General features: G+C 52.6%; 65 protein-coding genes and 1 other RNA gene (1 of these 66 cut by a window edge). 16 read left to right on the top strand and 50 right to left on the bottom strand.

What is annotated here, in order from left to right:
• The 10 genes from VMF88_08050 to VMF88_08005 all read right to left on the bottom strand — a co-directional run.
• A protein-coding gene (locus tag VMF88_08050; GenBank protein HTY11010.1) for a M24 family metallopeptidase crosses the window boundary here: on the bottom strand, positions 1 to 388 show its beginning. Its footprint begins 821 nt before the window's first position; only the first 388 of its 1,209 coding nucleotides appear in the window; its start codon is at positions 386 to 388; the stop codon falls past the left edge of the window.
• A 135-nt stretch (positions 389 to 523) separates the two neighbouring features.
• Positions 524 to 2,158: a chaperonin GroEL gene (gene groL, locus VMF88_08045; GenBank protein HTY11009.1), complete on the bottom strand. Its 1,635-nt coding sequence runs from the start codon at positions 2,156 to 2,158 to the stop codon at positions 524 to 526.
• A 43-nt stretch (positions 2,159 to 2,201) separates the two neighbouring features.
• Entirely contained in the window at positions 2,202 to 2,492 is a 291-nt protein-coding gene (gene groES / locus VMF88_08040; protein HTY11008.1) for a co-chaperone GroES, read from the bottom strand.
• Positions 2,493 to 2,628: 136 nt separating this feature from the next.
• A complete protein-coding gene (gene rsmI, locus VMF88_08035) occupies positions 2,629 to 3,318 on the bottom strand; it encodes a 16S rRNA (cytidine(1402)-2'-O)-methyltransferase (protein HTY11007.1) in 690 nt (229 codons plus the stop codon).
• A gap of 4 nt (positions 3,319 to 3,322) precedes the next feature.
• A complete protein-coding gene (locus VMF88_08030) occupies positions 3,323 to 4,171 on the bottom strand; it encodes an NAD+ synthase (protein HTY11006.1) in 849 nt (282 codons plus the stop codon).
• A gap of 12 nt (positions 4,172 to 4,183) precedes the next feature.
• Complete coding sequence (gene lat / locus VMF88_08025) at positions 4,184 to 5,614, bottom strand: L-lysine 6-transaminase (GenBank protein ID HTY11005.1); 1,431 nt, start codon at positions 5,612 to 5,614, stop codon at positions 4,184 to 4,186.
• 130 nt (positions 5,615 to 5,744) lie between these two features.
• Complete coding sequence (locus VMF88_08020) at positions 5,745 to 7,238, bottom strand: aldehyde dehydrogenase family protein (GenBank protein ID HTY11004.1); 1,494 nt, start codon at positions 7,236 to 7,238, stop codon at positions 5,745 to 5,747.
• Positions 7,239 to 7,278: 40 nt separating this feature from the next.
• Positions 7,279 to 8,577 carry an adenylosuccinate lyase gene (purB, locus tag VMF88_08015; protein HTY11003.1) on the bottom strand — a complete coding sequence of 433 codons (1,299 nt, stop codon included), beginning with the start codon at positions 8,575 to 8,577 and terminating at the stop codon, positions 7,279 to 7,281.
• 12 nt (positions 8,578 to 8,589) lie between these two features.
• On the bottom strand, positions 8,590 to 9,777 hold the full coding sequence (locus VMF88_08010; protein HTY11002.1) for a trypsin-like peptidase domain-containing protein: 1,188 nt from the start codon (positions 9,775 to 9,777) through the stop codon (positions 8,590 to 8,592).
• Position 9,778: 1 nt separating this feature from the next.
• On the bottom strand, positions 9,779 to 10,402 hold the full coding sequence (locus tag VMF88_08005) for a glycerol-3-phosphate acyltransferase (GenBank protein HTY11001.1): 624 nt from the start codon (positions 10,400 to 10,402) through the stop codon (positions 9,779 to 9,781).
• Positions 10,403 to 10,588: 186 nt separating this feature from the next.
• On the opposite strand from VMF88_08005, the gene larB reads away from it, so the two are divergent.
• Genes larB through VMF88_07985 form a run of 4 tightly spaced genes read left to right on the top strand, consistent with a single transcriptional unit; the run spans position 10,589 to position 14,179 of the window.
• The gene (gene larB, locus VMF88_08000) at positions 10,589 to 11,338 is read left to right on the top strand and encodes a nickel pincer cofactor biosynthesis protein LarB (protein ID HTY11000.1); all 750 of its coding nucleotides are present in this window, start codon (positions 10,589 to 10,591) and stop codon (positions 11,336 to 11,338) included.
• Between the two features lie 38 nt (positions 11,339 to 11,376).
• Positions 11,377 to 12,765, top strand: coding sequence for a cystathionine beta-synthase (locus VMF88_07995; protein ID HTY10999.1), 1,389 nt, complete (start codon positions 11,377 to 11,379; stop codon positions 12,763 to 12,765).
• Positions 12,766 to 12,770: 5 nt separating this feature from the next.
• Complete coding sequence (locus VMF88_07990) at positions 12,771 to 13,043, top strand: hypothetical protein (GenBank protein HTY10998.1); 273 nt, start codon at positions 12,771 to 12,773, stop codon at positions 13,041 to 13,043.
• Positions 13,040 to 14,179: a PLP-dependent aspartate aminotransferase family protein gene (locus tag VMF88_07985; protein HTY10997.1), complete on the top strand. Its 1,140-nt coding sequence runs from the start codon at positions 13,040 to 13,042 to the stop codon at positions 14,177 to 14,179. Before VMF88_07990 ends, VMF88_07985 begins: the two co-directional genes overlap by 4 nt.
• A 7-nt stretch (positions 14,180 to 14,186) precedes the next feature.
• On the opposite strand, the gene VMF88_07980 is transcribed toward VMF88_07985, so the two are convergent.
• From VMF88_07980 to VMF88_07935, 10 genes are read right to left on the bottom strand one after another with little or no spacing between them, the layout of a single operon-like run.
• Entirely contained in the window at positions 14,187 to 14,723 is a 537-nt protein-coding gene (locus VMF88_07980) for an NUDIX hydrolase (protein ID HTY10996.1), read from the bottom strand.
• A 50-nt stretch (positions 14,724 to 14,773) separates the two neighbouring features.
• The gene (ndk, locus tag VMF88_07975; protein ID HTY10995.1) at positions 14,774 to 15,187 is read right to left on the bottom strand and encodes a nucleoside-diphosphate kinase; all 414 of its coding nucleotides are present in this window, start codon (positions 15,185 to 15,187) and stop codon (positions 14,774 to 14,776) included.
• A gap of 28 nt (positions 15,188 to 15,215) precedes the next feature.
• Positions 15,216 to 16,196 (bottom strand): succinate--CoA ligase subunit alpha, encoded by a 981-nt coding sequence (gene sucD, locus VMF88_07970; protein ID HTY10994.1) that lies wholly within the window; start codon positions 16,194 to 16,196, stop codon positions 15,216 to 15,218.
• Positions 16,197 to 16,219: 23 nt separating this feature from the next.
• Positions 16,220 to 17,644, bottom strand: a complete 1,425-nt coding sequence (gene gatA, locus VMF88_07965) for an Asp-tRNA(Asn)/Glu-tRNA(Gln) amidotransferase subunit GatA (GenBank protein HTY10993.1) — start codon at positions 17,642 to 17,644, stop codon at positions 16,220 to 16,222.
• A gap of 37 nt (positions 17,645 to 17,681) precedes the next feature.
• Positions 17,682 to 17,900, bottom strand: coding sequence for a twin-arginine translocase TatA/TatE family subunit (locus VMF88_07960; GenBank protein HTY10992.1), 219 nt, complete (start codon positions 17,898 to 17,900; stop codon positions 17,682 to 17,684).
• Positions 17,901 to 17,927: 27 nt separating this feature from the next.
• Entirely contained in the window at positions 17,928 to 18,113 is a 186-nt protein-coding gene (gene tatA / locus VMF88_07955; GenBank protein HTY10991.1) for a twin-arginine translocase TatA/TatE family subunit, read from the bottom strand.
• 19 nt (positions 18,114 to 18,132) lie between these two features.
• Positions 18,133 to 18,837, bottom strand: a complete 705-nt coding sequence (purQ, locus tag VMF88_07950) for a phosphoribosylformylglycinamidine synthase subunit PurQ (protein HTY10990.1) — start codon at positions 18,835 to 18,837, stop codon at positions 18,133 to 18,135.
• Positions 18,838 to 18,850: 13 nt separating this feature from the next.
• Positions 18,851 to 19,099, bottom strand: a complete 249-nt coding sequence (purS, locus tag VMF88_07945) for a phosphoribosylformylglycinamidine synthase subunit PurS (protein HTY10989.1) — start codon at positions 19,097 to 19,099, stop codon at positions 18,851 to 18,853.
• Positions 19,100 to 19,108: 9 nt separating this feature from the next.
• Positions 19,109 to 19,879 carry a CDP-diacylglycerol--serine O-phosphatidyltransferase gene (gene pssA / locus VMF88_07940; GenBank protein ID HTY10988.1) on the bottom strand — a complete coding sequence of 257 codons (771 nt, stop codon included), beginning with the start codon at positions 19,877 to 19,879 and terminating at the stop codon, positions 19,109 to 19,111.
• Between the two features lie 28 nt (positions 19,880 to 19,907).
• On the bottom strand, positions 19,908 to 20,558 hold the full coding sequence (locus tag VMF88_07935; GenBank protein ID HTY10987.1) for a phosphatidylserine decarboxylase family protein: 651 nt from the start codon (positions 20,556 to 20,558) through the stop codon (positions 19,908 to 19,910).
• A 424-nt stretch (positions 20,559 to 20,982) separates the two neighbouring features.
• On the opposite strand from VMF88_07935, the gene VMF88_07930 reads away from it, so the two are divergent.
• From VMF88_07930 to ruvA, 8 genes are all read left to right on the top strand, one after another.
• Positions 20,983 to 22,089, top strand: a complete 1,107-nt coding sequence (locus tag VMF88_07930) for a Nif3-like dinuclear metal center hexameric protein (protein ID HTY10986.1) — start codon at positions 20,983 to 20,985, stop codon at positions 22,087 to 22,089.
• A 27-nt stretch (positions 22,090 to 22,116) separates the two neighbouring features.
• Positions 22,117 to 22,848: a C4-type zinc ribbon domain-containing protein gene (locus VMF88_07925; GenBank protein HTY10985.1), complete on the top strand. Its 732-nt coding sequence runs from the start codon at positions 22,117 to 22,119 to the stop codon at positions 22,846 to 22,848.
• Entirely contained in the window at positions 22,845 to 23,273 is a 429-nt protein-coding gene (locus tag VMF88_07920; GenBank protein ID HTY10984.1) for a ribonuclease HI family protein, read from the top strand. The genes VMF88_07925 and VMF88_07920 overlap by 4 nt, the downstream gene beginning before the upstream one ends.
• Positions 23,274 to 23,366: 93 nt before the next feature.
• An RNA gene (gene rnpB, locus VMF88_07915) (RNase P RNA component class A) lies at positions 23,367 to 23,853 on the top strand.
• A 103-nt stretch (positions 23,854 to 23,956) separates the two neighbouring features.
• Positions 23,957 to 25,690, top strand: a complete 1,734-nt coding sequence (gene recJ / locus VMF88_07910) for a single-stranded-DNA-specific exonuclease RecJ (protein HTY10983.1) — start codon at positions 23,957 to 23,959, stop codon at positions 25,688 to 25,690.
• 36 nt (positions 25,691 to 25,726) lie between these two features.
• The gene (locus VMF88_07905) at positions 25,727 to 26,476 is read left to right on the top strand and encodes a YebC/PmpR family DNA-binding transcriptional regulator (GenBank protein HTY10982.1); all 750 of its coding nucleotides are present in this window, start codon (positions 25,727 to 25,729) and stop codon (positions 26,474 to 26,476) included.
• A gap of 15 nt (positions 26,477 to 26,491) precedes the next feature.
• Positions 26,492 to 27,055, top strand: coding sequence for a crossover junction endodeoxyribonuclease RuvC (gene ruvC, locus VMF88_07900; GenBank protein ID HTY10981.1), 564 nt, complete (start codon positions 26,492 to 26,494; stop codon positions 27,053 to 27,055).
• Between the two features lie 48 nt (positions 27,056 to 27,103).
• Positions 27,104 to 27,706, top strand: coding sequence for a Holliday junction branch migration protein RuvA (ruvA, locus tag VMF88_07895; protein HTY10980.1), 603 nt, complete (start codon positions 27,104 to 27,106; stop codon positions 27,704 to 27,706).
• Between the two features lie 49 nt (positions 27,707 to 27,755).
• On the opposite strand, the gene dinB is transcribed toward ruvA, so the two are convergent.
• Positions 27,756 to 28,910 carry a DNA polymerase IV gene (gene dinB / locus VMF88_07890; protein HTY10979.1) on the bottom strand — a complete coding sequence of 385 codons (1,155 nt, stop codon included), beginning with the start codon at positions 28,908 to 28,910 and terminating at the stop codon, positions 27,756 to 27,758.
• 123 nt (positions 28,911 to 29,033) lie between these two features.
• On the opposite strand from dinB, the gene VMF88_07885 reads away from it, so the two are divergent.
• Entirely contained in the window at positions 29,034 to 29,585 is a 552-nt protein-coding gene (locus tag VMF88_07885) for a GNAT family protein (GenBank protein ID HTY10978.1), read from the top strand.
• Positions 29,586 to 29,595: 10 nt separating this feature from the next.
• Here VMF88_07885 and VMF88_07880 read toward each other — a convergent pair whose 3' ends face one another.
• The 27 genes from VMF88_07880 to VMF88_07750 form a co-directional block, all read right to left on the bottom strand.
• Entirely contained in the window at positions 29,596 to 30,213 is a 618-nt protein-coding gene (locus VMF88_07880) for a YdeI/OmpD-associated family protein (GenBank protein ID HTY10977.1), read from the bottom strand.
• 49 nt (positions 30,214 to 30,262) lie between these two features.
• Positions 30,263 to 30,808, bottom strand: a complete 546-nt coding sequence (locus tag VMF88_07875; protein ID HTY10976.1) for a DUF1579 family protein — start codon at positions 30,806 to 30,808, stop codon at positions 30,263 to 30,265.
• Between the two features lie 82 nt (positions 30,809 to 30,890).
• Positions 30,891 to 31,340: a DUF1569 domain-containing protein gene (locus tag VMF88_07870; GenBank protein HTY10975.1), complete on the bottom strand. Its 450-nt coding sequence runs from the start codon at positions 31,338 to 31,340 to the stop codon at positions 30,891 to 30,893.
• A 25-nt stretch (positions 31,341 to 31,365) separates the two neighbouring features.
• Entirely contained in the window at positions 31,366 to 33,405 is a 2,040-nt protein-coding gene (locus VMF88_07865; protein ID HTY10974.1) for a M13 family metallopeptidase, read from the bottom strand.
• Between the two features lie 54 nt (positions 33,406 to 33,459).
• A complete protein-coding gene (locus VMF88_07860) occupies positions 33,460 to 34,167 on the bottom strand; it encodes an aspartate/glutamate racemase family protein (GenBank protein ID HTY10973.1) in 708 nt (235 codons plus the stop codon).
• A gap of 32 nt (positions 34,168 to 34,199) precedes the next feature.
• Positions 34,200 to 34,631, bottom strand: coding sequence for a hypothetical protein (locus VMF88_07855; protein HTY10972.1), 432 nt, complete (start codon positions 34,629 to 34,631; stop codon positions 34,200 to 34,202).
• 114 nt (positions 34,632 to 34,745) lie between these two features.
• Positions 34,746 to 35,915, bottom strand: coding sequence for an adenylate kinase (locus VMF88_07850; protein HTY10971.1), 1,170 nt, complete (start codon positions 35,913 to 35,915; stop codon positions 34,746 to 34,748).
• Positions 35,916 to 36,109: 194 nt separating this feature from the next.
• A complete protein-coding gene (locus VMF88_07845; protein HTY10970.1) occupies positions 36,110 to 36,757 on the bottom strand; it encodes a hypothetical protein in 648 nt (215 codons plus the stop codon).
• A complete protein-coding gene (locus VMF88_07840; protein ID HTY10969.1) occupies positions 36,717 to 36,983 on the bottom strand; it encodes a hypothetical protein in 267 nt (88 codons plus the stop codon). Before VMF88_07840 ends, VMF88_07845 begins: the two co-directional genes overlap by 41 nt.
• Positions 36,984 to 37,094: 111 nt before the next feature.
• Positions 37,095 to 37,907 (bottom strand): prolyl oligopeptidase family serine peptidase, encoded by an 813-nt coding sequence (locus VMF88_07835; protein HTY10968.1) that lies wholly within the window; start codon positions 37,905 to 37,907, stop codon positions 37,095 to 37,097.
• Positions 37,908 to 38,118: 211 nt separating this feature from the next.
• On the bottom strand, positions 38,119 to 38,649 hold the full coding sequence (locus VMF88_07830; protein ID HTY10967.1) for a redoxin domain-containing protein: 531 nt from the start codon (positions 38,647 to 38,649) through the stop codon (positions 38,119 to 38,121).
• A gap of 136 nt (positions 38,650 to 38,785) precedes the next feature.
• Positions 38,786 to 39,346 carry a cytochrome b/b6 domain-containing protein gene (locus VMF88_07825; protein HTY10966.1) on the bottom strand — a complete coding sequence of 187 codons (561 nt, stop codon included), beginning with the start codon at positions 39,344 to 39,346 and terminating at the stop codon, positions 38,786 to 38,788.
• Positions 39,347 to 39,349: 3 nt separating this feature from the next.
• Entirely contained in the window at positions 39,350 to 39,577 is a 228-nt protein-coding gene (locus tag VMF88_07820; protein HTY10965.1) for a hypothetical protein, read from the bottom strand.
• A complete protein-coding gene (locus VMF88_07815; protein HTY10964.1) occupies positions 39,578 to 40,285 on the bottom strand; it encodes a molybdopterin-dependent oxidoreductase in 708 nt (235 codons plus the stop codon).
• A gap of 122 nt (positions 40,286 to 40,407) precedes the next feature.
• Complete coding sequence (locus tag VMF88_07810) at positions 40,408 to 41,565, bottom strand: geranylgeranyl reductase family protein (protein ID HTY10963.1); 1,158 nt, start codon at positions 41,563 to 41,565, stop codon at positions 40,408 to 40,410.
• Positions 41,562 to 42,803, bottom strand: a complete 1,242-nt coding sequence (locus tag VMF88_07805) for a beta-ketoacyl-[acyl-carrier-protein] synthase family protein (protein HTY10962.1) — start codon at positions 42,801 to 42,803, stop codon at positions 41,562 to 41,564. The genes VMF88_07810 and VMF88_07805 overlap by 4 nt, the downstream gene beginning before the upstream one ends.
• Positions 42,793 to 43,242: an SRPBCC family protein gene (locus tag VMF88_07800; GenBank protein ID HTY10961.1), complete on the bottom strand. Its 450-nt coding sequence runs from the start codon at positions 43,240 to 43,242 to the stop codon at positions 42,793 to 42,795. The genes VMF88_07805 and VMF88_07800 overlap by 11 nt, the downstream gene beginning before the upstream one ends.
• Positions 43,242 to 43,946, bottom strand: coding sequence for a methyltransferase domain-containing protein (locus tag VMF88_07795; GenBank protein HTY10960.1), 705 nt, complete (start codon positions 43,944 to 43,946; stop codon positions 43,242 to 43,244). The genes VMF88_07800 and VMF88_07795 overlap by 1 nt, the downstream gene beginning before the upstream one ends.
• Positions 43,947 to 43,976: 30 nt before the next feature.
• On the bottom strand, positions 43,977 to 44,351 hold the full coding sequence (locus tag VMF88_07790) for a cupredoxin domain-containing protein (GenBank protein ID HTY10959.1): 375 nt from the start codon (positions 44,349 to 44,351) through the stop codon (positions 43,977 to 43,979).
• A gap of 168 nt (positions 44,352 to 44,519) precedes the next feature.
• The gene (locus tag VMF88_07785) at positions 44,520 to 45,224 is read right to left on the bottom strand and encodes a dienelactone hydrolase family protein (GenBank protein HTY10958.1); all 705 of its coding nucleotides are present in this window, start codon (positions 45,222 to 45,224) and stop codon (positions 44,520 to 44,522) included.
• A gap of 15 nt (positions 45,225 to 45,239) precedes the next feature.
• Positions 45,240 to 46,019, bottom strand: a complete 780-nt coding sequence (locus VMF88_07780) for an ABC transporter permease (GenBank protein HTY10957.1) — start codon at positions 46,017 to 46,019, stop codon at positions 45,240 to 45,242.
• Between the two features lie 28 nt (positions 46,020 to 46,047).
• Entirely contained in the window at positions 46,048 to 46,923 is an 876-nt protein-coding gene (locus VMF88_07775) for an ATP-binding cassette domain-containing protein (protein ID HTY10956.1), read from the bottom strand.
• Complete coding sequence (locus VMF88_07770) at positions 46,862 to 47,524, bottom strand: sterol desaturase family protein (protein ID HTY10955.1); 663 nt, start codon at positions 47,522 to 47,524, stop codon at positions 46,862 to 46,864. The genes VMF88_07775 and VMF88_07770 overlap by 62 nt, the downstream gene beginning before the upstream one ends.
• 234 nt (positions 47,525 to 47,758) lie before the next feature.
• Entirely contained in the window at positions 47,759 to 50,893 is a 3,135-nt protein-coding gene (locus tag VMF88_07765; protein ID HTY10954.1) for an efflux RND transporter permease subunit, read from the bottom strand.
• 18 nt (positions 50,894 to 50,911) lie between these two features.
• Complete coding sequence (locus VMF88_07760; GenBank protein ID HTY10953.1) at positions 50,912 to 51,976, bottom strand: efflux RND transporter periplasmic adaptor subunit; 1,065 nt, start codon at positions 51,974 to 51,976, stop codon at positions 50,912 to 50,914.
• Positions 51,977 to 52,006: 30 nt separating this feature from the next.
• Complete coding sequence (locus tag VMF88_07755) at positions 52,007 to 53,353, bottom strand: TolC family protein (protein HTY10952.1); 1,347 nt, start codon at positions 53,351 to 53,353, stop codon at positions 52,007 to 52,009.
• Positions 53,350 to 54,057 carry a helix-turn-helix domain-containing protein gene (locus VMF88_07750; protein HTY10951.1) on the bottom strand — a complete coding sequence of 236 codons (708 nt, stop codon included), beginning with the start codon at positions 54,055 to 54,057 and terminating at the stop codon, positions 53,350 to 53,352. Before VMF88_07750 ends, VMF88_07755 begins: the two co-directional genes overlap by 4 nt.
• 455 nt (positions 54,058 to 54,512) lie before the next feature.
• Here VMF88_07750 and VMF88_07745 point away from each other — a divergent pair, with 455 nt between their 5' ends.
• The 3 genes from VMF88_07745 to VMF88_07735 all read left to right on the top strand — a co-directional run bounded on the left by VMF88_07745 (position 54,513) and on the right by VMF88_07735 (position 55,921).
• Entirely contained in the window at positions 54,513 to 54,947 is a 435-nt protein-coding gene (locus VMF88_07745) for a YciI family protein (GenBank protein HTY10950.1), read from the top strand.
• A 164-nt stretch (positions 54,948 to 55,111) separates the two neighbouring features.
• Positions 55,112 to 55,522, top strand: a complete 411-nt coding sequence (locus tag VMF88_07740; protein ID HTY10949.1) for a hypothetical protein — start codon at positions 55,112 to 55,114, stop codon at positions 55,520 to 55,522.
• Between the two features lie 9 nt (positions 55,523 to 55,531).
• Positions 55,532 to 55,921, top strand: coding sequence for a DUF1801 domain-containing protein (locus tag VMF88_07735; GenBank protein ID HTY10948.1), 390 nt, complete (start codon positions 55,532 to 55,534; stop codon positions 55,919 to 55,921).
• Between the two features lie 122 nt (positions 55,922 to 56,043).
• On the opposite strand, the gene VMF88_07730 is transcribed toward VMF88_07735, so the two are convergent.
• Together VMF88_07730 and VMF88_07725 are read right to left on the bottom strand one after the other, a co-directional pair.
• Positions 56,044 to 56,277: a protein L gene (locus tag VMF88_07730; protein ID HTY10947.1), complete on the bottom strand. Its 234-nt coding sequence runs from the start codon at positions 56,275 to 56,277 to the stop codon at positions 56,044 to 56,046.
• A 290-nt stretch (positions 56,278 to 56,567) separates the two neighbouring features.
• Positions 56,568 to 56,692: sugar kinase (locus VMF88_07725; GenBank protein ID HTY10946.1), on the bottom strand; the 125-nt coding region annotated here is incomplete at its 5' end.

Raw genomic sequence — 56,692 nt, 5'->3', positions numbered from 1 at the left:
TTAATTCGACTGTACCGCCGTCAACTTTCGAGACGTACGGAATCGCATTATTCGGAGAATATTCCATCGCAACTGAGTTCACCCCTTTAAGGGTCGCCTTAAGCCCGTCCTGGAGCGATTGCCAGCTGACATAGACGGTTTTGCCGCCGGGGAGATGGTCCAGGTTGTATTGTTCAATGCCGTGAACAAGCTTGTGCGGCGTTCCTTGCGCCGGGATAAAATAGAAGTATCGCCTCATTTGCGTGAGATGTGCCGGCAGTTCCAACAATTTCGAAGCGAATACGTTGGACTGTCGGAAATTATAGAGCAGCCATCCTTCAAGCTTGTATGCGTGCAGCGCAGCCTGAATCGATGAGATTCTTTTCGTTAATTCGTCGGCCTTTGACATGGCGTCCTCCTTTACGCTGTCGGAGAGTATCGGTGGAGCATTTGTGCGTCAATATAAAGAATTCCGGCACAAATAAAAATCCCCGAACGCAAACGAGCGTTCGGGGATCCCTTCTTCCTTCTACGGCAACGGTGGCTAGTACATGTCGCCCATGCCGCCGCCCGGAGGCATTGCCGGCATCGGCTTCTTCTCTTCGGGTTTCTCGACGATGGTCGCCTCGGTCGTCAGCAGCAGCGCTGCAACGCTCGCTGCGTTTTCGATCGCGATGCGGGTCACCTTGGTCGGATCGATCACGCCCGATTCGACGAGGTTCTCGTACTTCTCGGTGAACGCATTGAAGCCGAAGTTGCCTTTTTCACTCTTCACCTTATCGACAACGACGGAGCCTTCGAGGCCTGCGTTGGCGACGATCTGGCGGATCGGTTCTTCAAGCGCCCGCTTGATGATCTCGACGCCGGTCTTCTGGTCCTCGTTCGTCGTCTTTACTTCATCAAGCTTGGTGATTGCGCGAAGGTAAGCGACGCCGCCGCCGGGGACGATGCCCTCTTCAACGGCCGCCCGTGTCGCATGGAGCGCATCTTCCACGCGCGCTTTTTTTTCTTTCATCTCCACTTCGGTCGAGGCGCCGATTTTCAACACGGCAACGCCGCCGGAGAGCTTTGCAAGACGCTCCTGAAGTTTTTCCTTGTCGTAATCGGAGGTCGTCTTATCGATCTGTCCTTTGATCTCGTTGATGCGCTTTTTGATCTCGTCCTTTTTGCCGGCGCCTTCGACGATCGTCGTATTATCTTTATCGACGACGACCTTCTTCGCTGTGCCGAGGTACGAAAGCGTGGCATTTTCGAGCTTGAACCCTTTCTCCTCGGAGATCACGGTACCGTTTGTCAGGACAGCGATATCTTCGAGCATTGCTTTTCTGCGGTCCCCAAACCCGGGGGCTTTCACGGCCACGACGCGCAGGGTGCCGCGGATCTTGTTCACAACGAGAGTTGCAAGGGCTTCGCCCTCAACTTCTTCTGCGATGATCACCATCGAACGGCCGGATTGTGCCGCCTTCTCGAGAATCGGGAGAAGGTCTTTCATCGAGCTGATCTTTTTGTCGTGGATCAGAATGAGCGGATCCTCGAGAACCGATTCCATTGTATCGGCATCGGTGACGAAGTACGGCGAAAGGTACCCGCGGTCGAACTGCATCCCCTCGACGACATCCATCAAGGTCTCGGTTCCTTTTGCCTCCTCAACCGTGATCACGCCGTCTTTGCCGACTTTCTCCATCGCGTCGGCGATGAGATTGCCGATCGTCGAATCGTTGTTCGCCGAAATCGAACCGACCTGCGCGATTTCCTTCTTCCCTTCGACCGGGCGGCTGATCTTCTTCAGCTCTTCGATCACTCTTGTAACGGCAAGGTCGATGCCCCGCTTGAGGTCCATCGGATTGGCGCCGGCGGTGACATTCTTCAACCCTTCGCGAACGATCGCTTGTGCGAGAACGGTGGCCGTCGTGGTTCCGTCGCCGGCGACATCGGAGGTCTTTGAGGCAACTTCACGCACCATCTGTGCGCCCATATTCTCATTTGGATCTTCGAGCTCGATCTCCTTGGCCACTGTCACGCCGTCTTTGGTCACGGTCGGTGCTCCGAATTTCTTGTCGATGACAACATTGCGTCCCTTCGGTCCGAGCGTCACCTTCACTGCATTAGCGAGCTGGTCGACGCCGCGCTTCAGAGCTGCGCGCGCGTCAAAATCGTACTGAATTATCTTTGCTCCCATAACCGTAATACTCCTTTTGAATTTTGGTTTTTCATTGCTTCAATTACTTGGGCATGATCGCGAACACGTCGCTCTCACGCATGATCAGAACTTCTTCCCCGTCGACGGTCACTTCTGTCCCGGAATATTTACCGTAAAGAACTTTGTCGCCGACCTTCACCTCCATCGGAACTTTCTTCCCTTCATCTGTGACCTTCCCCGGTCCGGCGGCAACAACCTCGCCCCACACCGGTTTTTCTTTGGCAGTGTCAGGAAGAATGATTCCTCCCTTTGTTTTTTCCTCAGCCTCGGCGGGCTTGACAACAATTCTGTCAGCCAAAGGATGTAATTTCATACAAGTCTCCTTAACGTTAAGTTAATACGATGTAACCTATTTAATTGAAATAACTTATGGTATAAAAAATAATTAGCACTCACGTTCAATGAGTGCTAATATAGCAATTCACGATGCTATTGTCAAGTGGTTTCGACTATAATTTTGCTCCCGAAACGATGAGGACGAACTCCCCTTTAACGGGGCGGGCGGACAACGTTGTGTGGAGTGATGAGAGGGTTCCGCGAAGGATTTCTTCAAACTTTTTAGTGATTTCCCGTCCGATGACGGCGGGACGGTCGCCAAACGCATCGCGAATGTCCTCTAGCGTTCGAAGGATGCGATGAGGAGATTCGTAGAAGACCATCGTCCGGGCTTCGTCTTTGAGCTGGGACAGTTTCGTGGACCTTCCCTTTTTGTGTGGAAGAAAACCTTCGAACACGAACGACTGAGTCGGCATTCCGCTCGCCACCAGCACAGGAATAAACGCCGTCGGCCCGGGAAGGGGAATGATAGGAATATCATCCACGATGCAAGCCTGAATGATCGAATAGGCCGGGTCGGAAATTCCCGGCGTCCCCGCATCTGAAACAAGCGCGACCGAGTGGCCGTCCCTCAGCCTGGCAACGATCTGCGGAACACGGATGGTTTCGTTATGCGTGAAAAAACTGAGAAGGGGTTTTTGGATCTGCAAATGGTCGAGAAGAACCTTCGTCGTGCGGGTATCTTCTGCCGCGATCACGTCAACCGAAGAGAGGATTTTTACCGCGCGATACGTAATATCGTCGAGATTGCCGATCGGCGTCGGAACAATGTATAGCGCCCCAGGGCGGATTTCTTCGGGCATCGCTCTATATACCCCAATCGCGGACGTACCGGAAATCGACGTTCACCGTCCGCTGCGAGATCTTTGCCACGATCGGCGGCCGGCGTTTGAATTGGTTTTGCTTGACACGTCTTTTGATCGTCTCGATGAACTTCTTTTCAAAGCCCATCGCGGTCAGTTCATCATCTCTCCGCCGTTCGTCGATCATGTAATAGAGGAGCCGGTCAACATCCCGGTACGAAAAACCCAGCTCCCCCTCGTCGGTCTGGTCCTGCCATAAATCGGCGGTGGGTTTTTTCTCGACGATCCTTTTAGGAACGCCAAGAGCTTCGGCGAGCTGCCATACCTGAGTCTTAAAAAGATCGCCGAGCGGATTGACGGCGCACGCCATGTCCCCGAACAACGTCCCGTAACCGAGCATCGTTTCCGTTTTGTTGGAGGTTCCGACAACAAGCGCATGATGCTGGATCGAACGGTCGTAGAGAACGATCATCCTCATCCGCGCCATGACATTTCCCCGGCGGACATTGTCGGTCATGCGCTGTGCCGTTATGAACGGATCGACCATCGGCGTAATCTCGACAACTTCAGAGTGAACGTGAAGGTTGCTCACAACCAGTTCGGCGTCTGCCTTGCTTTGTGGACTGCTCGAGGCATACGGCATCAGGACAGCGAAAACATTTTCTTTGCCGAGCGCTTCTGCTGAAAGATACGCGGAGACCGCCGAGTCGACCCCTCCCGATAGTCCGATCACTGCTTTCGTAAATCCGGCGTTGTGAATCTGATCGCGGAGAAAATCCACCAGCATCTTCTTCACAAATTTCGGATTGAGAAGCAACTCGTTGCCGTTCATCGTTCGAGTGGTCGTTTCCATAGCATACCGCCTTCAAAGTTCGCCCGCGTTAAGTTCCCGAAGGGCTTTCCGCATGATGTTGAACCCTTCTTCCAATTCGCCGCGCTGAATCGTCAACGGCGGCCTGAAACGGATGGACCGATCGCCGCAGCCGATAATGATCAATCCTTCCTCGTACGCCTTCTGACGCAGCTGATCCCGGTTTTGTGCCGTATCCAGGTCGATCGCGCACATCATTCCGCGCCCCCGGACATTCGAAACGAGCGAAGGAAATTCCTCTCCCATCGCAGCTAATTCCCGAAGCATATATTCTCCCTGGAGCCGTGCGTTTTCCACGAGCTGCTCCTCTTCGATGATCTCCATGATCCGCGTGAACCGAACCATGTCGACCAAATTGCCGCCGAAGGTCGAGTTGAGACGGCTTGGCTTATGGAACACGTTGTCGAGCACATCATCGATCCGCGTGCTGCTCATAAATCCGCAGACATGTGTCTTCTTGCCGAAGGACATCAGATCGGGCTTCACAAAGTATTCATGCGCCCACATCTTTCCGGTCAGCCCGATTCCCGTTTGCACTTCATCAAAGATAAGAAGGATCTCGTTTTCGTCGCAGATCTCACGAAGCTTCACCAGAAATTCTTTCCGGAAATGATTGTCCCCCCCTTCGGCCTGGATCGGTTCTATGATGAGCGCCGCGATGTCGTCAGGATTGTTGATGATCGCCTCTTTGATCTGCCGGACCGCAATTTCTTCGTCATCCATCACCTCTTTCAGATGGATGTCGTTGAGCGGAAACGTCATCGCAGGGTTCAAAATCCTCGGCCATTTGAATTTCGGAAAATAATTCGTCTTCGTCGGGTCCGTATTCGTGAGGGAAAGCGTGTAGCCGCTCCGCCCGTGGAATGCGCGCCGAAAATGAATGATCTGCCTTCCCCGTTCCTCGGTATATCCCTTAATAAAATTCTTGCGAACCTTCCAATCGAACGCGGTTTTCAAGGCATTTTCGACGGCAAGCGCACCGCCGTCGACATAGAAAACATACGGCAGATATTCCGGCTGCACAATTCGCGAGAACGTCTCAACGAATTCCGCCATCTCGACGCTGTACACGTCGGAGTTCGACGGCTTGTTCACGGCAACCTGGCCGAGTGTTTCGAGAAATCCCGGCTCGGTCATTTTCGGATGATTCATCCCGACCGCGGACGATCCAAAAAAGGAAAAGAAATCGAGATACCGTTTATTGAAACGAGAATCGTAAAGATAGCAACCCTGGCTTCTTTTTAGATCGACGACCAGGTCGAACCCGTCCACAAGCATGTGGCGGGAAAGGGTTAGATGAACGTCCGTCGAAGAGACCGCGACCGGCAAATTCGTGGTAGGCTTGCCCGTTTGCTTCTTTGGGCCGCCCCCATTCCTGTTCGTTCCAACTTCTTCCCCTGCGGTTCTGATGGCTGATTCCAACATGCTGCACCTCCAGGCATTTTCAGTTCGATGATAGAATGAAAGAGCGCAATAACCTTCATCCACCATGACTCAGAAAAATTCCTGATGTTCGTAGAGCGAAACGAAATAGAGGCACAGAAACGTTTTCATTTCAATAGTTGTCTATTTGCGCCCGCTGCAGGGCGCCGCTGTAATCGACGTAGACCGCTTTCCACTCGGTAAAGAAATCGTACACTGCCCAGCCTCCTTCGCGATGGCCGTTGCCCGTTTGTTTTACTCCTCCAAACGGAAGATGCGCTTCCGCCCCGATCGTCGGAACGTTGACATAGGTGATGCCGGCCTTGATGTCGCGCACGGCGATAAACGCCTTGTTGACATCACGGGTATAAATCGAGGATGAAAGGCCGTACACCGTGTCGTTGAGAATCATAATGCTCTCTTCCAAAGACCTCGAACGAATCACCGACAAGACCGGCCCAAAGATCTCCTCTTTCGCGATCCGCATTCCGGGAGTAACATCAGTGAAGATTGTCGGTTCGTAAAACCATCCGTTCTTCAGCTTGTCGCCGCTGGCCGCCTTGCCCCCGGCCGCAAGGCTGGCACCCTCCTTCTGTCCGATTTCGACATACGAATGCACGGTCTCACGCTGCTTTTCGTTCACGCACGGACCAACCTCAGTGGACGGAAGCAAACCGTCCCCGAGCTTCAATTTTTTCGTCCGGTCGAGGAGCATCGAGATGAATTGATCATAGATTTTTTCATGGAGGATGAGCCGGCTCGTGGCAGTGCAGCGTTGTCCGGTCGTGCCGAACGCTCCCCAGAGGACTCCGTCGAGCGCGAGGTTCAGGTCAGCATCGTCCATTACGATCTGCGCATTTTTCCCCCCGAGCTCAAGCGAGACCCTTTTGAGCGTCTCGCTCGAATCCTTTTGAATCTGTTTCCCTACCGAGGTCGAACCGGTGAAAGAAATAAGGTCAACGTCGGGATGCGAGGTGATCGCATTGCCCACTTCGCCTCCGCTCCCATGAACGATATTCACGACCCCTTCAGGAATTCCCGCCTCCATCATGATCTCCACCAGCGCGGCCGCGGTTCTCGGGGTATCGGTCGCAGGCTTGAAGACGACCGTGTTTCCCGAAAGAACTGCGGGGAAGATCTTCCACGTGGGGATCGCCATCGGAAAATTCCATGGAGTGATGATGCCGGCAATTCCGATCGGAACGCGGATCGCCATCGCAAATTTATTGGGGAGCTCGGACGGAACGGTGTGACCGAAGAGGCGCCGCCCTTCGGACGAAGCATAGTACGCAGTATCGATCCCCTCCTGCACATCTCCGCGCGTCTCAACGATCACTTTCCCCATCTCACGGGTCATTTCCCGGGCGAGGTCTTCCTTTCGGGCGACCATGATATCCCCGACCTTCCGGAGAATATCACCGCGCTTCGGTGCGGGAACAAGCCGCCACTTCTCAAATGCCGCGCGGGCCGCTTTCACGGCATCGTCGACATCCTCCTTCGACGATCTTGGGAAAACGCCGATCACCTCATCCCAATTGGCGGGATTCCGATTCTCGAAAGTTCTCCCCGACTTCGCGTCAACCCATCTTCCATTGATAAGGTTCTGAAATTTCTGCGGCATGATCATTCACCATACGATATCGCGTAATAGCTTGATCAGCGGATACTCAGCTGCCCAAGCCTACTCTCTCAAAAATATAATCGACGTGACGCAAACTCTTCGTCGGGTCGAATGCTTCCTGAAGTTCGCTCTTTGTCAGCAGCCTGTTGACCTCCGCATCGTCCTCCAACACTTCCCTGAAATTCTTCTTGGATTGCCAGACGTCCATCGCATTTTTCTGAACGATCCTGTACGCGTCTTCCCGTTTCATCCCTTTCGTCGTCAGGGCAAGGAGCACCGGCTGCGAAAAGACCAGTCCGTGAGTAAGGTCGATATTGTTCCTCATGTTCTCGGGGTAGACGATGAGCTTCTCAATGACATTCTTTGTAAGCGCAAGCATATAATCCAGGAGGATACAGCTGTCCGGAACGATGATGCGCTCGACCGACGAATGGGTGATGTCACGCTCATGCCAGAGGGCGACGTTCTCCATTGCCGCCTGTGCATTCCCCCGAAGCACGCGCGATAATCCGGCGATCCGCTCGCACGTGATCGGATTGCGCTTGTGCGGCATGGCCGACGAGCCCTTCTGTCCTTTTGAAAAATATTCCTCCGCCTCCAGCACTTCCGTTTTTTGAAGATGGCGGATCTCCGTCGCGAATTTTTCGAGCGAGCTGCCAACGACGGCAAGCGTCGTCATAAATTCCGCATGTCGATCGCGCTGAAGGATCTGCGTCGAGACCGGCGCCGGTTTCAGCCCGAGTTTCGCACAGACATATTCTTCGACCTTCGGGCTCAGATGTTCAAAGGTCCCGACGGCGCCGGAGATCTGGCCGTACGAGATCGTCTCGATCGCGCGAATGAGCCGCTGGATGTTCCGTCTCGTTTCGTCGTACCACAAAGCCAGCTTCAGCCCGAAAGTCGTCGGCTCGGCATGGATGCCGTGCGATCTCCCGATCATGACGGTCATTTTGAACTCTTTCGCTCGCCGCGCGAGGACCTCTTTCAATTCCTCCAATCCTTTCAAGAGGAGTTCTCCCGATTGCTTCATCTGAACCGCCAACGCAGTATCGAGCACGTCGGACGACGTCATTCCAAGATGGATGTAACGCGATTCGGGACCGACATATTCCCCGACATTCGTCAGGAATGCGATGACATCATGCTTCACCTCCAACTCAATAGCATCGATCCTGGCAATATCAAACTTTGCTTTCTCCCGGATAACCGCGACCGCTTCCTTCGGAATCACCCCTAATTCCGCCTGCGCTTCGCATGCGAGGATCTCTATCTGCAGCCAGACCGAGAATTTATTTTGGTCGTTCCATATTTTGCCCATCACTGGGCGCGTGTACCGAGCGATCATTTTCTTAGAAGGTTAGGTTCGTTTTTCCAACGTTAGATTGGCGTCGAATGTCTTCTTGTCCCGATAGATTTTCAGGCTGAGAACATCTCCCGCTTTTGCGTCGTTGATGATCGAGATGATCGTTTCCTCATTTTGTATCTTTTCCCCGTTGATTTCTAGAATGATGTCGCCGACCTTTAATTCAGCCTTTTCGGCGGGACTGTTCTTCTTGATGTCGCTGATGATCACCCCCTCAGCAGTTTTCAGTCCGAAATATTTTGCGATCCGCTGGTCGACAATGTTCACTTCCATCCCCGTCCAGAAATTGCGCTCGACCTTCCCCTTCTTCTGAAGCTCATCGACGATCGACTTCACCCGGTTGATCGGAATGGCAAAGCCATACCCGATGTACGCCTGGCTCACCCCCGCGGTGTAAATCAGCGTGTTGATGCCGATGACCTCGCCGGCGCTGTTCACCAGCGGCCCGCCGCTGTTCCCCGCGTTGATCACCGCGTCGGTTTGTATCAACCCGCGGTACGACCGGTTATCTTCGACGTTGAGGTTCATCCCCTTTGCGCTCACGACGCCGACGGTCACGATCGGTTTGTCGATGTTCTCAAAGAGCCCGAACGGATTGCCGAACGCCACCGCCCACTCGCCGATCATCACGTCGTCGGAATTGCCGAGCTTCACATATGGAAAGTTCTTCCCTTTGATCCTCAGGAGCGCCACGTCCGAGATCATGTCGGTGCCGACAAGCTCGGCGGGATATTTTTCTCCGTTCGTCATCGTTACGATGATTTCTTTCGCGTTGCCGGCGACATGGTCGTTGGTGAGAACATAGCCTTCGGGCGAGATGATGAACCCGGACCCGAGCCCCTTCACTTCCTGTTTGAGGCTTCTGTTCCCAAAAAACTGTCTGAAGAACGGATCATCGCCGAAAAAGTTCGAGAAAGGGTCCTGCACTTCTCTCACTTCGGTCACGGTGATGCCGACCACGGCCGGGCTGACGCTTTCGACCGTGGCGGTAATGGCATTCTTCCTCGATTTGGAAACGTCGTCGTCCGGGCTTTTCTGCTGTTCTTCAGAAACAAACAGGGAGCTTTGTTGCCCGGAACTTCCTGCGGTGGCAATGCCGTTCACTTTCGGCGCCAGCGAATATCCAAGAATTCCGCCGACACACAAAAAGATCATCAAGAGAAAAAATGCTTTGCGGGACATGTTATTTTTTATCTGAGCTTCGTGATGAAATGATTTCCCGTAACGGGCCGATATGCCGGATGAACAAAATTGCAGACATTGCACTGTACGCAGCCAATAATTGCGCGACGGAAAGCGCGCCTGTTGAAAACTTCGCCACGATCCCTTGAGGGATCGCGTATCCTAAGAGAGGCGAGGCGAGAATCGCGGCGATATTTCCAATATGAATATTCTTAGAGAACGAATATCCGGCAACCCAGCACGCGCACCAAACGGCGACAAAAATCCAGCTCACGACCAGCATTGCGCCGGCAGCGGGCGCAAGACCTCTACCCCCTTTGAACCTCAACCAGACGGGAAAGCAATGTCCGATGACAATGCCGACAAGGGAAGCCGAAATGCATCCGGGGACGGATCCCCAGATAAAAAGCGAGAGAAGAACAGCGCAGATGCCCTTCACGAGATCAACCGCAAGCACGATAAGGCCGACAAGGCGTTGGCCGGTCACCTCATACGCGTTCAGCGTTCCCACATTACCGCTGCCCGCAAGCCGGATATCGATGTCTGAACTTCGTTTTACAACAATGTAGGCAGTGGGAAGGGAACCGATGAGATAGCTCAGGACAAAAGCTTCAAGGGTCGACAAGAAATTGCTTCCGTTGTATGGTTGTTTGTTTCTGTGAGTTCAAAGTACCAAAAAAACGCCCGATAGTCAAGGCAACCTGAAGAGCGCATCCGCATAACCTAAAGTCATTACAGTAGTTGTGGCTGCTGTTCCTTGATTCTTCTTCCTCAAACAAGTATATTCTCTTGAAGAAAAAATGATGATCACATGAACGAGACCTACCTCAAAAAACTATTATCAGATTTCAAGCGGTCGCGGATCTCCGAAGAGGATGCTCTCTCTTCGCTGCAGAACTTTTCGTACGAGTCGATCGGTTTTGCGACCATCGACCACCACCGGCAATTCCGCCAGGGATTTCCCGAGGTGATCTTATGCGAAGGGAAGACCCCGCAGCAGATTTCGGGCATTGCAAAAAAAATCGTGGATCGGGGAAGCGCTCTTCTGGCAACGCGAGCAACCAAAAAAGACTTTGACGCTGTCAGGAAGGCGGTCAAGAAAGCCCGTTTTAATCCGGCAGCAAGAACAATAACCGCCAATGAGCCAACGCTGATTCCATCATCGAAGAAAATAATTTTGATCGTGACAGCCGGGACCTCCGATATTCCGGTGGCTGAAGAAGCGGTCGTCACTGCGAAGATGATGAGACAACATGTGGAGACGCTCTATGATGTCGGAGTTGCAGGAATACATCGCCTGCTCAATCAAACCGATAAGCTCCATCGGGCAAGCGTCATTATCGTTGTTGCGGGAATGGACGGCGCCCTCGCAAGCGTCGTCGGAGGCCTCGTGCGCGTTCCGGTCATTGCTGTTCCGACGTCGACAGGGTACGGCGCGTCGTTTGGCGGTATCGCGCCGCTGCTCACAATGTTAAATTCCTGTGCAGCCGGAATTACCGTCGTCAATATTGATAACGGCTTCGGCGCCGCATTTGCAGCGAGCCTGATCGTGAAATCGTAAAGTTCCTATTGATATTCTGTGACGAGGGAAAAACTGCCATGCTCAGCGATCTGAAAAAAATCCAATATAAAGAGACCATTCTTGAAACCATCGGGCATACTCCGCTCATCAAGCTCAATAAAATGGCGAAGGGGTACAAACCCGCAATTTTTGCCAAGGTTGAAAGCTTCAATCCGGGCGGATCCGTAAAGGACAGGATCGGCGTTGAAATTATAGAGGAAGCAGAACGGACAGGCCGGCTGAAACCAGGGGGAACGATCGTCGAATCGACTTCGGGCAATACCGGAATGGGTCTGGCGATCGCGGCGGCGATCAAAGGATATAAGACTGTTTTCACGATGCCCGACAAGATGAGCGGAGAAAAGATTCAGCTTCTTCGGGCATTTGGCGCCGAGGTGATTGTCACTCCAACGGCGGTTCCGCACGATTCCCCAGAGAGCTACACCGAAGTCGCAAAACGGATCGTCCGTGAAACTCCGAACTCCATCCTTGCCGACCAATACTATAATCCGAAAAACGAGGAATCGCATTACCACACGACGGGCCCCGAAATTTGGGAGCAAACCGGCGGACAAATCGATTACTTCGTCTGCGGCATCGGGACAGGGGGAACGATCAGCGGCACCGGACGATATCTCAAAGAAAAGAATCCGAAGGTGAAAGTTGTCGGCATCGACCCGAAGGGATCGATCCTGCGCGACTATTTTTATACCAAACAGTTCTCCCCGGTGTTTAAAACATACAAGGTCGAAGGGATCGGACAGGATTTCCTTCCGGGGGCGCTCCATTTCGAGTACATCGACGAGATCATCGAGGTAACGGACAAAGAGTCGTTCCTTGCAGCGCGGAGGCTGACGCGTGAAGAAGGAATTTTTGCCGGAGGCTCGTGCGGCACTGCCGTCGCGGGCGCGTTCAAGCTTGCGGAGCGACTGTCGGAGAACGACGTCGTGGTCGTGATCCTGCCGGACGGCGGCTCCAAATACCTCAGCAAGCTGTACAACGACGATTGGATGAGGGAAAACGGGTTTATCGCCCCCGAGCGCATCACGCTCAGATATGTGATGGAGGCAAAATCGTCAAAACTCCCGCAGCTGATCACCGTCGATGCTTCATCAACGATCCGCACAGCGCTCGACATCATGACGGGAAAAAACGTCTCACAGCTCCCTGTCTTCGAAAAAAAGAAATGCATCGGCAGCGTCTCCGAAGGAAATCTTCTCACATTGCTGCTGAAAGATTCATCAAAGTTCGACGCGCTGGTAGGGACGGCAATGGAACCGCCGTTTCCTGAAGTCCACATGAACGAAGAGCTCGGAAGAGCCGTGGAACATTTTGCCAAGAAGGAATCAGCAGTGCTCGTCAAGAATGATTCCGGCGTGATAGGAATCATTACGCGATTCGACGTTTTAGGATACCTTACCCGATAGCCACTATGCAATGGGAACAATCGGCCGTCGATAAACTCGACGAATTAGTCCGGGTCGTCCGCGACCCATTCCGCGAGATCATCAAGAATTCGGCGCAAACGCACGCAGAACGGTACGCTGCACAGCGTCAAAAGCCGCATGTGACCTTGAAGGATGCCGTGCTGGGGTTCTTGCGAGCGCGATCGCATAAGTTGAACACCGAGGGGGCGATGCTGCTTAAGGAATACGGCATCGACGAAAAAGAGTTTACGTTAATCGACAACAACGACAAAGTATGAAATTTTCGACGAAGGCAGTGCATGCGGGGCAGCACCCCGACCCCGCGACCGGAGCAGTGATGACTCCAGTCTTTCTTACTTCGACCTATGCTCAGGAAGGTCTGGGACAGAACAAAGGTTACGAATATTCACGCGTGTCCAACCCGACACGCACCGCGCTTGAAAAAAACATCGCAGCGCTCGAGAATGCCGAAGAAGGAATGGCATTCGCCTCGGGGATGGCTGCGATCGATGCGCTGTTCCGGCTGCTTGCTCCGGGGGATCACGTGATCGCGACGAACGCCGTCTACGGAGGGACGTACCGGATCGCGAAAATGGTCTTTGAACGCTTCGGTCTGGAGTTCGATTTTGTCAACACCACGGACATGAACGTCGTGATACGGTCGCGAAAACCGAGCACAAAAATGATTTTTGTTGAGACTCCCACCAACCCGACGATGGAAATTTCCGACCTCGGCGCGATCGCCAAATTCGCACGGGCGCATCAATTAATTTCCATCGTTGACAATACCTTTGCCACTCCGTACCTGCAGCGCCCGATCGATTTCGGCATCGACGTTGTCGTTCACAGCGTCACGAAATATTTGAACGGCCACAGCGACATGCTCGGGGGCATGGCGGTCACGAATAACGCGGGCATTGCGGAGAAACTCCGGTTCTCACAAAAGGCGGTTGGCGGGATCATGAGCCCCTTCGATGCCTGGCTTTGCCTGCGCGGCACAAAAACACTCGCAGTCCGCATGAAACAGCATTGTGAAAGCGCCACCATCATTGCAGAATGGCTGTCCGGGCGCAAAGAAGTTGTCAAGGTGAATTATCCGGGGCTGCGAAGCCATCCTCAGTACGCCCTGGCACGGCGCCAGATGAGCGGATTCGGCGGCATGATCTCGTTTGACGTCGGCTCGCTGAAAAATGCCAAGCGATTCCTGAAACGCCTGCGCGTCTGTACGTTGGCCGAAAGTCTCGGCGGGGTGGAAACGCTCATCTCTCATCCGGCAACAATGACGCACGCGTCGGTCCCTAAATCGGAACGGGAGAAAACCGGCGTCACCGACGGACTCGTTCGGATCTCGGTCGGCATAGAGGACGTCGAGGATCTGATCGATGATTTGAAGAATGCCTTGATGGGGATTTAAAGAAGGGTTATTGAACGAATCGTTTTCGCACCAGCGCCCACGCGGCGAGCGTCATCCCATCCCAGATCTTTCTGCTTGAGATCATTTCTTCCAGATGGTTCGGGGAGACTTCCACGATCTCAAACTCTTCCGTCGCTTCGGGTTTTGGCTTTCCGGACAAAAGAGAGCGTGCAATAAAAACGCGGCACATTTCGTCCGTTACCCCGTTGAAGGGATTGAACTCTCCGGCCGTTTCCCACGATCTTCCCGTGTATCCCGTCTCTTCTTCCAGTTCAAGTTTGGCCATCTCATCGTACGAGTGTCCGGGTTTCACGCCGCCGCAAGGGAATTCGATGCTCTCTCGGTCTTTCAGATAACGATACTGATTGACGAGAATGATCTTGCCGTCGTCCGTGACCGGGATGATGAGACTGGACCCTTCAGTGTGAACGTAGTGGTATTCCCCCTTCACCCCGTTGGGAATCTGAAACGAATCAAGAAAATACGTCCACCATGGATTCTTATGGACGATCGCAGAAGTGAGTTTTTTCCAGCGGGAGAGCATTCTCGTGGGATAGAAAATGGAAGATGGAAACTATGTTCGATGCTGCGGTGCTAGAGCAATTCACTCTCTGCGAAGAAAAATGCCACTTCGATCTTCCCGTTCTCGACAGAGTCGGAGCCGTGGACGATGTTCTCGCCTTTGCTATCAGCAAACAGCTTCCGGATGGTCCCGGGTTCCGCATCGTTCGGATCGGTGGCACCGATCAATCTTCGGTACTCCGCCACAGCGTCGGCTTTTTCCAGGGCAACGGGGACGCACGGACCCGATGTCATGAATTCGACAAGGCCGACATAAAAGGGGCGCCCTTTATGGACGGCATAAAATCCGCCGGCTTCCTCCTTTGTCAGACGAATTTGTTTCATCCCCAAAATTTTAAACCCTGCTTTTTGAATTCTTGAGAGCACTTCCCCCTGAAGATTCTTTCTTACACAGTCGGGTTTCAAGATGCAGAGCGTTCGTTCAATCACGGAAAATTCCTCAGATCGTATAGTATTATTTTCTCTTTTTGGATTTCTTCTTTGGCGCCGTTTTCTTTGCCGGTTTTGTGGCGATGACCGGGACAGAATGCGGGCGTTTTTTTGCCAGGGCTAGTTTCATTGTCTCGCCGATCATTGCGGGGCTGTCGCAGACATGAATGCCCGCATCGCTCATTGCTTCCATCTTCTCCGCGGCAGTTCCTTTCCCGCCGGAGATAATCGCGCCGGCGTGTCCCATCCGCCGGCCCGGGGGAGCGGTCCGGCCCGCGATGAAACCGACGACCGGTTTCTTGACATGCTTCGCGATGTATTCCGCCGCTTCTTCTTCAGCGCTCCCTCCGATCTCGCCGATCATGACGATCGCGTCCGTGTTATCGTCCTCATTGAACAGCCTGACCGCATCGATGAAGCGTGTCCCGATGATCGGGTCCCCCCCGATTCCGATGCATGTCGATTGGCCGATGCCGCGCTCGGTGAGCTGCCAAACGGCTTCGTACGTCAATGTTCCGCTGCGTGAAACCAGGCCGACCCGTCCGCGCTTGTGGATGAATCCCGGCATGATCCCGACCTTGCATTCTCCCGGCGTAATAATGCCCGGACAATTCGGGCCGATGAGCCGGGTTCCTTTGAGCTTGACATATTCGTAGACGCGGATCATGTCCTTCGTCGGAATTCCTTCCGTGATGCAGACGATCAATCCGATGCCGGCATCGGCCGACTCCATCACCGCGTCGGCCGCGAACGCCGCGGGGACAAAGATAACAGAGGTATCGACCCCTTCGCTCCTGACCGCTTCTGCAACCGTGTTGAAGACGGGGACTTCGGTCTTGAACTGATCCTTTTCATTCCCCTTGTACATCGTCCCGCCTTTGCCCGGGGTGACCCCCGCGGCAACGTTCGTGCCGTACGCAAGCATTTGCGATGAATGAAATGTTCCTTCGCCGCCGGTGATGCCCTGGACGACAAGCCTGGTCTTTTTGTTGACGAGTATGCTCATGGGAGTTTGTTCCTGATCAAAAATTAGTTCACGGTTCCTAAGAAATCCGCGACCCTCAGCAACGTCGCTTCGTCGAATTGTTTTCCAAGAAGCTGAAGCCCGACCGGAAGATCTTGTTTGTCGACGCCGGCCGGGATGCTGATGCCAGGAATTCCGGCAAGGTTTGCCGAGACGGTATAAATATCCGACAGATACATTTGCAGCGGGTCGTCTGCTTTTTCACCGAATGCAAACGCCGTCGTCGGCGATATCGGCGTGATCAGGCAATCGACCTTCTTAAAGGCGTTAAAGAAATCCTCCTGAATTAACCTTCTCACTTTTTGCGCCTTCCTGTAATACGCATCATAATAGCCGGCCGAAAGTACATACGTGCCGAGCATGATGCGTCTCTTAACTTCTGCGCCGAAGCCCTCGCTACGCGATTTTGTGTACATCTCCATCAGCGTCGAGGCATGCTTGCTCCGATAGCCGTAACGGGCGCCGTCGTACCTGGCAAGGTTCGATGATGCCTCCGCGGTCGCAAGAATGTAATAGGTGGCGATCGTGTATTCAGAATGAGGAAGAGAAACTTCGATAACTTCTGCGCCGCCCCCTTTCAACCGGGCGACATGCCCTTCGAGGCAGCCCCGGATCTCCGTGTTCAACGCGTCGTTGAAGTATTCCTTCGGGAGGCCGAACCTTAATCCTTTCACGTCGCGGTTCATCGAGGCAAGATAATCGGGAACCGGAACCTTCGCCGACGTCGAATCCCGTTCATCATGTCCGGCGATGACCCCTAAAATCCGGGCGATATCGCGCGCTGAATTTGCAAAGGGACCGATCTGGTCGAACGATGACGCGAAAGCGACAAGCCCATAACGGGAAACTCTCCCGTACGTCGGCTTCATCCCATACACGCCGCACAGGCCGGCCGGCTGACGGATCGAACCGCCGGTGTCGGATCCCAGCGCAGCCGTTGCCATTCCGGCAGCAACGGCGACGGCCGAGCCGCCGCTAGAACCGCCGGGAACGCGCGATTCATCTATCGGATTTTTCACGGGACCGAATGCCGAATTCTCCGTCGACGATCCCATGGCAAATTCGTCCATGTTGGTCTTGCCGATGATCACTGCATCCGCCGCCTGAAGTTTTTCGATGACGGCCGCATCATAGATCGCTTCATAGTTGCCGAGGATCTTAGAAGCGCAGGTGGTCCGTTTTCCCTTCATGCAGAGGACATCTTTGACCGCGATGACCAATCCGGCAAGGGGGCCTGCTTTTCCTGTTCCGATTTTTTTATCGACGGCGCGCGCCCGTTCCAGCGCTTCCTCCTCGAAAACCGTCAGATACGCGTTGAGATTTTTCCGGGCGGAAATAACGGAGAGGTATTCACGGGTACGTGCTTCGCATGAATCACCGCCCGATGCAAGCCGGACGTGATATGAATCGAAGGGCTCTTTGAGGTTCACTCGGACCGTTCCCTGGTGCAAATCATCGTGCGCTCTTCTACTTTTTCGGAGTTGAAGAGGAGGTGTCGGCGGGCTTCTCCGGGAGCGAATGCTCGGGCTTTGTCAGTTCCGACTGAACATCGCGCATCGCGCGCTTGAACTCCGCGATCCCTTTTCCGAGGCTCTTCGCAAATTCCGGAATTTTCTTCGGCCCAAAGAAGATGACGATCACCAGCATGATGAGCATCAGCTCCGGGAACCCTATATTTTCAAACATTGTCTCTCTCCTTCTCCTAAGACGTCGCTATTTTTTTTCAGCCTTGTTTTCCTCTACCGCCTGTTCGACCTTCTCCTGGACTTCCCTCATTGCTTTTCGAAATTCGTTCATCCCCTTCCCGAGTCCCTGGGCGATCTCCGGAATTTTCTTCGGTCCGAACAGGACGAGAATGACCAGTCCGATCAACAGCAATTCGGAGAATCCGAGATTCATGGCCCGCTCCTTTCGCGAATCAACTCAGCACCAAACTTTCGACCATCGACTGAAAGATCTTTTTGCCGTCCGCCGAACCAAGCTGCGATTCGACAGCCCGCTCCGGGTGCGGCATCATGCCAAGAACATTCCCTTCCTTGTTCATGATGCCCCCGATATTCAACAACGACCCGTTAGGGTTGGACGCATCATTGATCTCGCCCGACGCGCTGCAGTATCGGAATACGATCTGGTCGTTTGCCTGGAGCGCGTCGAGCACTTCACGGCTCGCAAAATAATTTCCTTCGCCGTGGGCGACGGGGATCTTCAATACGTCGCCGACACGGCACTCCGAACTAAAGCGCGTGTCGGCGTTCTCAACCCGCAGATGGATGAACTTGCAGACAAATTTCAGGGAGCTGTTCCGCAGCATGACGCCGGGCAGCAATCCCGCTTCCAGGAGAATCTGGAAACCGTTGCAAATGCCGATGACCGTGCCGCCGTTCTTCGCGAACCGGACGACCTCTTTCATCACGGGAGAAAAGCGCGCGATGGCCCCAGTGCGGAGATAATCGCCATACGAAAACCCGCCGGGGAGGACGACAACATCCGCATCGCCGAGGGACGAATCCTTGTGCCAGATGAAGTGCGCATCCTGTCCCATGACATCCTTCGCCGCACGATACGCATCGTGGTCGCAATTGGACCCAGGAAATACCACAACCCCAAACTTCGATTTCGCCATCGCTTCGTCCTCGTTATGATTTCTCTACTCGAAAGGAATAGTCTTCCATCACAGGATTGGCAAGAAGTTTTTTGCACACGTGCTCCGTGATCTGCTCCGCCTCTTCTTTCGTCGAGCTGTTGATGGTCAGCTCGATGTGTTTTCCGATTCTGACATCCTGCACGGTCGGATACCCTAAAGAATGGATCGCATGTTCAACCGCTTTCCCTTGCGGGTCGAGGATCGATTTTCTCAGCGTGATAGAAATATTGGAATGATACACTCGGTCTCCTTAGATATCGTAACTTGTCGCCTCTTCCGCGCGCTCCTCCTCTGCTGTAGCGTCGACGTAGCCCATCATCCTCCGAAGAGCGACGTAAGCATAACGGATGATGCCGAACAGCAAGAAGACGACGAAAATATAGAACAACGCTTTGCCTCGCGTGAAGAGCAGGATAAGTCCCGCCGCCGCAAACGAAATGACCCGGATCGGATGCTTCTTGAAATCTTTTTTCGAGAATTTCGGGATCGGGTCGTACTTGATCTTGCTCACCATCAGCAAGGAGACGACGACGACCATCGGCGCAAGAATGTCAGCAGCGAGGCCTCGCAGTCCGAAAACTTCATCACGAAAACTGAGAACAAAGGCGACGATGGTGATCGCGCTCGCCGGAATCGGCAGTCCCGTGAAATAATCCTTGTCGAAGCCGACCAGCTGCACGTTGAACCGGGCCAGCCGGATACCGCCGAAAATGACCAGCAAGGAACTGATGATAAGCCCGATCCCCTCGAGCTGGTAGAGATGGAGCTTATACACTAAAAACGCCGGTGCGGCGCCAAACGTCACGACATCGGAAAGAGAATCGAACTCCACGCCGAATTCGCTCGAAGACTTGGTGATCCTTGCCATCACGCCGTCGAGCGAATCAAACACTCCGCCGAGGATAATGAACCATGCGGCGACATCAAACTGTCCCTCGCTCGAATTGACGATGGACAGAAAACCGCAGAACATATTTAAGACCGTAAAAAGACTCGGAACAACGGCCCTAGTTATTTTCATGCATACTTCCGAGCTTGTTCAACACTCATTACCGAACAACGGCAAGCACCGACTCGCCCGCCGCCGTTTTATCCCCGACCGATACTTTAATATCGGAATTTTTCGGAACAAAAACATCCACACGCGATCCGAATTTGATCATTCCGAACCGTTCCCCCGCAACGACCTCATCCCCTACCTTCAGCGTGCAAACGATCCGGCGCGCGATAAACCCCGCAATCTGCTTAAAGAAGACCTTCGAACTGCCGTTGTCGATGCCGATGTGAGTCTGTTCGTTGTCGAGGGATGCCTTATCCTCGAACGCTGCGAAATATTTTCCCTTCACATAGTCAAAGTATCCGACCCTGCCCGAGAGAGGAATTCTGTTGACATGCACGTTAAGAGGAGACATAAAAATGCTGATCTGGATCGCTTCCCCCTTCAAGTAAAGCTCTTCCGCCGTGTCTTTGACAACGACAACGGTTCCGTCAGCCGGAGAGATGATCATGTTGTTCCCGGAGGGAGTTACTCTGTCAGGATCGCGGAAAAAATTCAATGTAAGGAGAAAGGCAATCCCCGCAAGAGCACACAACGCATACTTAAGATAAGGGTTGGGGATGAAGAAGTAGGAGCCTGCGATGACAACACAACAAACGATCGTTACCGTGAAAAAGCTGTCGTACCCATATTCCGTGATCAATCGCGCACTCCGAACGTGCCTGGTCTAAAACGAGGGAAGATATTCCGAAAAATCCTCAAAATAATACCGAAAAAAAGAGGAAAAGTCAAGGCGGGGATCTGAGGGTAAACCATTTCAAGCTATAAGCATTATGGCCCTGGTCAAAATTAATCGTTAAACCAGACCGGCTAAGATGTTGCCTGTGTTCGATCGTCCGCCGTATTCCCGCGGGCATGCTCATAATTCGATCCCGTTCATATTGCATCTTTCCGCAAAAAATTGTACTTTACTTTGGTTCTATGATGAAGCGAATGAAAAGAATCAAAGAAAAATTTTCACGACTTGGCGAGGTTCATTTCACCAAGTTTTTGAAGATCAAAATTCAGATTTAGAACGCTCACAACTCCCGTCCAACCAACGGGATTTTTTATTTCTATCAGGGTTTGTGACACTAGGAAAATTTCAGCAGGCGCTTGAGGAATGGATTCCGCCGGCATCAGCATGGAAGGGAGATAATTGCGGAATTCAGGTTGGCCGGGCCACAACGGAGATACGCAACATACTTCTCTCGCTCGACGCGACGCTTGACGTTGCAAAAGAAGCGATGACGCGCAGAGCGAATCTGGTCGTCACGCATCATCCGCTGCTTTTTCGCCCGCTGCGATCTTTGACAGACGATTCCAGGGCAGGCGCAATTGCCCTTTTCATGGCGGAACGCAACATCAATCTTTACGCCGCCCACACCAATCTCGATCATGTCAACGGCGGTGTGAGTTTCGTCATGGCATCTCTGCTTGGACTCCGGAACGTTCGCATGCTCTCGCACCTCCCCGATACCCTGGTAAAGGTATCGGTCTTCGTGCCGGCGAGCCATCTTGAGAAAGTCGCAAAGGCGATGCACGGCGCCGGAGGAGGCAGGTTTACACACTACGAGGAATGCAGTTTCCGGACTGAAGGGATCGGGACGTTCAAACCGAAAGAGGGAGCAACACCGTTCATCGGCTCGAAGGGAGTCCTCGAAAAAACTCCGGAAGTGAAATTGGAAATGCCCGTGGAAACGTGGAAGCTGGGGGGCGCGCTCGCCGCAATGTTTCGAGAGCATCCTTATGAAGAGGTTGCTTATGATGTATCTCCCCTTCAGAACAGAAGCGAGCAATTCGGCCTTGGCGCGATCGGAGAGTTTACGAAACCCGTGCCGCCGGAAAAATTCTTGTCCCTGATCAAGAGATCATTCGGCACGAAGGTTCTGCGCTATACCGGAAGGACGGCAAGGCCGGTCAGACATGTTGCAGTGTGCGGAGGCGCAGGAGGTGAGCTTGTCTCCGAAGCAATCCGGCAGCGTGCGGATGCCTATATCACGGCGGATATCAAATATCATGGATTTCAGGATGCGGAGAAGGACATTTTCCTCATCGACGCGGGGCATTTTGAAACGGAACGCCACGTCCTCCCCGTGCTTGCTGAACGAATAAAAGAGATCATTACCCGCGAAAAATCGGAAGCAAAGGTTTTCATCACGAAGGAAAATACAAACCCAGTAACATACTATTAGCACAGGATCGCTGTAAAGGAGCAGGAATTGGACGAAACATTAAAACTGCTGTACAGGCTGCAGATTGTCGATAGTTCGCTCGACGACTTGGAGGAAATGAAAGGAGATCTACCGGAAGCTGTGAGAAAGCTTCAGGGGGAGGCTGATAAACTCAAAGGACAGATCAAAGAAAAGCAGGAAATCGTCACAGCCTCGGTCATGGGACGCGACAAGGCCGATGTCGAAATTCTCGAGTTGAAGGAGAAACTGGAAAAATATAAAGCGCAGCAGTACGAGGTGCGGAGCAACAAGGAGTACGATGCGTTGACGAAGGAAATAGACTTTTCAAACGAATCGATAAAAAACCTGCAGAAGCAGTTCGAGACGCTCGAAAACGCGATGGCAAGCGCCAAGACAGAGATTGAAGGCTTGACGAAGCAGCTCGAGGAGCTGACTGTCCAGCTGAACGAGAAGGAAGCAGAGCTTGCCGAAGTGTCGAAGGCAAACGAAGATGAAGAATTGAAGCTGAAACACCAGCGCGAGAAGATCGTCGTCCGGCTGGAAGCGGATACGCTCTCCCGCTACGACCGCATCAGAAAGGGACGCCACGGCCAAGCCGTCGTCCCGGTCCGGCGCAATTCGTGCGGAGGCTGCCACAATAAAATTCCCCCCCAGCGCCTGCTCGAACTTCGCACTCAAAGTAGAATGTTCACGTGCGAGCATTGCGGCAGGATCATTATTTCGGCGGAACTCGCGCAGGCGAGCGAAAAGGTGTTATGACCGTTTACGGATTCACGGACGGAGCGGCGCGGGGAAATCCTGGGCATGGAGGAATCGGCGTCGTGCTGAAAGATGAATCCGGAAATGTGCTGGCGGAAGAGAAAAAGTATCTCGGGAAGGTGACCAACAATGTTGCCGAGTACACGGCCCTGATCGAATGCCTGCTGAGGGTGAATGGGCTGTTCGGCAACGGCAATGGAACATCGTGCAGCAAACTGGTGATTCATTCCGACAGCGAATTGATGGTCCGTCAGATCAACGGCGAATACAAGGTGAAGGATAAAACCCTGAAGAAACTCTTCGACGAGGTGCAAAAGATCATCAGCAAGTCGTCGTTTGAATTTTCCATCAATCATGTGCCGAGAGAGAAGAACAAAGAAGCAGACGCATTGGCAAACGAAAGTATCGACGAGCATGCCGGCTGACGAACGGCGCCCGGTCGCAGGTTCCACAGAATTTAATTCATTCATCTATATCACGTGCTGACTCGTTCATTCAACATTCTTGCAATTGATGCTGAGCGTACGTCAGGCAATCGCTTAAATACTGCTGCACATTATTTAGGAGGAAAGTCCGAACTCCATCGCGGCGGGTCTCACAACGACTCGCCGGGACGGGCACGGTGCTGGATAACATCCAGGAAGAGCAATCTTACGGAAAGTGTCACAGAAAATATACCGCCCGCGACGGTGCGTTCGCACTGTCGGGAGCAAGGGTGAAAAGGTGCGGGCCTCTCGAGGCCTTAATGTAAGAGCGCACCGCGGCGCTAGCGATAGCGCCGGCATGACAAACCCCACCGGGAGAAAGACCAAGTAAATTCCGTTTTCCGAACGTGCAAACGTTTCCGGAAGAAGAGACGCCTACTCAACTCTGCCCCGCAGAAACGGAATGGGTAGGTCGCTTCAGTTCGTTTGTAAAAACGATACGAGATAAATGGTTGCCTCCTTCCGCCGGCCTCGTGCCGGCTGAGGAAGACAGAATTCGGCTTACCGACGGACCTCAGAAATATTGCAGGAAGAATGCAGTTGCACGCCGTATAGATGCTTTTTCAAATCAGGAATTGGACTGCCGGGACCTCCGGCAATCCGATCACTTGGAGGAGAAAGCATTGACACCGATCAAGGAATACCGTTGGACGATCTCGGAACCCCCCGATCCGTTGCTCGTTAAAAAACTGTCCGATGAACTCTCCATCGCTCCATCACTCGCAACGATCCTCGTCAACCGCGGCATCGATGATTTCGAGAAAGCCCACCGCTATTTCCGTCCTTCGGAGAGCGAATTTCACGACCCGTTTCTCATGGACGGGATGTACCTTGCTGTGGACCGGATCCTTTCCGCCCGGACAAAGAATGAAAAAATTCTCGTCTATGGCGACTATGACGTCGACGGAACGAACGGCGCCGGTATGCTCTATCTTTTTTTCAAAGAGCTCGGCTGCGACGTTGCCTACTACATCCCGGACCGGATCAAGGAAGGATACGGAATATCGAAGGCCGGCATCGACCATGCAAAGGGACGGGAGACCACCCTTCTCGTTTCGATCGACTGCGGGATCACTGCGGTAGACCAGGTGGAGTACGCCCGGTCGCTGGGCATCGACGTTATTATCTGCGACCACCACGAGCCGAACGATCAACTGCCCAAAGCGGTTGCGGTTCTCGACCCGCTGAAAGCTGACTGCAAGTATCCGTTCAAAAGCCTCTGCGGGACGGGCGTCGGGTTCAAATTGATCCAAGCGCTTGCGCGAACGGTGGGCGCCGAGGCATCGGTCGGAAAATATCTCGACTTCGTTGCCCTTGCGACGACCGCCGACATCGTGCCGCTGGTGGATGAGAACCGCATCTTCGTCAAACTGGGACTCGAGATCATCACGACGCATCCGCGGCCGGGCATCAAGGCGCTTCTCGACACAGCGGGATTAAAACCGGATGCGATGACAACCGGCCAGGTCGTTTTCGTCTTGGCTCCGCGCATCAATGCGGTCGGCAGGCTCGGCGACGCAAAACGTGCGGTCGAGTTACTCGTCACCGACGACTATAGTTCCGCAGTGGAGTTTGCCCGCGTTCTGGAGTCGGAGAACATCAACCGGCGAAAAATCGACGAAGATGTGTTCATCCATGCCCAGCAGCTTGTCGAACAATTCCTTGACGTCGAAAACGAAGGAGCGATCATCCTCCATCAAGAACAATGGCACCCCGGGGTGGTCGGCATCGTCGCATCGAGGATGGTGGAAAAATATTACCGTCCCGCAATAATGATGACGACAGTGGACGGCGTCGCAAAGGGCTCAGCGCGCAGCATCGCCGGATTCAACATCTATCAGGCGTTGAAACGCTGCGAGGACAAGCTCCTGCAGTTCGGGGGGCATAAATACGCGGCGGGATTGACGCTGGAGGTCGACCGTGTGGAGGAATTCAAGGAGGCCTTCAATGCCGTTGCCAAGGAGCTGCTGACGGAAGACCTTCTCACGCCGGTCATCACGATCGACGCGGAGATCGACCTCGGGGAATTAACTCCAAAATATACGCGCGTCCTGAAGCAATTCGCACCGTTCGGTCCGAAAAATATGAGGCCGACGTTTGTCACCAGAAACGTAGAGACATTAGGACAGGCACGAATTGTCGGCAGGAATCACTTACGCTTTAAGATTAAAAAGAACAACGTGACGCTGGATTGCATCGGTTTCAACCTCGGCTATTTGCTGGACCGCGTCAACAACGGAAACAAATACTGTGATATTGTTTTTGCGGTTGATGAAAGCGACTTTACCGGAGTTCAGCTACCACAATTGAAGATCAAAGACCTGCGAGCGGCATCCGAGGGAAACGGAACGCACTAGCATTTATGTGAACCTGGAAACGCAAGGAGACAGACTATGTCCGGTCATTCGAAATGGGCGACAATCAAAAGGAAGAAAGCGGTCACCGACTCACGGCGCGGAAAAATTTTCACGCAAATCATCAAAGAAATTACGATCGCTGCAAAATCCGGGGGAGGCGATCCGGCCGGCAACCCGCGCCTCCGTTTGGCGATCGATAAAGCCAAGTCCAGCAATATGCCCGCAGACAACATCAAGCGAGCCATCATGAAAGGAACGGGCGAACTTCCCGGGGTTTCGTACGAAGACGTAACGTATGAAGGCTACGGACCGGGAGGCGTCGCGCTCATCATCGAGTCGGTCACCGATAACAAGAACAGGACGGTCTCCGAAATCCGGCATCTGCTCGAACGAAACAACGGAAAATTAGGCGCGAGCGGCTCCGTCGCCTGGATGTTCCACAACAAAGGGACGATCCGTGCGCCGAAGGGGGGAATGTCAGAGGATGACATGCTCTCCATCGTGCTGGACGCGGGGGCGGACGATCTCCGGATCGACGGCGATTCGTTCGAAATAACGACATCTCCCGAAACGTTCGAAGCGGTAAAAAAGGCGATTGAAGACAAGCACATTGCCATCGAAGAAGCGGAGATCCATAAGGTGCCCGAAAATACCGTGAAGGTTGAAGGACCGGAGGCAGAAAAAGTTCTCAAGCTGATGGAAGCCCTCGAAGAACACGACGATACCCAGCACGTCTATGCTAATTTTGACATCGACGAGAAAATTTTGGCGACCTTTGGCAACTGACGCTGTGCACGTCCAATGATCATCATCGGAGTCGACCCGGGCACTCTCGTTACAGGCTATGGCGTCATCAGAAAAAATGGCGCCTCGCTGACAGTGCTTGATGTCGGCGTGATCCGGATACCGTCGGTCGATTCAATGCCGCTCCGCCTGCGAAGGATCTATTCCGAGCTATGCCGCGTCATCGAGAAGTTTCATCCGGATGAATTTGCGATCGAGACGGCATTCTACAGCAAGAATGCACAATCGGCGCTAAAAATCGGACAGGCGAGGGGCGTTTCAATGCTGGCCGGGGTCAACTTTGAGGTCCCCGTTTCCGAATACTCCCCTCGTGAAATAAAATTGTCCGTCGTCGGCAACGGCGCCGCGTCCAAAGAGCAGGTCCAGTTCATGATGAAAAATCTCTTCAAATTAAGAACGACGCCGAAGTTCTTCGACGCGACTGATGCGCTGGCAGTGGCCGTCTGCCATTCTCACCGGATCACGCGGCCCCGGGCAAGCTTCAAAAGCTGGAAATCGTTCGTCGAAACACACCCCGAGAGAGTGATAATGAAGAAGGAAAAGGGAAAAAGGAGAAATTAGTCCATTTCCCTTTTCATCGATGAATTCATAATTCTTAATCGTTTTTCCATGTTCAGCCATCTCAAAGGAATCCTCTCTCACAAGTCCCCGACTGAAATTGTCGTTGACGTCAACGGCGTCGGCTACGCCGTCAGCATTCCTTTGTCCACGTTCGAAAAGCTTGGAGAGGCCGGCGCCGCGGTGACGATCCTAACGCACACGCACGTACGTGAGGATGCGCTGCAGCTCTTCGGCTTTGCCACTGAACTCGAAAGGGAAATGTTCCGACTTCTGATTTCAGTCTCGGGAATCGGACCAAAAATTGCTCAGGGGATCTTGTCCGGGATCCAGCCGGGGGAATTGCAGATTCTGATTGGACAGGGAAATGTTTCAGCACTCACTGCAATTCCCGGAGTGGGAAGGAAAACTGCGGAACGGTTGATCGTTGAATTGCGAGACAAGATCGCCAAGGGGGATGCCATCCCGCACACGGCGGGTTCGCCGGATGCGGGGCATGAAATCCGCGCCGAGGCATTAATGGCGCTCATTTCTCTCGGATACAACCGCGGTTCAGCAGAGAAGGCCATACGGGCGGCACTCCAGGGATTAAACGGAAAGACGCCGACGATTCAGGAACTGCTGAAGCACGCATTGAAATCTGCCGGCAAGTGACTGAGCTCTCCCCTGCCCCTATCGACAAAGAACTCCCGCAGGTCCTTCGTCAGCCTCCCACATGAATCACGTCATCCCCAAATTTTTTACGCAGTCTATCGACGGCAGTAAACATCTGTGACCGTTTGCCGTCCGCGGGAAAAAGCGTAAGGTCTTCCTCGACTTTCCCGACAAAATTTGAGAGCTTGACCCCTAACAGCCTCAACGGCCTTCGCTTCGAATACGCTCCGTTCAGCAATTCGGTGACGGATTTGTGGACAATGGTATCGTCGTCGGTGGGTTCCATTGTCACGGCGCGTGTGAGCGTCGTAAAATCGGAATAACGGATTTTTACCGAGACCGTGCGCGCTTTCCATTGACAGGAGCGCAGTGTTGAACAGACGTCTTCCGACAACGAATGAAGAATTTTTGTAAGCTGACCGACATCCCCGATATCGTGCGCGAATGTTTCTTCCCTGCTGATGCTCTTTCTGTCCCAATCGACCGCAAGCGTATCCGGCCCTTTACCGTTGGCGATCTCAAAAAGATGAGTTCCAATTTCCCCTAACAACCGATCCATGCGGTCACGCGAAACATTCTGCAGATCAGCGACAATGTGAAACCCTTTTTCTCGCAGCAACGGAGCAGTCTTCGGGCCGATTCCCGGGATGACTTCAATCGGGAGAGGGGCAAGAAATGCTTTTTCTTCACCGTGAGGAATGTAACAAACCCCCGCCGGTTTTACCGTACCGGCCCCGATCTTTGCGATATATTTATTTGAAGCCAACGCAATGGTACACGGAAGAGAAAATTCCTTCCACACTGATTGCTGCATTGTCTTCATCACACCGGGGAGATCGTTCCTGTACAAGCCTTCGCATCCGGTAAAATCCAAATACATCTCGTCGATCGAGGCCCTCTCCACAATGGGGGTAAAATCCAGCATCCGCCGGTAGAGCTTGTCAGAATATTCGCTGTACTCTTTGTGATGTCCCCCGACGACCAGGAGTTGTGGGCATAGTTGAAGAGCGCGCCGGGTCGGCATGGCAGAACGGACGCCGAACTTTCGGGCTTCGTACGATGCGGAAGCAACCACTCCCCTCCCCTCCGCGTTCCCCCCGACCGCAACCGGTTTGCCGTTAAGGCCCGGATCCTTTATGCGTTCCACTGAAACGAAGAAACAGTCGAGGTCAAGGTGGGCAATATATCTTTTTTGATGCGCCATCGGAGGGCAAGATACGGGATTCCCGTGTGCGATTCAAGATGAGGAGGATATTTCATACCGCATGCGAAGAACTTGCAAATGGAATGGTTTACGGTTATTTTTGAGTCGGCGCATCAACAGCTCATGAGAATTCTATTCCCAAATATTTTCCCCTCCGAATTGCATCTCGTCGAAGAGGCCGATGCAGATAGACTCTTTGCGTTGATCGACCGGGACCGCGCGCATCTTCGTCAATGGCTCCCCTGGCTGGACGGCAATACTTCGGCCGAGGACACCTATGCATTCATTCGCCATGCGCAAGAGCAGTATGCAAGCAAAAAAGGTTTTCAAGCGGTCATCACCTATAAGAATGAAACCGCTGGGATCATCGGCTACCATCCGATCGATTGGCAAAACAGATGTGTGATGATCGGGTACTGGCTGGGGGAAGATTTTCAGGGGAAAGGAATCATGACGGAAGCAACCCGCATCCTCGTCAATTACGCCTTCAATGAACTATTGCTGCATCGCGTTGAGATCAGATGTGCGACGGGGAATACCAAGAGCTGCGCGATACCGGAGCGGCTTCACTTTGTCAAAGAGGGGGTCATCAAAGACGGGGAATGGCTCTACGATCATTTTGTGGATCTGGTGTTGTACAGAATGCTGGTTCACGAATGGCACAACGTCCGGTAGTTCAGTGCCTTCATGATTTCCGCAAATATTTCCAGTTGCGTACTTTCCCTTTCGACAGCCATTCGATCGACGTTGCAAGGCGTTTGGCTCTGGTCTCGCCTGTCTTCGCACCGGCAACCCATTCGACATATTCTTTTTTGTTCGTGTAGCTGAATCCCTCGAATGTTTGAAGGGCTTTTTTATTTGCCGCAAGAGCCTTTCTGAAATCCTCCGGAACCTTCAACGATTTCTTCCCGAGATCTCTTGATTTGACCGGGGCTCTCACCCCCTCGTCGTTGAGCCTCATTCCTTCCTTCACATATGCGATGATGATGTTGTCAGAAGGGAGATCCTTGAGCGAGGTCAGTTGTCCGAATTGTCCCATGGAGGTCTTCCCGACCTTTGAAAGATGCATTTTTGAATCAGCCATGACGGAGGCTTTCCAAAGTGTAAAAGCGCAGTGGCGCTTGAACGATGCCATGCTGCACAACATCCCTTTGTACATAAAATGCGGAAATCCCCATTTGATGGTCTCCTCGACGTCGGGGCAAGTGCTGTGTACGAGCTGCCGAAGATGCGCAAGAATCGGCCTGGCGAAACCTGCAGATTTTGCGATGTAAAGATCCACTCTCTTGTCTTTTTTTCCCATAGGCTCTCGTAAAGTTCGGACCCTGCGTCACGAACTCTCACTCGTGCGATCATTTTTTTGAATCGGCGGACGGAGTGGAAGTTTCTTCTATCGACAACGTGAATCCGCTTCCCATATCGTTATAGATTTTCAACCGGACCGCGTTGTTATCTTTATACCAAACCAATTTTTGATCAAACGACCCATTGGGATATTCCACCTTGGTCATCAGGACAAGGGTATCTCCGCTGAAATTGCCTCGGTACTGCGGTGTGTCGCCAAAGTTGTTGAACATCGAAAGGGTGTATTTCCCGTCGCGGCGGTCGAACCCCAAGACGCCGTGCCCTTTGTAATTTCCAAGAAGGTCATTTTTGCTTTGTTCGTCGAGAATAACGAACATCGAGTCAAGGCCCCACTTCACGCTCAACGTCCCTGTTCCATCCGCTCCGTTCGGAGCCATGGGACTCGCCGGAATATGAGTCGCGGTGGTAAACGAGCCGACGATAAACGCCAGCTTCGCCTGTTCGGGTCCAAACGCGGGCCTCTCGAACTGGGCTGCTGCCGGGAATGCTAACACAATAATCAGAGCTATGCAGGATAAAATATTTTTGTTCATTGTTCCTCCAATTGAGCCAAGTTGCTCTCTATCGTTTGAAAAATATTTACCCCAACGGAACCAGCCACCGGCACCGCCGCATCTACACGCCGAATTGTCTGAGATGGTGGTCAAGGTGGTTCCACATCAGCCGGTCCCATTCATCGGTGGTAAGCTTGCCGAAGAACGGGTGCAGATCGTTGACAATCCCGCTCGGCCCTTGTTCGGCGAACCGCCGGACGGATCGAAGGAGATTCTTCTTTTCTTCATCGAAGTCCTTCTGCTCCACGACGACGAAGTGTTTGTCGGTCGGCAAAGCTTTTCCCCACGGCTCATCCTTCGCTAACTTTCTTTTTGCAATTTTCCCGAAGAAGAACCCCGCCACCGAAAGCCTCAGTCGCATATCACCGAACGCGACCTTCAACGGCTGCTGCGCGTGCGCCAGCATTTGAGAGACATTCATCGTCCCCCATTTGGCCTGAGACACCGGCGATAAATGCTCAACGCGGTCGATAATTTCTTTGTTGTCGGCCGAATTAAAAAGGCTTTTCATACCTTGTCATCCTGCTGGACGGCGATCACCAGATCTTCACCCGCACGCTGTCCGACCGCCACATCGGATCGCCCGGTTTGATCCCGAACGTCGCGTAAAATTCCGGCATGTTCGTCAGCGGGCCGATGACGCGGAATTTCGCGGGCGAATGCTCGTTGCTGCGAACCTGGTTTGCGACCGCTTCAGGGCGTTCGTTCACCACCCATGCGAGAGCATAGCCGAGGAAGAACCGCTGGTCAGGGGTCAATCCGGCGATCATCTGATGCTCTTTGTATTGAGAAGTTTTTTTGAATGCCTCGTAGCCCATCATAATGCCGCCGAGGTCGGCGATATTTTCTCCCTGTGTCAACTCGCCGTTGATATGCAAACTATCGACGGCGACGTAATCGTCGAATTGCCTGACGATCATCCTTGTCTTTGCATAGAACTTTGCGCTGTCGTCGGATGTCCACCAGTTGTTCAGGTTGCCGAATTCATCATACTTGCTCCCCTGATCGTCGAACCCGTGCGTGATCTCATGGCCGAATGTGGAGCCACCGATCACGGAATAGAGAATCGCATCATCGGCCAGGACGTGTTCATACCCCGACACGATAATATTGCAGCCGGGTACAACGATCTCATTGTTGGATGAATTATAGTACGCGTTGTAGGTCTGCGGCTCCATGTCCCATTCTGTCCGGTCGACCGGCTTCCCGAATTTCGCGATCATGTACTCGAACTCCCATCGGTTGGCGTTCATCGCGTTGCGGACGAATGACGAGCGGTCGATCTGCAGTGTGCTCAGATCCTTCCATTTGTCCGGATATCCGACCTTCATAATGATCGCGTTGAGCTTTTTCAGCGCCTTTTCCTTCGTCGCGGCGCTCATCCAATCCAGCTGCTTGATCCGCTCTGCGTAGACCGCTTTGATGGCGTTTCCGATTTCGAGCAGCTTCTCTTTTGTCCCTTTCGGCAAATACTCCGCAGCATAGACCTGGCCGATCAGCTCGCCAAGCGAACCGTCGGTTTCTTCCACGACGCGTTTCCACCGGGGCTTCGGTTCCTCAATACCGCGCAATGTCGTCGAGTAGAAACTGAATGCTTCGAGGTATGTCCTGTCGTCGAGGTAACGCGACAGCCCCCGGACGAGATGGTACTTGAGATAGTTCCTCCAGTCGTCAAGCGAGAACGACCTGAGGTAGCCGTCGACCGCCGTCAAAAATTCCGGCTGGCCGACAATGACCGTATCGACATTCTTCAACCCCGCCGCGTTCATAAAGATCGTCCAATCAAAATTCGGAGTAGATTCTTTCAGCTGCGTATAGGATATCTTATGATAGTTCTTCAGAGGATCGCGGGTATCCTCTCTTTTGCGGGAGGCTTTGGCAATTGCCGTTTCCAGTTCCATCACGCGGACGGCGGCGCGGCTTGCTGCAGCGCTGTCGTCGCCGATGATCCTGAACACGTTGTACAGATGGGCAAGGAACTTCTGCCTGATCATCAAGGCACGCGAATCGGTGTCAAAATAAAAATTCCGGTCGGGCAGGCTTAATCCTCCCTGCCAGATAAAGACCGCATTCTTGCTGCTGATCCTGTCATCCTGGCCGACACCGAACCCGAAGGCGGGCGAGCCGGCAACGGCATGGATATACTCGACGGCTTTTGCGATTCCATCCAAACTTTTTATGCCGTCGATCATGTCAAAATCGCTTTTCAGATCTGCAAGCCCCTTTTTGTTCAGGGTCGTGCTGTCCATTCCCGTGAAAAAAAAGTCACCGATCTTTTGCCTGTTGCTCCCTTTTTCGGCATTGTTCAGCGCCGCAGAGGATTCGCAGACGTTGCGGATCTGGGCGTTGATCGTATCCTGGATCATCTGCCACAGGCCGTTGAACGGTTCACTTGGCGGAATGGGATTCTCTTTGAACCATTTTCCGTTGGCAAACAGGAAGAAGTCATCTTGCGCCCGGACAGTCGAGTCGATATGCGATGCGAGCGCATCGGACTCCTTCATTTGCGGTCCGGACTGAGCGGAAAGAACGGAAGCTCCAAGTGCGAGAAAAGCAGCAACGATAATTGGTTTCATGGTTATGCTATTTTGTAGTGAATGATCGGTGATGACTCGGACGCCTTTGAGATCTTAATTTTTCATCTGCTCATCGCTAAGAGCAAAATCAACCGCGGATCGGGCGTGGATGGCAGTGGTGTCAAAAACAGGAATGTCACAATCGCTCTGCTTAAGGAGCAGGGGAATCTCGGTACAAGCGAGGATCACTCCTTGAGCGCCTTTCTTCTTCAAGTCCTCGATGATACGGAGGTACTTCTCTTTTGTTTCCGGCTTGAAAACCCCTTTTCCCAATTCGCCGTAAATTGAAGCATTGATATCAATTCGTTCTTTGTCACCAGGGACAAGGGGGCAGATATTGTGCTCGAGCAGTTTTGTCTTGAAGAACGGAAGCTCCATCGTGTACTTTGTTCCGAGGAGCCCCACTGTAGACAACTTTTGTTTCGCTATCTCTTGAGAGGTGACTTCGGCAATGTGGATCAACGGGATGCGAATATTTTTCTGAACGCCGGCGGCGGCCATATGCGGCGTGTTGGCACACAGGAGCAGACAATCCGCTCCGGCATGCTCGAGCCTTCTTGCAATGCCGGTCAGCGTCTCGACAACGGGTCCCCATCCGTTGGGGTCAGACGGGGGCTTGAAATCTTCAAAGTTGATCGAGTAGAGGAGAATTTTTGCTGAATTGAGGCCGCCGAGCCGTTCGTTGGTCAGTTGATTGATGATTCTATAATATTCAACCGTGGAGATCCAGCTTGTTCCCCCGATAAGTCCGATGGTTTTCACGTGACATACTCTTTATTGACACTGCCGAAGTTCTATTCGGGGTTTTTGTTTTCCCACACTTTCTGGACCCGCTCTCCGTACCACGCGCCCAAGAGGGAAAGAAGAAAGATCAGAACCATGATAAGCGCAAGATACGGAACGTCCTCCGAGATCCCCGGCGCGATGTAGCGGGCAAAGAAAAGACGAAAGGCAACGTACCAGAGCGCGACCAGCATGACGCCCGCGATAGCGGGTTCCCAGATGGTGATTCCCTCAGAAAGGAAAGCGGCAATCGCGGGAAGCAAGATCGCGCCGCCGAACGACCACGCACCGATGAACATTTCCGCTTTCATGTTGATGACGCTGTTGCCGAACACGCCCGAGACATAGAGGATCGGCAGCAAATAAAACACGACTTCAATCGCAAACGTGATTCCGACCCATTTCCACTGCAATTTACTGGATGGTGCTGGAGCATCGGCCATGGTTATTCCTCCTGTGTAAGAATTGAGAACGGCAGACCAAACATCTTTGGAATGTATGATATCTTGACCGATGAAGCAACGGTTGTCCATGCGACATGCTGCTACCAAACGGCCCTATCTCATGCTCTTGAAACCGCTTTCGACTTCGACCGAAATTCTCTTATAGACCTCCTCAAACGTTCCCATTCCGTCTATCTTTATGACGCCGTGAAGCTGGTTGTACTTCGCGATGACGGGAACAGTTTTCTTCTCATGCTCTCCCAGGCGCTTGACAATCTTGGCTGTGCTGGTATCATACGGCATGCAGCGGTCCGTTTTGCTCCGCGCATCCAGCCGGTTGATCAGCTCGAGCATCGGCACTTCTATTTCGATGATTTTCGCGATCGACGAATCATGTTTCTTCAAGAGTCCGTCGAGGATATACGACTGAACCAACGTCCGCGGAAATCCTTTGAAGATAAACCCTTTAACGCCCGCATGGTTTGCGAGCTTCTTTTCGATCAATTGAACGACGATCTCGTCTTCGACCAATTGGCCGTTTTCGTAGAGCTCCGTGATCTTCCTTCCGAGCTCTGATTTTTTTTCGATCTCCTGCTGCAACATTTCGCCGGTCGCCACGTACTCAAGCCCGTATTCCTTTGCAATCGCCTTGCCGTGCGATCCTCTCCCCGAACCCGGGTATCCGAAGAGCACGATATTGAGAAGCCGCTTGCTGAGTTCGCGCTGGATGATCTCGTCGATAGATCGTGTTACCTCTTCGATCGCACGGCTGCCGTCAACCTCGACACAGATCCCCTTGTCCTTGTAGAACTGGAGGACGGGAATTGTCTTCTCATGGTATTCTTTGAGCCTGTTCCGGATGACCGTTTCGTTGTCATCCGAACGCCCGGAAGTTTTTCCTCTGTTCAACAAACGCGAGACAGAGACATCCTCAGGTACAACTAAACTGATAAGACAATTCAACGAGGTGTTCAATTTCAGCATCAGGCCTTCGAGGATATACGCCTGGATGTACGTTCGGGGAAATCCGTCGAACAAGAAACCGCCTGAATCGGGGTTGTCGGTGATCGTCTTCTCGATAATTTGAACGATGATCTCGTCCGACACCAATCCGCCGGAGGCAATAATGCTCTGAGCTTCCATCCCCAATTTGGTGTGATTTGCAATTTCCTTCCGTAACAGGTCTCCTGTGGAGATATAAAAGAGGTTGTATTTTTTTATCAGGAATTCTGATTGGGTTCCTTTACCGGCCCCCGGGGGGCCGAATAATGCGATATTCAACATAAACGTAGTCTGGAATGATGATCATAGTGTGAAGCATGTTCGTGAGTTATGTGATCAGGATTGATGCAAATCCTAAACTGTTAAAGATACGATTTTCGGGGGGAGAAGTAAACAGGGAAAGTGATGGTACGGAGCGTTTAACGCTTCGTACCTGCTCCGGAGTCCAAAGTGTGTGGTTTTATGATGAGAATGAATTATGAGGTTTTGACGGATGACAGGGATGCCGAACCCGCTTCGAACTCGCGTCGAACCTCCGCCGAGGATAGTTTCCGGACGATGACAATTGCAAAGGTAATGACCAGTACTCCGCCGATGATGCCGGCCGCTTCCCCCATGGCCATCATACTGGAGCCTCCCGCTACCTGGTCAATTCCAGTGCCGCTGAGAAATGACCGCGCCATGGAATAGGTGCTGAACATTGTAACGAAGTAGAATATCGTTTGAACCACCACGACAGAGATAAATGAGATCCTTCCCCATTTCAGCCGTCTGAACAGGCCATAGGATGCGACGATCGTTGCGAGGTTGACGGCGATTCCAGTAATGCTCGACGTCAGCATCCATCCTGCGTTCAACGAAAGTGAGGAGGCGTCCGGTTGATAGGCCTGCAGCAAGCGCATCGCCGTGCGGTATTCGGCGCTGTCGGTAAGATTGATGTACGAGATCAGCCCCGTTAGATCGGTCGCGGTCAAGAATAACGCGATGACAACCGAGACAAGCGAGAGGCCGGTGACGAACGTTGACCGGGACGGCGGCGAGGATATGTTCGGTGTTGAGACCGTGGTATCGTACTCTGGGTCGTTACTTCGCTTTGGATTCCTGCGGCTGGTTCCGCTCGGCACGAAGGATCATGTCCATGCACATTTTATCCAGACCTTTCACGCGAATTTCTGAGTTCGGATACAATTTTTTGACTCTGGCGTGAAGGAGAACAATCAAATCGCAATTTCCGCGATTTACGGAACACTCAGCGTTTTCGTTCTTCTTGCCGTTGACGTACGTATGAGCGGTGTATGATCCGCCGCTGTTCTTGTTGCAGCGCAGTTCTATCGATACTTTTTCAGCCATTCGAATTTCCTTTGGTTGGATCTCAAATACTTGCTGTCCACGAACGATGATTTTTATTCTAGAATGTTGCCAGGCTCTACGGTCCCTTGAGAAACACTTGTTTTATCATTGTTACTTCATACCGGCAAAAAACTCCATGATGACCTGCGGCGCGCTGATATCTTTATTCACATTGCCTAAGACTCTCGGCCAGAAACGGAAGCCCGTATTCATAAAAATATGCCCCCCGTTGATAACTTTCACCAGAACAACTTTCTTTCCCGATTCGACACAATCGTACGTATATTCGACAGCGGTCGACTTATCCTTTGTGTTGATATCCGGGAAATCAAATTCCTTCGGCGCGGTTGAATCGCCCTTGTCGACGACAAGCCAGTAATGCAATGTTTGATCTGTAGACATCACCGGACCGCGCTCTTTGCCATCCCCCGCTTTGACCATTCCGCCGTTGTACGGGTTGATCGGGTCCGAAGTGCCGTTGAGAAGAAGCATTGAAACCGGCTGATGACTTTCGACGCAATCATCGTTCGTTTCTGCCGGGAGATTAGCGGCAACGGCCGCAAAGCCCTTAAACATTCCCGGCCGCTCTTTCGCGAGCTTGAAGCACATCTGTGCACCGTTCGAATAACCCGCTGCAAACACTTGTTGGTCGTCGACCGCATAATGATCTTTGAAATACTTTACCATGGCTTCGAAGAAGGCAATATCGTCAATATGGAGCTTTCTTGCGTCGTACGTGGCGGATTTCCGGCAGTCATTCCAGTAACGGCCGTACGCTTGCGGATAAACGACAATGATGTCTTTCTGCCTGTCGGCAATTCTGTCGAACTCTCCGCCGGTCAAGACCTGCATTCCCCTGGCTTCCATTCCCGAACCGTGAAGCACAAAAACGAGTTTCGCGGAATCCGCCAAAAGCTTTGGCACATGAAAAAGGAATGTCCTCTTAAGATTCTCTATCGTAATGCGGGCTGAATGGAACGAACCGGTACGAATCGATTGAAATGCATCTGCCTCCTTCGCGAAGCAAAGGATCAAGCAGAGGATGGCATAATGCGCTCTCGAACGATGGATGAAACGATGAAGCGAAGAAAAGCGTATCAAGCGATTCGAACGCATACCCGTGAGAAGATCGTTGTCAGCCCGGTTCAGAAAGGAGTGATTTAATTGTTTGCTCGGTCTCGTCATAATTTCCTTCTCCGACGTGAATGTAACGAACGATCCCCTTTTTGTCGATCACGTATACCGTCGGCCAGTATTCCTGTCCGTACGCATCCCATGTTCTATCGTCGTTGTCGGTGACGACGGCGTATTCGATGCCTAATTCCTTGATCGCGTGATCAAGACCGGACAAAGATTTTTCAGCATCGAACTCGGGCGTATGCACGCCGATGATCGCAACGCCGTTGCCGTTAAATTTCTTAAACCATTCCCTCACGTGCGGAATAGTGTTTCGGCAATTAACGCATCCAAAGGTCCAGAATTCCAACACAACGACCTTGCCGTGAAGACCGCTCAGGCGCAACGGTGTTGAATTGATCCAGCTCCCCGATTGAAGTTCCGGCGCTTTCATCCCGACCAAGGGGCTCTCGTCAGCCTTTGAAACAAACTTCATTCCCGCAGCAACCAGGGGCGCAGCAAGGAGAAGATATAAAAATTTGGTTTTCATTGATACGGTCGGGTCAGAGAGAGAGGAGAAAATTGACAGGGTGAATCGGTGCCATCAGGCATTCCTCAATGCTCGGCGCCAAACGTTTTCTTCCAGCCTGTGATGATAGAGAGAAAATTTGACCATCCTGAAATGATTACCATAAAGATATGCCAAAAAAGAAGAAAACAAATGACATCGTGAAGAAAAAGTGCCAGCCGCGGGCTGCGTCATAACCTCCGAAAAACGATGTACATTGGGAAAATTGCACCGGCCAGTAGATCGACATTCCAGTGACAAGAGATCCCATCCCAAGAAATGCGACCGAAGTATAGGCGAGCTTTTGAAGCGCATTGTACTTTTTGACAGGAGGATGCTCTTTCCGGATCCGCAAATAGTATTGAATCATCGGCACGACGCCGGGGAGATCCTCTTTTCTGAAGATCGTGGTCCGTCTCCCATGCCTTGTCACAATATTATAGACGACCCACACGAGGCCGTTCACAAAGAGGATCCACATCGCAAAGAAATGCCACATCCGCGCCCCGGCAAGCCATCCTCCCAGGGTCAGGAATTCGGGAAACTCAAAACCGAGGATCGGCGACGCGTTGTATATCTGCAGTCCGCTCATCACCATTATGCCGAGAGCGACGAAATTGATCCAGTGCGTCAAACGAATAGTCAGCGGATGGTGGAATTCCTTTTTATTCTCTGTCATACCTTATTCGCTGTCCGGTTTGCATCCTGCACACGGTTTGTAATTTTCCGCTTTCGCTTCAGCGGCCGTCATGACCACCGTCTTAGCCATCTTCGTGGGGGGACATCCTTCGCGGTGATATGTGTTCGTTTTTTTAATGACGAGAACTTCGTGCGGCTTAAGATGGCTGGAGCAGCCGATCGCGATCGACAATGATCCCGCCAGAGTAATAAATAATAGATTCCGTCTCATTTATATCCCTGCAAACCAATCATAACCCTGGTCTTCCCAATACCCCCCCGGTTTTTCGTTTGTGACAATAAGCTTGCTGATCCATTTCGCGCTTTTGTACCCGAGCTTTGTCGGCATGACGATGCGTACCGGCGCACCGTGCTCAAGCGTGAGCGGCTTGCCGTATGCCTCAAAACACAACAATGTTTGGGGATGCAATGCGCTCGGCATGTCGTACGCCGTGTAGTAGTCATCTCCGCATTGAACGGAGAGATACTTTGCCTGAGGGTCAGCGCCAGCCATTTCGAGAAAACCGCGAAGAGGCGTCCCTCCCCATTTCGGAATCATGCTCCATCCCTCCACACAGCAATGCCTCGTGTTCATCACCCGTTTCGGGAGAGCCGTAATTTGCTCAAGCGTGAAGGTGCCGGGATTTTTCACCAGTCCTTCGACGCTCAGCGTCCAGCCGTCGAGGTCGATATCAGGGTCTTCTTCGTCTTTACCGTTCACACGGAAACCGGATTCCGGCGTCATCTCGGCGTCGGTGAATTCAGGGGCGAGTTTTGTCGGACTGAAGATCTTCGATTGGACCCAATCGTTGAACGACTGAACCGAATGGAGAAACGATTCCGTCTTCCCTTCCGGAGCATCGCAGGCGGCGAGAAGAAGGAGGGGGGAAAACTTCAGAAGATCGCGCCTCGAGAACTTATTGAGTGGTAATCTCTTCATTATTCCGTCAGGTTATGCAACTGAAAAAGGATGCCGGTGCCTCCACGGCACAATCCCCGAACATGAATGACAACATTTTGAAGAGGACAAATGGTTCCTTCCGGGGTTTCGCCAAGTTCTCCTCAACGCAAAATCATGCCCGACGCAATTTGCGATAGCCCCCTATACCGCTGGCCGAGTGATACGACCGTCTCAATCATCCCCTTGTTTTGCAACCCCCGGACAAGGAGCTTATCTCTCCAAATCCGATTGCGAGAAGGCACTCGTACCCCCCCGTCAGGCAATCCCAACCTCCTGAGAATTTTGCCCGCGGCCAAGAGACCGTCCAGCATCGCGAACAAAATTCCCTCGCCCGTAAATGGTTCCGTCGTTCGGCGTGCGTCGCCGATAAGATACGCCCCTGTTTGCCGATGACTGTTTTTTTGAGGGTTGATCGGAAAGGCGGTGCGGATCTTTCCAACGATCTGTAGATCCGAAGCTATTTCTCGAGCTCGCGGATTAGCATACATCGTTCTCTCCAAAAAGACGGAGGGATTCTCAACAGCAAGCCGGGCGAGATCTCTGCGAACAACCATGGCGATGTTTACTTCGCCGGCGCCTACGCTGACCATGCCTCCGTATCCCCCTTCAAAAAAATACATGAGGAGGTTCGAAGTGGCGTGACACCGCTTCCGGCCCGTACATTGAACCCCTATTCTCTCCGAGGACGATTCTGCCCTGGCTTGATTCTTCGTTTCCTTCTCCGCTAGAAGTCTGGCGACAAGAGAGTTGCGTCCGTCGGCGCCGATAAGGATCCCCGCTTTAACGGGGACCACCCCGCCCGAGTCCTGAAGTCTCAAAGAGACTTTCCAGCGGCCCCCATCCTCCTCTATCGAATCGACGGATGTGTTCTCGCGCAGCACCGCTCCGTCTGCAACCGCGCGCTGTACGAGCAGAGAATCGAGAATGCTTCGTTTGATCGCAATGAACGGCCGGCGTGGGGACAGGGCAAGTGAATCGGCAACAGGGATCTGCAGAACCTTCCCCGACCCGTCTGCGATCGCAATATTCAGGATCAGTTCGGCATTGGCGGCGATTTCATTATCAACTCCGAGCGTCCTAAATACGTCCCAGCATGCCGGGTTGACGCAATCGCCGCAAATTTTTTCTCGAGGGAACTTTGCTTTCTCGCAGATCAGCACGCGGACCCCCTTCTTCGCCAGCATTGCGGCGCACGTGGATCCGGCCGGACCGGCTCCGACGATCACAACGTCGAAAGAACTGTCTCGCGCTGCCATCATTGACGAAATCTCCCAAAGACCAATGCGGCATTGATGCCGCCGAATCCGAACGAATTGGAAAGGATGAAATTCACGCTTTCGTGTCTGCCGGCATTGGGGACGCAGTCCAGGTCGCATTCGGGATCGGGGGCCGAAAGATGGATGGTCGGCGGAATGTAATTTCCGTCGAACATCAGCGTGCAGATGACCGCTTCGACGGCTCCGGTCGCACCGAGAGCGTGAGCATGCATCGCTTTTGTGCCGCTGACGGGTGTCCTCGCATCTGCGCCAAACACTTTTTTGATCGCGACAGTCTCGCACTTGTCGTTGAGAACGGTCCCGCTGGCGTGCGCGTTGATGTAGCCGATACCGTCAGGAGTAACTTTTGCATCCGCCAGAGCATCTCTCATCACCCGGGCAGCTGAGTCTCCGTCCGGACGGGGCTGCACCAGATGGTAGGCATCGTTGTTGCATGCATACCCAAGAAGCTCCGCATAGATGTGAGCACCGCGTCGAACGGCCGAACTCAGTTCCTCCAACACAAGGACAGCCGAAGCCTCACCCATCACGAACCCGTCGCGATGCAGATCGAAAGGCCTGCATGCCGTCATCGGGTCGGGATTGGTGCTCATCGACCGGATGATCGTAAACGCGCTGAACGTCAGTTCATACAACGGCGCTTCGGCGCCTCCGGCGATCATAATATCTGCGTAGCCGTCGCGGATGTATCGATAGGCCTCCCCGATCGCGATCGCTCCCGAGCTGCAGCTGTTCGAATTGGCATTGCTCGGTCCGGTGAATCCATAATGTATGGCGATATTGCTTGAGCCGGCGCCGCCGAACACCGTCAGCGCAAGGTTCGGGTCAACGGCTTTAATTCCATCCTTCACGTAACGCTCGTGCTGAAGCTCCGCTCCCGCCACTCCGCCAAGAGCAGTTCCGAACGTTACGCCGACATTTTCCTGAGGTCTTTTTGCATCGAAGGCAAGCTTCGCATCATCGATCGCCATTCCCGCGCCGGCCAGCGCGAGCTGTGCAAAGCGATCCATCCGCCGCGCCGACTTGGCATCAAAAAAATTCAACGGATCGAAATCATCGATCTCCCCCGCAACCTTTGTTTTGATCTGCGACGTGTCGAAACGTGTGATCGTGCGGATGCCGGTCCGTCCTTCTTTCACCCCTTCCCACAGCCCGTCCTTGCCATGACCGATCGGCGTGAGCGCCCCCAACCCGGTGATAACGACCCTTCTATGCTCCATGCCGTTTTTCAAGGTATGATTTCATGTGATGCAGTGTCCGGTTCGCGACATGATGAATAAAAAAATTCCCAATAATGGCATCCGCGATGAATGATCCGATAACCGGGATTGTCGGCGTTAAGGTATGCGATATTTTCACTTCGACGCCGTCGTTCATTTCTTTGAACGTCCAGACAACATCCATTCCTTTTGTGAACGCTTTGAGATGATGGAACCTGACCTCACAGCGGGTGCGGTCTATCTCTTCCTCCGATGTCCACTGAATCGGTATCCAGCCCCGCTTTGCCGCCATGACCACGACATTCTTGTGCGGCGATCTCTGGAGATAACGGATCCACCGGTAATGGGGAAGGATCGCCGGCCATTGAGCGAGGTCCGCCGCTGTTTCAAAGACCGTCTCCCGGGATGCTTTGATAAAAATGGTATTTTCTTTGACCATTATTTTTCCTTGACCGCAACGAGTCTAAAAAGAGGGGCCGTAAAAATTTTTACCGGATGTACCCCGGCTTCGGCGGCCATTTCTGTAAGTTCTTTCTTGGTGAACGCTCTCAGGACGGAAACAACGCTGTCGTACCGGGTCATTGGATTGAGCGTCGTGAGCCGCGTGTAGATCCATGCAGTGGCCGCCCCCGTCCGGCTTCGCGAAAGATCATTGACGACAAAGCCGCGCCGGCTTAGGCGGTTCATCTCGCCAAGGAGCCGTACCGCATCTTCACGTGAACAATGATGAATTGCGAGCGAACAGGTAACGATATCGAAACTTGCTGATGCGTACGGTACACTGAGAATGTCGCCGCGCTCAAAATGAATTTCCGGAAAATCCGCGGCGTACTCGCGCGCTGCGTTCAGCATAATCTCGTTCCTGTCGATCGCCGTGATCTGCGCCGGCTGACTCTGCCGCCTGAATGCCTTCGCCAACGAGACGGGTTGATCCCCCGAGCCAGTCGCCAGATCGAGAATTGTCACAGTCTCTTTCGTTTTTCCCTTCGTGATCATCGGCATAACGGCTTTGCGCAGCGCCGATAGCCCTCCAAAATAGCGATTAATGATGCGCAGGTTGCGAAGGTCGTCCCGCAGCACTTCAGAATCGGCATCGGGGCGATCCATCATCTCAAGCCGGGTATCGGAAAATTGTCTCTTCAATACCATAGCGGAAATTGCCGAAACTAGAAATTATTCTACGATGATTCTGCCGGTCATGCCGAGATGACCAAGACCGCAAAAATGAGAACAGCGAAAGTCATACTCCCCTTTTCTTGAAACATAGAATTCAATTGACTTCGGTACGTTTTCGTCGAGACGTTCATCAATTCCGAACGCGCTGAGCTTAAATCCATGAGTCCCGTCGATCGAATTGATCCTCAGCGTCACCAGCGTCCCTGTTTTGACCCGGATGACCTCAGGCGTGAACCTGAACGATTCGGCCGTCACGCTGACTGTATCGTTAGGGACATCCTGCCTGTTAACATCCGGGGGGATGGCATCGAACTGTTGAGCACTTCCGCATGCCGCGAGAGCGAAGAGCAAAACGGCAAATAAATATTTCATCCTGGACTTGCCTGTGATTGGCGGAAAAAATGGGGGGTGCATGGCATCATGGCCGACTTCTTAACATCAGATGAGGACGTAAGATTCCAGCGGGAAAGAGGAGGGTGATTATTGCGAAAGGGATAAGAAGAGATCCTTCGAGGCGGCTCTCGCTCGATCGGGTACTCCCTAATTGCCGACGTGAGTCCTTAGAAAATGAAGAAGAACGGTCCACGCCTGTTGCGCTGATTCCTTGTGATAGGCGGGCCGGGCATCGCAAAAGAAGCCATGTTCGGCTTCCGAAAATTCGATGTTGGTATAAGGCTTATTTGCGGCACGAAATCCATCGATGATTGTGCGTATGTGTTCGGGAAGAATCCGTTTGTCCCGTCCTCCCCAAAACATCAGGGAAGCTCCATGGAGCTGCGGAATCCTGTTGACGAGCGTCTCCGCTATTCCACCGCCATAAAAGCTGATCGCAGCTTTCACAGGAAGCATCGTATTTGTCTGGAATGCGATCCTTCCCCCCAAACAAAAACCAACGCATGCCGCTCGCTCAGCGTCGACCGAAGAATCATTGATGAGCCAATCATACACCGCACGAACATCCTGTCCGACGAGATCCTCTTTGAGGGCCGAGAAATGCGGCTGCAGCGACGAAAAATCCTTATAGTCCCCCTCGATTCCAGCCCCGGTGCGATGATACAATTCCGGAGCAACGGCGACATACCCCTCGCGCGCAAACCTGCCGTCAACGTCGCGGATATGGGCGTTGACGCCGAATGCTTCCTGATAGACAATAATGCCGGGATATTTTCCGGGGACGGACGGCCGAGAAACGTAAGCACGCATCTCGGTGCCGTCGGCTATTTTGAGTGTGATGTAATTTTCCATGGAAGCTCCGTTACGTTAGGCAACAACAGAGGGATAGAGCGCCGCGCCGATCGCGATCAGGAGCGATGTGGACGCAGCCAGCGCCGCAAAATCCACCGGCAGCCCGTACACGCTCGTCCCCCCGATCAGCATCAATCCCCGCAATGCGTCGACCTCATACGTCAGCGGATTGACTTGAGCGATGACTTTCAGCCACGGCGGCATGATGGCGATCGGGTAGATCGCGTTGCTGGCAAAGAAAAGAGGCATCGTCATCACTTGCCCGATCCCCATAAAACGCTCGCGCGTTTTGACGATGCAGGCGATGATGAGCGAGAATGTCGAGAAGAGTGCGGAGCCCAGGAAAACAAACAGTAGAATTCCCAGCAATGAAAGCGGGTCCCAATTGATCTGCACGCCAAGGATCATAGAGAGGAGGTAGATGATGATCGCTTGCGACAATCCCCGCACGCCCGCCGACAGAGCTTTGCCAAGCACAAGCGCCGACCGGGGCGTCGGACTGACCAAAAATTTATGAATGATGCCGAGATCGCGCTCCCAAATGATTGCGATCCCATAGAAGATCGCGGCGAAGAGAACGCTCTGGGCAAGAATTCCCGGAGCAAGAAAATCAAGATAACCAACGGAGCCGGTTGGGATGGAACGGAGCCGTGCGAAGACTTCACCGAAGATCAGCATCCAGAGAGCGGGCTGCAGGGCGCGGGTCAGCAGCTCGGTCGGATCATGGCGCAGCTTCCGCACTTCGAGCTCAGCGATCACGAACGTCTTGCGCACAAAACTCCATACCGCAGTCAAGAGACCGGCCTGCGTCACTTCCGGATCATCATCCAAGCCGACGGGCGGTGCGACGAACGCGCGATGTTTCACGATAATTTCCTCCGGATTCCAGAGCGTTGCCTGAATAGAATGCAAAGACGTCGTCGAGCGTCGTCTTCTTCCCGCCCACAGTTTTTTTAAGTTCTTCGGGTGTTCCGTTGGCGACAATACTGCCTTTGTGCATGATCGCAACCCGTGAACAAAGACTCTCTGCCTCTTCCATATAATGGGTCGTCAGGATCACCGTTGTTCCCCGGTCAACAAGCATCTTGACCTGGGCCCATACCGATTGACGCGCCACCGGGTCCAGACCGACCGTCGGCTCATCGAGAAAAAGAATGTGCGGACGGTGCAGCACTGCTTGAGCGATCTCCAAACGCCTGATCATACCGCCGGAATAGGTTTTGACAAGGTTGTTTCTCGCGTCGGAGAGTTCCATCAACTCAAGCGCACGTTGAATGCGGTCAAGGCGCTTATTAGAAGGAATGTCGTAGAGCTTGGCAAAGAGAAGGAGATTTTCATATCCGGTAAGGTTGCCGTCGGCGGACACCAACTGGGGAACATATCCGATGGAGCGGCGGACATCACGGGCTTGGCGGGAGATATCAAACTTCGCAACAAGAGCCCTCCCCGACGTCGGAGGGAGGAGCGTCGTCAACATCTTGATCGTCGTGGTCTTGCCTGCTCCGTTGGGGCCGATGATGCCAAAAATCTCACCCGGGTTGACAGCAAATGAGACGGCGTTCACGGCAGTGAGCGCTCCGTAACGCCGTGTCAGCTGAAAAGTTTCGAGAATTGCTTCTTCCAATGAATCCAGTGTACTACTGTTTGATGCGCGAGTTGACGTCTGCGAGCGCAGGTTCGGAATTGTCTTTCCGTTCATTGTTCAAGGTACCGAACACAACGTCCCATACCGGCGAACTTACGCCAAAATTGATATCCGCGTCGGAATAATGATGACGGAAGTGATGCTTCCGCAAATAGTTTCCCGCTTTGCTCTTCATCGGAATGTGGTGAATTGCATAATGCATCATGTCATAGAAGAGATAGCCCGTAATGAATCCGGCAAAAAAGGGAAACGCAAACTTGGGTCCGCAAATGGTTCTGAAGATGAAAAAAAACATTGTCGCCAGAGGCACGCTGATGGCTGGGGCCATCACAAGACGGCGCGAATCGTTCGGGTAGTCGTGATGAACGCCATGCATAATGAAATGAAGCCGCTTCCCCCAGACGTTCTCCGGAACAAAGTGGAAGAAAAAGCGGTGCAATAAATATTCGCTTCCTGACCAGACAAACAAGCCTCCAATAAAGAGAAGGAACCTGGACGATGCACTAATTTGTGCGTCCGTGTAGTACAATGACAACGCCACAACGGGAACGAAGATCACGAGCGGCAGCGACGGGTGAATATGCGTGAACAGTTCCATAAAATCCGACTCGAACATCCTTGCTGACTTGTCTTCATTCGACACATAGTTTTTCACGGCTCTTCCTCCTATTACTCCGGTTGGTTGCCAACGTCTCTTGTGGTATCTAACACTTCAGGGGCGGGATAAAGTTTCGCCACGGAAATCGTTTCTTGGACAAGGTCAAGGCCGAAGAAGTTTAGCTTCAGCCGATACTTTATTGGCCTGTGGGCAAAGGCATGCTCGTCGGCCAAAAAATCGCCCCAAAAAGAACCGGACACCCCCATTGGACGAAATGAGGGACTCCTCAACTTACGCCTGGCCTTTTCGAAACCGCTTAAGAATATCGGACGGTTTGCTGAAGAATGCCGGGATCGTTTCCTTCCATTCGTCGACTTTCATATAGACGACGGGAACGACGATCAGCGTCAAGAAGAGCGAGCTCGTCAGGCCGCCGATAAGCGCCCAAGCAAGGCCGGATTTCCATTCAGACCCGGACGCCGTTGAGACTGCAATAGGCAGCATACCAAAAATCATCGTCAGCGTCGTCATCAGGATCGGACGCAGCCGGGATTGCGCCGCTTCAAGGAGCGCGTCGTACACCGTGAGCCCGTGTTCGAGCCGTGTCTGGTTGGTCCTGTCGACGAGCAAAATGGCGTTCTTCGCGACGAGCCCCATCAGCATGATGATTCCGAGCATGGAAAAAATGCTGAGCGCTTTTCCCGTCGCAGCAAGGGCCACCATTGCCCCAACCATTGCCAGCGGGATGGAGAACAAGACGACGAACGGATAGACGTACGAATCATACAGGGCGACCATGATCAGATAGATGAAGAGGATCCCCGTCAGCATCGCCAGAAACAGGTCGGTGAAGCCTTCCGCGCGCATCTTCTCCATCCCGAGGTACGCAAGCGTAATCCCCGGGGGAAGCTGCACGCCGGCGATCCTATTTTTGAAATCGCCCATGATCGTTCCTACCGGCCGGCCGAGCGTCTGGCCGTTGACATAGATGATGCCGATGCGGTCTCTGCGTTCAAGTTTCGTAGGGCCCGAGGTCTGAGAAATCGTGGCGAACTGGTTCAGTTGGATCTGCTGCCCCCGATTATTCACGAACGAAATATTCCCGATGTCGTCCGTGCGCGTGCGGTCAAACTGGTCGAAGCGGATCCGGATGTCGTATTCGTTCGTGCCGTCGCGGAATTTCGACTGGTCGTCCCCGGTGAGAGCAATGCGGAGCGTCGTGCCGACGTCGGCAACCGAGAGGCCGAGCTGCGCCATTTTCGCGCGGTCGATATTGATGCGCATCTCCGGTTTTCCCGCCTCGGATGAGAGTCGAACGTCGGTCGTGCCCGGCGTGCTCCGCAGGACATCTTCCACCTGCAGCGCAGCTTTTGTTATTTCGTTAAAATCCGTTCCGTTGACGGCGATCTGGATGGCCGATTGATCCGCTGAACCGAAGAGGCCGATCGGATTGACGAACACCTTCAATCCCGGTATTTCTTTTAACTTGGCCTTGATCTCCTCGCCCACCTCGGATGTGGATTTCTTTCTTAGCTCTTTGGGCACAAGCGTGACGTTGAGCTGGGTGAGGTTGTTGCTCGAAAGAGACAGCGATCCGGTCGCCTGGGAGCCGACGCCGGTGAATACTTTCTCTATCTCCGGCATTTGCGAGAAGATCTTTTCTATGCGCAACGTCGTCAGGTTGTTCTGCTCGATGGAAGCGCCCGGGGCCAATTCGATCGACACGCCGAACTCCCCGCGGTCCGATTGAGGCATGAATTCATTTCCGATCAAGCCGAGCGCCGGGAACAGAAGCGAAACGAGAAATAATGCCGTCGTGGCCAACCCAACTCTCATCTTATGCGACAGCGCCCACTTCAACATTCTCTGATAAAATTCGGAAAACCGGTGGTAGGTTCGTTCGAACGCAAGCGCGAATTTTCCGAGCAGCGTCCTGTCCGTGAGCCTTTCGAGCTTTGCAAACCGAGATGCCAGCGTGGGCGTGATGGTGAAAGAGACGAAAAGACTCGTCAGGGTGGAACCGACAACGACGAGCGCATACTCTCTCATGATCTGGCCGACGATTCCGCTGACGAGCGAAAGCGGAAGGAAGACCACGACGTCCACCATGGTGATGGAAAGGGCGGCAAACCCTATTTCATTTCTTCCGTTGAGAGCGGCAGCGCGCTGTTCCTCCCCTTTTTCGAGGTGGTGATAGATATTCTCGAGAACAACGATGGAGTCGTCCACCAAAATTCCGATGACCAGCGACATTCCCAGCAACGTCATCATATTGAGCGAGAAGCCCATGGCATACATATAGCCAAAGGTGGTAATCAACGAAGCAGGAATCGCCACAAGAACGATAAATGAATTTCGTATGCTGTGAAGAAAGAGGAGCATGACGATCGCGACCATAATCACGGCGAGCGCAAGATCGTGCTTGACCGCATTCGCAGCATCGAGCGTGAACGTGGAGCTGTCTTCCGCGATCGTGAAGGTGATTCCTTCCTTCTTGTATTCATCCTGGATCTTCTTTAATTCTTCGCGGACCAGCTGGCTCACCGAAACGGCGTTCGCATCGGACTGCTTGACAACCTGGATGCCGACGGAGGTCACGCCGTTCACGCGGTTGATCTGCTCGTAATCTTTCCGGCCGTCCTGGATTTCAGCGATCTCGTCCAGATGGACATCGCCTCCGAGCCGCGTACGGCCGACGACCAGTTTTCGCAGATCCTCGATGGAAGTGAATTTTCCCGCAACGCGGACGACAAACTGTTCGTCGGAATCCTTGAAGTTCCCCGTCGGGAAATCCATGTTGGCACTTCGAACCGCCTGCACGACCTGCGGCACTGAAAGCGCATACGCGCGTACTTTGTTCGCATCGAGGTTGACATGGATCTCTCTTTCATCTCCTCCCGAAAGAGAAACCTGAGCGACACCGGCAATCTTCGCGATGCGCGGCTGGACCCGGTCGATCAGGAACTGATAGAATTGCCGCGAATCCATTGCGCTCGTGACCCCCATTCTGAGCACCGGGATCTCATCGAAGGCAATTTTGGAGACGGTGGGTTGTTTCGCATCCGTCGGTAGATTTGCGACAATAGCGTTGACTTTTCGCGACGCATCCTGTACGACAAAATCGATGTTCGCGTCCTGTTTGAACTCGATGATGACGAGCGAAAAGCCCTCAAGGGAGGACGATCGGACGTCGTCGATCTTGTCGATGCCGGACACGGCGTCCTCGATGACTTTCGTTACGTTGTTCTCTACCTCGTAGGGAGAGGCCCCCGGATAGACGGTGGAAATCGTCACGACGGGAATGGACATCTTCGGCAACAGCTCGTAATTAAGTTCGTAGTAGCTGAAGAGGCCGAGGACTCCGAGCACGGAAAAAATAACGACAACAAGCGTCGGTCGTTTTATTGATAATTCAGTAATCGTCATGTTTTTGATCCTTTAGCGTCACTCGTTGCGAACGATGACTTGAGCGTTGTCGCTTAAATTGTTCAGGCCGTCGGTCACGACGGTTTCCCCGACTTCGAGACCGCTGGTGATTTCGACGTTGGTACCGATCTCCCTGCCCGCTACCACGGACCGGAGCTTTGCGATCTTGTCCTTCACGACAAAGACTTTTGCGTCCTGGATGCTTCCCACGATCGCCTCGCGGGGAATGACCGTCACCGCGCCGTTCGAGTTCGGCCTCACGGTTATCGTCACGAACATTCCTGCCCGTAATTGCCGGTTTGAGTTTGTCAGCAGAACTTCAACCGGATACGTATGCCCTTCATCCCCCTTTGAACCAATCGTGAAAACCGTTCCAAAAAAAGTCGTTTGCGGATACACGTCGGTCGTCACCTCCGCCGTATCGCCCGTATGAATCCGAAAGACATCTTTTTCCGCCACGAAAATCTTCGCTTTCAATTTTGAGATGTCGACGACATTCGCAATTTGAGTCGCTTGCGGAGCTCCCATGACCATTGTCCCCTGGTTCACGTAGCGCGCCGTGACGATACCCGAAATCGGGGTTGTGATCTTCGTATCCGTCAGCTGGCGGCGCGCTGTGATGTACTGCGCTTCCGCCGATTGATACGACCAGCGGGCTTGTTCGATCTGTGCATCCGAAACAGAATGCTCGGTCGAGAGGGTTTCATATCTCTGCAGATCCTTTTTCGCCCGTTCGTACGTCACCTCCGCCATTTTGAAAGCCGCTTCCTTAAGCTCGCTGTCAACTTCGACGAGAACTGAACCGGCCGTTTTATAGTCTCCTACTTCGCAATCCACTTTGAGGATCCGTCCCTGGGTTTCCGACAGGACCACCACGTCGTTGATGGCATTGAGCGTTCCGACGGCGGAGATTTTTTCGTTGAGGGCCTCTTTTTGAACCGGAACCACCGAGACAGAGGTTGCCGTCTCGATGGATTCGCCGCCGGTTTCCGAATTCAGCGCGGCCTTGTTCCTTGCAATCAGCGCAATCAGAATCACCACGACGACGATGCCTATCAGTAATAATCGATTCCTTGTACTCATGAGTAATTTCCTCTTCAGTATTGTTCCATGCTATTCGCCGATCGCCCTCGTGAGACGGGCAATCGCTAGTTGATAGTTGACCAACGATTGAGTTAGATTCAATTTTGCCTGAAGGAGCTCAACCTCAGCATCGCGAAGGTCCGAGTTCACCGCAAGGCCTTGTTTGTATTTGCCAGTCATGATCCTGTAATTCTCTTCCGCCTGTGCGACCCCCTGCTCCGAGACCGCCTTCCGTTCCTTTGCCTTCTCTATTGAGAGATAGCATTGGGTCACTTCAAGCGTCACGCCGTCCCGAACGATCGAAAGCCCCTCTTGCGCCTGCGCCAGCTGTGCCTGCGCCTGTGCAGTCTGATAGCCGGTCTGCCACCAGTTCCAGATGTCATACGACAAAGAAACGGAAAGATCCCAGGTTCCCTTGAATTGTTCTACGACGGGGAAATAGCGCGTGTTGGGGTTGAGGTAGCTGTAATTCCCGACCAAATAGATTTGAGGCCACCACGAGCCCCGCGCCGATTCAAGGCCAGCTTCCCCCGCTTTGACGCGCGCATCCATTCCCAGAACTTCCGGGCGTCTGTCCATGGCGGACTTGATCAGCGAGTCCACCGCATCCCATGACCGGTCGTTGACCCGAATGGCGGACGAGAGCTCGATCTGCGTCTGGAGCGGAAGGCCGAGCGTATTGTTGAGCGAATACATCGCCAGCTGCACTGCGTCCTCAGCGTCGATCTGCCGGACCAGAGCGTCGGACATTTGCACCTGAACTTTCATCAGGTCATTTTTGGTGAGTAAGCCCTGCCTTAGCAGGTTGTCTGCGTCGGTCTCGTGAATCCGTACTTGATCGACATTTTCATCCACGAAGCGCTTTGCCTCGATCGCCTGGTACAAGACCCAGTATGCTTCCTGGATTCCGTAGGTGATGTCGGCTTTATCTTTGCGGAGATCCTGCTCCGTTGCGCGGGCTGAATAATCTGCCGCTTCGATCGCTCCGGAAATTTTTTTCCCGGTGAAGAGGGGCTGTGCGAGTGTTGCGCGCAGAGAATAGTTGTCCAGGATCGTCGGCGACAGCGTCAGCGAAAGATCGGTCGGGGGGAAACCGGGGGCGAATGAATTTGCCGGTAGATCCACCGCTTCCGGCGGAACTTCGCTGAGCCGGGTGTACACCCCGTTGAATTTCAGCGATGGAAGCGCCAGAGTATTTGTCTCGCTCGCTTTTGCAGCCGCCGCATCGAGCTTGAATTGAGAGCTATGAAGAGCCTTGCTGTTCTGGAGTCCTATGCGAATTGCGTCGTCGATTGACAATACAAGTTTTTGCTTCGCCCCCGCCGTCAACGAAAAAAAAGCAGCGAGGCCGGCAATTAATAATGATCGGCGTTTCATTGATTCCTCAAGTTATCATGTTTAACGTATTCATCTTCCAAAAGAGCTTCATATTCGGCCCGCCCTTCGCCGGTCAGGATAGCGTCCATAAGGAGATGAAAGGAGGCCTCCAGCGTTTTCATCAGGTCGATATTCCTCTCCTTCAACCAGATATCTCCTTCCCTGTCGATCCGGGTCATAAGGGAGGTCGCGTTCGACCAGATGATGATCGCCATGTCCACCGGATTGATGTCATCCCGGATTTTCTTCTCGCGCACTCCTCGGTCGAACAGCTCGATGATCTGCGCCCAGTTCTTTTGGCTTTCCGACTTGTACAAATTCCGCATCTCCTCGGAAATCTCTTTGTGAACGTTTGGCCTGTGTGCCGAGTCCATCATCCGGAAAAAGTGCCTGTCGTTGTTGAAGAATTCTATGTATTCCCCCTCGATCCGGTGCAGGATTTTCACAACGGACGTCTCACCGATGATTATATTGTCGAATTTTCCATAAAGCAGACGGAGCCCCCGCATCATAAGCGCGATGTAGATGTCTTCTTTGCTGTCGAAATAGAGATAGAGCGTCCCCTTGCTTAACTCTGCAGCGGCAGCTATGTCATCGACTGTTGCTGTCGTCAGCCCTTTCTCGACAAATACTCTATGGGCTGCATCGAGAATTTCTTCTTTTCTGCGTTCTTTCTCCCGTTCTTTGCGTTCTGGAATACCCACTGACTCTCCAATTAAAAATTATACTATCGGTCATTTATTATGACGTCATTATACGGAAAAAATTGTAGTTTTGTTACAAAAAAAACCGTTAAATATTTTTCATTTTTCCCGTCAATTTTTTGGTGTTTGCCAGCACCGTCTCAAAACAATTGTTTGATGCAATAACGGAATACAAATCAAAAAGATCAGCCGGATTTTCACGCACTGAAAACGATCTACATTTGTTATGAATTGTCGACATCCTTATCATATTTCGCTACTTCCTTCCCGCGATCGCTCCGAGGAAATCTCTACGGAAGAGAATCAGCTCTTATTGGGAAAGAGTTACAAAGAACGATCCGTCCATTCACTATAAAATGTGTCGAGGTCCACTATCGTCGTTCGACTATAATGTTCAACAAGCTATCACGGGCCGGCATTCAGCCGCCCTCCACCAATTATAAGGAGTTATTCAAATGAGATTCATGATGCTGATGATACCGAGCGCATACCAGGGAAAAAAGGGAGAACAGGCAGGAGCGGATTTCACTCCGAAGGTTGAGGCGGTCGAGCGAATGATGAGATACAATGAAGCCTTGGCTAAATCGGGGGCGCTCATTTCACTCGACGGTCTTCACTCCCCTTCGACAGCCGCCCGCGTTTCATTTTCCAAAGGAAACGTGAAAGTAACCGACGGCCCTTTCGTTGAATCCAAGGAGGTGCTTGGCGGATACTGGATGATCAATGTGAAGTCAAAGAACGAAGCGGTAGAATGGGCAAAAAAAGTTCCGGCGGACGACGGCGATATCATCGAAGTGAGGCGGGTATTTGAGAATGACGAATTTCCTGAAGATGTTCAAAAGGCCGCCGACAGCCCGACGGTCAAGGCACAGCTTCATAAGCAACAGTAAATTCGGCGACAGAGGGCAAACTGTCCCGTCAATTTTAGGGGGCTTCTTAGGGACGAAGATCTCCAAAGGGCAAAAAGAGCTTTAACCTCGATGCATAGATGAAAGAAATCAATATCGAGGGGCTAAACAATGCATAAAAAGGAGAATAGCTGAAAACAATTTTTATGCGAACGACTCTTGCCATCGTAGCAGGTTTTTTTGCCACAACGCTTATCACGCTGGCAACCGATCATTTTTTTCATGTGACGAATATATACCCGCCGTACGGTCAGCCGATGTTTGATACATGGTTAGTGCTGCTTGCACTCAGCTATCGTTCGATCTTCGAAGTCGGGGGAATGTACCTTACGGCGGTGATCGCAAGGGAAAAAGCAAAGAAAGCGGTCTGGATCGCGGCGATCTTCGGAAGCGTTGTTTGGATTTTCGGTGGGATAATAATGAGCGATTACGGGCCTCTTTGGTATAGCATCGCCGGTGCGGTCACCTCGATCCCGCTTGCACTACTGGGGCTGAGGCTCTCCGAATCTCGACGGCAGAATCTCGTGGCGCCGAAAATCCCAGTCACCAAAGGATAGAGGTTCATCATGGAAAAAGAAACGCCGGAAAATGTTGATGAATATCTCTCCTCCTTGAGCGGTGAGGCGCGTAAAACGCTCTCCAAACTTCGAGCAACGATCAGATCGGCAGCTCCCGGCGCAACGGAAGGGATAAGTTATCAAATACCGACGTTCTTTTATTATGGCGGGCTCGTGGCGTACGCAGCGTTCAAGAACCATTGCAGTTTCTTCCCAATGAGTTCCTCGCTTCTTGAAAAATTCAAGAAAGACATTGCGAAATTTGATACCTCGAAAGGGACGATCCGATTTCCGGTCGATAAACCGCTGCCGGCGTCATTGGTGATAAAAATTGTCAAAGATCGGGTAAAGCAAAATAAATTGAAGCAAGCAATAAGAGAAAAGAGAAGGACGAAGTAGATCATTCCTCAGCCCTGCCGGTTAAGGAGGATTGGCTGCGTTCCATCAATAATGGATTTTGGAAATAGATCATTCAGCACAAAAGCCTGCTCCCGAAGACGATTTTCCTCTGCGCTTTTTCTTCACTGATTCGCGGTGTATGCGATCAGGCGCCACCGGATGCTTCCCTGCGTTGCATCATGCGCGTGATGATTTTGCGGCGGAAGCGCGGTCCCAGCAACAACAGTAACTTCGCGGACGCATCCGTCGCACCGGTAGATTCCCGAACTCGGCGTCGCCTGTCCCGGCGCATAAATTTCATCGAACAGCTTGTTATTGTTTTGCTGCAGGAACCTCGAGTATTTGTAGAATGCCATAAATCACCTCCGTAATTTTACCTACGTCCTCGCTGGCAAAATCTGAATCTCAGGGGCACTTGGCTGTGATTAAAAGCAACGCAAAAGTCCAATAAATTCGTAATAATTTGCGAAATTGAGCAAAAATGGCCAAAGATTGAGTGATTTTATCACGATTGTGCCTACGTGAACCACCGTAGAGAAGACAAACCCTCTTTGTCAAGCATATAAACCCCCATTTAATCGCCGCACTAATAAAAAAGCCGTCATCTTTTCAGATGTCGGCTTCTAATAATTTCTGCTTGCTGTTGTTATCGTTGAATGCGAGCCGATCCGCCTTTGGCAAACGCGCGGACCTGTTCGACTGTTGCCATCGTTGTATCCCCCGGAAAGCTCGTCAGCAATGCCCCGTGAGCCCACCCAAGCTTCACCGCTT

The sequence above is a fragment of the Bacteroidota bacterium genome, from assembly GCA_035506275.1.
In the GTDB taxonomy this organism is placed as follows: Bacteria; Bacteroidota; Ignavibacteria; order UBA10030; family UBA8401; genus JAGVPT01.
The sequence above is the reverse complement of the archived record's forward strand: the minus strand, read 5'-3'. Positions and strand labels throughout refer to the sequence as shown.

Excerpts from the sequence above, each read along its gene's own strand:
- VMF88_07825 (HTY10966.1), bottom strand. The coding sequence starts at position 39,346 with ATGACAGAGAATAAAAAGGAATTCCACCATCCGCTGACTATTCGTTTG.
- VMF88_07990 (HTY10998.1), top strand. The coding sequence starts at position 12,771 with ATGCAATGGGAACAATCGGCCGTCGATAAACTCGACGAATTAGTCCGG.
- VMF88_08010 (HTY11002.1), bottom strand. The coding sequence starts at position 9,777 with ATGTCCCGCAAAGCATTTTTTCTCTTGATGATCTTTTTGTGTGTCGGC.
- VMF88_07790 (HTY10959.1), bottom strand. The coding sequence starts at position 44,351 with ATGAAATATTTATTTGCCGTTTTGCTCTTCGCTCTCGCGGCATGCGGA.
- VMF88_07760 (HTY10953.1), bottom strand. The coding sequence starts at position 51,976 with ATGAGTACAAGGAATCGATTATTACTGATAGGCATCGTCGTCGTGGTG.
- VMF88_07885 (HTY10978.1), top strand. The coding sequence starts at position 29,034 with ATGAGAATTCTATTCCCAAATATTTTCCCCTCCGAATTGCATCTCGTC.
- VMF88_07755 (HTY10952.1), bottom strand. The coding sequence starts at position 53,353 with ATGAAACGCCGATCATTATTAATTGCCGGCCTCGCTGCTTTTTTTTCG.
- VMF88_07850 (HTY10971.1), bottom strand. The coding sequence starts at position 35,915 with ATGTTGAATATCGCATTATTCGGCCCCCCGGGGGCCGGTAAAGGAACC.
- rsmI (HTY11007.1), bottom strand. The coding sequence starts at position 3,318 with ATGCCCGAAGAAATCCGCCCTGGGGCGCTATACATTGTTCCGACGCCG.
- tatA (HTY10991.1), bottom strand. The coding sequence starts at position 18,113 with ATGAATCTCGGATTCTCCGAATTGCTGTTGATCGGACTGGTCATTCTC.
- groL (HTY11009.1), bottom strand. The coding sequence starts at position 2,158 with ATGGGAGCAAAGATAATTCAGTACGATTTTGACGCGCGCGCAGCTCTG.
- VMF88_07840 (HTY10969.1), bottom strand. The coding sequence starts at position 36,983 with ATGGCTGAAAAAGTATCGATAGAACTGCGCTGCAACAAGAACAGCGGC.
- sucD (HTY10994.1), bottom strand. The coding sequence starts at position 16,196 with ATGAGCATACTCGTCAACAAAAAGACCAGGCTTGTCGTCCAGGGCATC.
- VMF88_07740 (HTY10949.1), top strand. The coding sequence starts at position 55,112 with ATGCGAACGACTCTTGCCATCGTAGCAGGTTTTTTTGCCACAACGCTT.
- lat (HTY11005.1), bottom strand. The coding sequence starts at position 5,614 with ATGTTGGAATCAGCCATCAGAACCGCAGGGGAAGAAGTTGGAACGAAC.
- purB (HTY11003.1), bottom strand. The coding sequence starts at position 8,577 with ATGATCGCTCGGTACACGCGCCCAGTGATGGGCAAAATATGGAACGAC.
- VMF88_07995 (HTY10999.1), top strand. The coding sequence starts at position 11,377 with ATGCTCAGCGATCTGAAAAAAATCCAATATAAAGAGACCATTCTTGAA.
- VMF88_07735 (HTY10948.1), top strand. The coding sequence starts at position 55,532 with ATGGAAAAAGAAACGCCGGAAAATGTTGATGAATATCTCTCCTCCTTG.
- VMF88_07810 (HTY10963.1), bottom strand. The coding sequence starts at position 41,565 with ATGATGGCAGCGCGAGACAGTTCTTTCGACGTTGTGATCGTCGGAGCC.
- VMF88_07765 (HTY10954.1), bottom strand. The coding sequence starts at position 50,893 with ATGACGATTACTGAATTATCAATAAAACGACCGACGCTTGTTGTCGTT.
- purQ (HTY10990.1), bottom strand. The coding sequence starts at position 18,837 with ATGGCGAAATCGAAGTTTGGGGTTGTGGTATTTCCTGGGTCCAATTGC.
- VMF88_07800 (HTY10961.1), bottom strand. The coding sequence starts at position 43,242 with ATGGTCAAAGAAAATACCATTTTTATCAAAGCATCCCGGGAGACGGTC.
- VMF88_07855 (HTY10972.1), bottom strand. The coding sequence starts at position 34,631 with ATGGCCGATGCTCCAGCACCATCCAGTAAATTGCAGTGGAAATGGGTC.
- ruvA (HTY10980.1), top strand. The coding sequence starts at position 27,104 with ATGTTCAGCCATCTCAAAGGAATCCTCTCTCACAAGTCCCCGACTGAA.
- VMF88_07920 (HTY10984.1), top strand. The coding sequence starts at position 22,845 with ATGACCGTTTACGGATTCACGGACGGAGCGGCGCGGGGAAATCCTGGG.
- VMF88_07870 (HTY10975.1), bottom strand. The coding sequence starts at position 31,340 with ATGAAAAGCCTTTTTAATTCGGCCGACAACAAAGAAATTATCGACCGC.
- VMF88_07985 (HTY10997.1), top strand. The coding sequence starts at position 13,040 with ATGAAATTTTCGACGAAGGCAGTGCATGCGGGGCAGCACCCCGACCCC.
- groES (HTY11008.1), bottom strand. The coding sequence starts at position 2,492 with ATGAAATTACATCCTTTGGCTGACAGAATTGTTGTCAAGCCCGCCGAG.
- VMF88_08030 (HTY11006.1), bottom strand. The coding sequence starts at position 4,171 with ATGGAAACGACCACTCGAACGATGAACGGCAACGAGTTGCTTCTCAAT.
- VMF88_07865 (HTY10974.1), bottom strand. The coding sequence starts at position 33,405 with ATGAAACCAATTATCGTTGCTGCTTTTCTCGCACTTGGAGCTTCCGTT.
- VMF88_07805 (HTY10962.1), bottom strand. The coding sequence starts at position 42,803 with ATGGAGCATAGAAGGGTCGTTATCACCGGGTTGGGGGCGCTCACGCCG.
- VMF88_07830 (HTY10967.1), bottom strand. The coding sequence starts at position 38,649 with ATGAAAACCAAATTTTTATATCTTCTCCTTGCTGCGCCCCTGGTTGCT.
- VMF88_07745 (HTY10950.1), top strand. The coding sequence starts at position 54,513 with ATGAGATTCATGATGCTGATGATACCGAGCGCATACCAGGGAAAAAAG.
- VMF88_07775 (HTY10956.1), bottom strand. The coding sequence starts at position 46,923 with ATGAACGGAAAGACAATTCCGAACCTGCGCTCGCAGACGTCAACTCGC.
- VMF88_07875 (HTY10976.1), bottom strand. The coding sequence starts at position 30,808 with ATGAACAAAAATATTTTATCCTGCATAGCTCTGATTATTGTGTTAGCA.
- VMF88_07880 (HTY10977.1), bottom strand. The coding sequence starts at position 30,213 with ATGGGAAAAAAAGACAAGAGAGTGGATCTTTACATCGCAAAATCTGCA.
- VMF88_07785 (HTY10958.1), bottom strand. The coding sequence starts at position 45,224 with ATGGAAAATTACATCACACTCAAAATAGCCGACGGCACCGAGATGCGT.
- VMF88_07960 (HTY10992.1), bottom strand. The coding sequence starts at position 17,900 with ATGTTTGAAAATATAGGGTTCCCGGAGCTGATGCTCATCATGCTGGTG.
- VMF88_07815 (HTY10964.1), bottom strand. The coding sequence starts at position 40,285 with ATGAAGAGATTACCACTCAATAAGTTCTCGAGGCGCGATCTTCTGAAG.
- VMF88_07980 (HTY10996.1), bottom strand. The coding sequence starts at position 14,723 with ATGCTCTCCCGCTGGAAAAAACTCACTTCTGCGATCGTCCATAAGAAT.
- VMF88_07905 (HTY10982.1), top strand. The coding sequence starts at position 25,727 with ATGTCCGGTCATTCGAAATGGGCGACAATCAAAAGGAAGAAAGCGGTC.
- ruvC (HTY10981.1), top strand. The coding sequence starts at position 26,492 with ATGATCATCATCGGAGTCGACCCGGGCACTCTCGTTACAGGCTATGGC.
- VMF88_07730 (HTY10947.1), bottom strand. The coding sequence starts at position 56,277 with ATGGCATTCTACAAATACTCGAGGTTCCTGCAGCAAAACAATAACAAG.
- larB (HTY11000.1), top strand. The coding sequence starts at position 10,589 with ATGAACGAGACCTACCTCAAAAAACTATTATCAGATTTCAAGCGGTCG.
- VMF88_07820 (HTY10965.1), bottom strand. The coding sequence starts at position 39,577 with ATGAGACGGAATCTATTATTTATTACTCTGGCGGGATCATTGTCGATC.
- dinB (HTY10979.1), bottom strand. The coding sequence starts at position 28,910 with ATGGCGCATCAAAAAAGATATATTGCCCACCTTGACCTCGACTGTTTC.
- VMF88_08020 (HTY11004.1), bottom strand. The coding sequence starts at position 7,238 with ATGATCATGCCGCAGAAATTTCAGAACCTTATCAATGGAAGATGGGTT.
- pssA (HTY10988.1), bottom strand. The coding sequence starts at position 19,879 with ATGAAAATAACTAGGGCCGTTGTTCCGAGTCTTTTTACGGTCTTAAAT.